Below are 53245 nucleotides of genomic sequence, written 5' to 3' on the forward strand. Positions count from 1 at the left end.
CCCCGCCACTGGAGGGATTAGTCGATCTCCTGGACGACCGTGCGGGTCGACGGATCGACCAGCATCACGCGCTCGCCCGAATAGACATAGCGGTACTTGGTGAGCGAGGGACCCCAGTCGGCGGGCACCGCCTCGAGTTCGACTTCGCGCGGCACTGGCTGGCCGACGACGATCTTCTCGCGGGTCTCCACTGGACGAACCTTGTGCTCGGTAACGTAGGTGCGGATCTTCGTGCGGTATTCGGGCTCGATCTGTACGGCGGCGGCATGTCCCGCGCCCGTGGTGGTGACGACGGTGGACTGCGCCATCGCGCCCGTCGAGATCATCGCCGCCATCGCAGCGCTCAGCAGAAGCTTGTTCATCTTTCTCTCCTCGCCGCCATATGCGGCATGCGAGAACCCACGATTGATGCCAAGGTTCCCGCGCGTCCGCAGAGGTCCTCGCATGCGATGGAACATTCGGGTCGGGCGACGGTTCGTTCCAAGCTCCCAGGCGCTTGCTCACGGAGAGCCCGCTGATGCCACCGTCCGATGCAGTCAGGAGAGCCCCCGATCGACGCCAGCGAAGGCTCCTGATCCTGTTGGCGTTAGGATTCGTCGTCTTCGGCACCGCTGCCGCGGCGCTCTTCTACGTCCTGCAGCCCGAGACTCTTCGGATCGCCGTCGGCCCCTCGGGCAGCGAAGACCACCAGGTGGTCCAAGCAATGGCGGAGGCCTTCGAAGAGGAAAGCAGGACGGTTAGACTGCTCCCTATCGCCACCGCCGGAGCGGCCGAATCGCTTGCCCTCCTGGGTGCCGGCAAAACCGACCTGGCAATCGGTCGCGGCGACCTCGCCATGCCGGCTGATGCGCAGACACTGGCCGTCCTGCGCAAGAACTATGTCGTCATATGGTCGCAGTCTGGACGCGCAGGCAAGAGCTCCAAGAAGAAGGCCGCCGCGAAGATCGGAGAGATCGCCGATCTTGCGGGGCATAAGGTCGGCATCATCGGAAAGACCGACGCCAACGTCGCGGTCCTGCGGACAATTCTAGAGGGCTCAGGCGTGCAGCCCGACAAGGTTGCCACGGCTCAATTCGGGACCGACGAAATCGAAAAGCTCGCGCAGGACGCCACTCTCGACGCCTATCTTGCGGTCGGTCCGCTCGACAGCAAGATCACCGCCGCCGCGATCGCCGCGACTTCGCGGTCGCGCGGGGCTCCGAAGTTTCTTGCCGTCGACGCGTCCGAGGCGATTGCCCTGCGGCATCCCCGCTACGAAGCCGAGGAGATCCCCGGCAGCGTCTTCAACGCGAGCCCGGCCTGGCCCGAGGACAAGATCGACACCATCAGCGTCAACCATCTCATCCTGGCCCGAAAAGAACTGTCGGAAGCCAAGGCGGCAGCCTTCTACCGGCAGCTTTTCGCGGTGCGCGACACGATCACGCAACGTGTCGCCGGCGCGACGCAAATCACGAAACCGGATACGGAGAAGGAGGCGGAGCCCTCCGTGCACAGGGGCGCCGCGGCGGTCATCAACGGGACCGAGCGGACCTTTCTGGACAAGTACAGCGACTACTTCTGGTTCGCCCTGCTGCTCCTGTCCGGGATCGGTTCGGCCGCCGCATGGCTGCGTCGCTATCTGAACCGGGACGAGCGGGACGACAACACCGGCTATCGCAACCGTATTCTTGCCGTGGTGTCGGAGGTTCGCGGTGCCGAGTCCGAACAGGACCTGCTGGCATCGCAACGGGAGGTCGATGCGATCATCGGCGAGACCCTCAAGTGCTACGACGAGGGAGCCATCGAGCAGGAGGACATGGCCGCATTCGGCCTCGTCCTCGAGCTGTTCGATCATGCGGTCGCGGAAAGGCGGGCGGCGCTGCAGGGCGGCGCGATCGAGGCAAAGGCCCCGGGTCCAAGCCTTGCCTCTCGCAGATAGGCGCGCCGGCAGACCAAACCTTCATCGCTTCACGACTAAAGCTTTTCGATTTCGCTGGCGCGGATAAGGATCTCGTCCTGATCGAGCATCTCTTCGAGTTGTTTGCGGCGGTCCGCCCACCATGCACGATCGAGCTCTTCGGTCATAACCTCAAGGATGATGATCTCATCCCGGACGACCTGTGACCCTTCTTTGTTCTCGCCCGAGGCCGGCGCCCGTTTGAAAGCCGTGACCCCGCCAAAGCGTTCGGTCAGTTCGTGTTCCAGGGACTGATAGAGCTTCGAATCAAACCGCTTGCCGTGGTTGTTGCTGAGAGGCAGGAAGATTTCGATCAAATGCATGAGGATCACGCCGCGAGCTTGGCGCTCTCCCCCGCCTTGCGCGTCGCCTTCAGCCGCTTATTCAGGAACGCCAGGACCATCACTTCGTCCGCGCTCAATTTGCTATACTGACGCTTGAACCTCTCCGCGATCTTGTCCTCGATCATTTTTGCCAGGTCGCCAGACATGTAGGCGCCCAGAATTTCCGGATGCACGTAGCATTTGCGGCAAATGGCTGGCGTGTTGCCAAGTTGTCTGGCGACTTTATCGATGGCGGCCACGACGTTCCGTTTTGCTTCAGCCTGGGAGTCATACGTCTTGAACTCGGCCAATGCGAGCGCAGCCAGCACGGTACCGGCCCAGGTTCGGAAATCCTTGGCCGTAAAATCCTGCCCGGTGATTTCCTTGATGTAGGCATTCACGTCGCCGGAATCGATCGTACGTGGTTCGCCGTCGTCGTCGAGATATTTGAAGAGCTCATGCCCCGGCAAGTCGGCGCAGTGCTTGACGATTGCCGCAATGCGCCTGTCCTCTACCGAAAGCTTCCATTGCTTGCCGGACTTCCCGGTAAACTCAAACTTCAGGGTCGAACCTTTGATCGCCACATGCCTGCGGCGCATGGTCGTCAGTCCGTAGGAGTTGTTTGTATTGGCATACTCGGCATTGCCGACCCGAATGAGGGTCTTCTCGAGAAGGCTGACGACGGTCGCGAGAATCTTCTCCCGGGGCAAGCCTTCGTGCTTCATGTCGGCGGCGACACGGAACCGCAGTGCAGGAAGCGCAGCTGCGAACTGCATGACGTGCTCGTATTTGTTCTGATCACGCAATTCACGCCATTTAGCGTGATAGCGATATTGCTTGCGGCCGCGTGCATCATAGCCCGTCGCCTGGATATGGCCGTTGGCAACGGGACAGATCCACACCCGCTCATAGGCCGGCGGAATGCCGATCGACTTGATACGGCGGATGATGTCCTTGTTCGTGATGCGGGCGCCGCTCTGGTCGTAGTAGGAGAAGGTGGTGCCGGTGCGCTTGCGGGTGTACCCCGGCTTTGCGTCACTGACGTATCGCAAGCCTTCTTCCGCGATGAACGCCGCCACTTCAGCGGTCCTCTCGGGAATTCTCTCATCGGCCTTCGTTTCGCGGAACATGGCGGCGTCATTTTGACAGCACTTGTGAACGCATTTCGCTGCTGTCCCGACACGTCAAGAAGATCTACAGGATTTTGTTCCCCTTGAGCACTGGTCTTCCAGCGAAGCGAACGGTCCATCGTACTTCGCATTCCAAAGCCCCGCGCCCTCTCAACAGAACGGCCTTCGTGAATGGAGGCCGAGTTGAGGGAGCGCTCCCCTCCGGACCAACCGAACCTGCGGTCGTTCGCTCCTATCGATGCTCCCGAAGCTGCCGCTCCAGGTCGATCGCCTGGTCTGCATTGTAAGCGCGCTTCAGAAACGCATCTCGCTGATCCCCCGGTGGCTTCTGATCAGCCCGCCTACGCATATCCCGCGCGAACTGCGTGAGCCTGGTCTCAAGGGAATCCTTCTGTTTAAAGCGCTTGCGTTTCAATCCCATGGTCATTCCTTCCACTACGCATGGATTGTACAACCGCTTGCCAATGCCCGCATGAACATAGGTTAGTTCTCGGAATTCCCGCCGTTTGCAGGTTTTTGAGTTGCTTACTCAATTCACGCCTTGCGCGCCTGGCGTGACCACCAGGTCGTGCGCGGGAACTATCATTGCTTGGCCCTCGTTCTGAAGAGTGCAGGAAGATCGCGCGGAGCGATGACACGTGATGTAGGTGCAGCACAGGGTGCGTGAGATGACCAACCTTCTCAAACTGCCGACATGGGCTGACGACGGACAAATTTTCGCGGTTGTCGAGACGCCTCGCGGGAGCTCCTGCAAACTGGATTTCGATCCCGAGCTCGGGATCTTTACGCTGGCAAAGCCGCTGATGGCAGGGCTGAGCTATCCGTATGACTGGGGCTTTATTCCTTCCACCAAAGCTCCCGATGGCGATCCCCTCGACGTACTGATCATCCATGATGCGAAGACATATCCCGGCGTCGTGCTCAAATGCAGGCCGGTCGGCGTCCTCGAAGTCGAGCAGAAGAGCGGCAGCAGAAAAGAACGGAACGATCGCGTGTTCGCGGTGCCGGACCGATCGCCCCTCGAGACTGATCTCAAGGATATACGCCACCTCCCCTCGCGCGCATGCGGCGAGCTGGAGGAGTTCTTCCGCGCGACAAACGCGCTTGAGAACAAGGAGCTCAAATTTCTGGGATGGCGCGGGCCCAACCACGCGGCCAAGACCATCAAGCGGCTTTCCAAGTAGGATATCCTGACATCGCGGCCGGCGTGATCGGCTGGAAGACGCGATCAAGAGATGACCGGGTTTGGCCTTACGCCTCCCTCCTGTCCCGGTGCCGGGGAGTGGCGGCGAGGAACGGATCGTCATCAGGCGGCTTTGAACGAAAGTCCCAGCCTTTTGCGAGCGCGCATTGAACAAGTCGAGCGAAGCAGCCTCATTCAATGCAGCATCCGAGCTCGATGGCGTGTCGCCGCGACAGACCGAGGAAATCGAGTCTCAGAGCAGGCCGAGCGCCGCGCTGATTCACGAAACCATACGAGCCGAGGGAGAGCAGGAACTCAAGCGGCGGTGGTGGGCCATCCTCCTGTCCGGCCTTGCCGCGGGCCTGTCGATGGGACTGTCCCTCGTGGTCCAGGGCGAGTTTCAGGCTGCGATCTCCGATGAGGGGACCCGGCGGCTCGTCGCGCCGCTGGGCTATACCGTCGGCTTTCTGGTGGTCGTGTTGGGACGGCAGCAGCTCTTCACCGAGAATACCCTCACACCCATCCTTCCTCTGCTGCATCACCGCAATCTCGCGACGCTGGCCAAGGTGCTGAAGCTGTGGGGACTCGTGCTGGCCTCCAATATCGCCGGCACGTGGGCGGTCAGCTACGTGCTCGCACACACCGACATCTTTGGACCGAAAATCAATGATGCATTTCTCGAGCTTGGCCGGCACACTGTCGAAGGCAATTTCTCGGCCACCATGGTCCGAGCCGGGTTCGCCGGCTGGCTGATCGCGCTGATGATGTGGCTGCTGCCGGCGACCAAGGGATCAGGTGCGCATATCGTCCTGATCATGACTTACGTCGTGGCGCTCGGGCAGTTTGCCCACATCATCGCGGGCTCGGTCGAGTGTGCTTACCTGGTGCTGCTTCGGGAAGCTTCGTTTGGACAATACTTCCTTGAATTTTTCGTCCCTACTCTGCTCGGCAATATCCTCGGCGGGACAACGTTGGTCGCCCTGTTGAACTACGGCCAGGTTGCGGCGGAGCTGGACAAGGCAAAGGATTAGTCGGAACGCCCGCTTCTGAGGGGCAAGGCCTGTCGAGATGAAGGCCCGGCTTGTAGCCGGGCCGTTGTCATCACCAGTAGCCGTATGGCCGATAATACGAGCGGTAATAGCGCGGACGGTAGTAGCGTGGGCCGTAATAGGCATAGGGCCCCGGGCCATAATAGGCGTAGGGACCTGGATAATATCCCGGTCCGTAATAGTAGGGCGAAGCCGCTGCCGCGGCGCCAAACGCCAGGGCACCGGCAGCAAGGCCGAAGCCTATTCCAGGCCCGCCCCACCCTCCGTGCCATCCCCCACCGTGCCAGCGCGCCTCGGCGGGCGCCGCAGTTGCAGCCGAAATCGCTCCGACTGCCAAAGCTACAATAGCAAGCCTTCGCATTTTCTTCTCCTCCTGGGTTGCGCGTGCCGATAATGCGAAAGTTGACGGCCACGTTCCAAGAGGAGAGCTGGGAGTTGCGCGATTTCAACACCGATGCCTGATCGGCCCACTGGCCCAATACCACCGAGGTGTGAATCCATCTCGGCGCGATGCAAGGTCATCCTCACAAAGCCACTTCGAACTCTAGGAACTAACGTCAGTGTCCGCCGGTTCGTGGAGCGTCTCTCTCACCTCAAGGGCAATCCATGTACCACCACGTCAAGAAACTGATGTTCACCGTCCGCGTCGACGAGCCTGATCCCAGGTTCGGCAATATGCTTCTCGAGCAGTTCGGCGGCGCCAACGGCGAGCTCGCCGCTGCCATGCAATATTCGATACAGGGGCTCAACTGCGAAGATCCGGATCGCAAGGATCTTCTCATGGATATCGGCACCGAGGAACTCAGCCATCTCGAGGTGGTCGGCACTCTCGCCCGTATGCATCTGAAGCCGTCGAAATTCGATCGCCAAGCCGCCGAGGCGGACCCCCTGATTGCGATTGCAGGCGGCGGCGGCGTGAACCTGTTCAACTCCCAAGGCAACGCTTGGACCGCGGATTACCTCAAGATCACCGGCGAGCTCGACGTTGACCTGCGCAGCAACATCGCCGCCGAGGCGAGAGCCAAGATCGTCTACGAGCGGCTGATCAATTTCTCTGACGACGCGGGCACAAAGGACGCGCTTCAATTCCTGATGACCCGCGAGATCACGCATATGAAGGCGTTCGCGCTGGCTCTCGAAAGCATGGCCAAGCCGGCCTTCAGCATCGGCCGGATTGCCCCCACGCCCGGTCTCGTCGACCAGTTCTTCAACGATTCGACCGGAACCGGCGACCACGGCGAGATCGACACCCGCGGCCCCTGGAACGAGGGCGGCGAGTGGGTCTTTACGGAATCCCCGGCTATCCAGGCCGGCGACCCTGGTCCGGCGACGGCGCTTGTCACCGAGAGTTCTCCGCCGGTCGACGAGGCCGGTCTCGGCGATCTCCTGATCAACGAGCTTCGCGACATCCTGCACGCCGAAAAGCAGCTGACAAAAGCCCTGCCGAAAATGGCGCAGGCGGCGCGTTTCGATCAGCTGCGCGAGCTGTTCGAGCAGCACCTGAACGAAACCGAGGCCCAGATCGAGCGCATCAATGAGTGCTTCGAGATGCTCGGCAAGACCGCGCGGGCCAAGCCCTGCAAGGGGATGATGGGTCTGATCGAGGAAGGGCAGGAAATCATCGCCGAAGGCGAAGAGAAGGAGGATGCCGCAGCCGATCTGGCGCTGATCGGAGCAGCCCAGCGGGTCGAGCATTACGAGATCGCCGGATACACCACCGCACGCAATCTCGCCCAGCAACTGCGCCATAGCGCCGTCGTCAGCCTGCTCTCGAAATCGCTTGCCGAAGAAGAGAATGCCGATCAGCTTCTCAACCAGGTCGCCCGCTCGCTGATGTCGGTGGCAAAGATGCCTGCAGCGGTCGAACAGACCGAATGAACCGGGCCTCATTTCGCTGAAGGGTTTGTCAAAGACAAACCCTTCAGCTGGCCTGTTCTAGATCATCTGCTGGTCACTCGCTATTCCGCGCGCGACGCAGCGCGGCCGTCAGCTTGGCCTTTTGCCCGGCCCACCGCTCATCCTCCGCAGCCGCCCGCGCGTCCACCGCGGCCCGCTCGGCTTCAATGGCCTCAAGCCTGGCTCCATGCTCCCGCTCGGCGTCTTCGAGCGCAGCCTGCGCTTTTGCGATAGCCCGCTCCTGGCGCTCCCTGACCTTCGCTCGGGCGGCTTCTTCGCGCCGGCTTCGCGCCTCGCGCCGCCGCTGCTCTTTCTCGTAGTTTGCAGCCGCTTGTCGCGCGGCCTTGCTGCTGACCTGGGACGGTTGTCGCCCGTGCGGCTTCGATCGGCGCGGCGCGGGCTGCTCATGCGCACGATCCGCAGCCGCTTGCGAGGGTATGCTGGAGTGCTCGGAAAATCGTCCGCTCGATCCGACTGCCCGTCGGAGGACCACGCCGGGCTTTGCCATGGTCGCCGCAACGACCTCGGGGTCATCGGTCTCCGTGGCCAACCCCTGGTGAAAGAGGTTGCTTCCGGCGCCCCAGGCCTCGAGCGCGGCCTTCATCGACGGCGCCGCGACCGCGAGATCGTGGAAGCCAAGGGACGTCTGATATGTCTTGAGCTTGCGCGCCATCCCCTCTGGATAGCGCCGATCTTCGCCGTCGGCTATCCCGTCTAGCGTCGCCGCCCGGTCAGCACACCGATGACGAGCGCTGCCGCGAGTGACCGGAGGGCTGCGGCCATGGTGATCTTCCGTAGCTGATCGGCAAGGTGCGCCGCCGACGCCTGCGAGGACGACCGAAATCGCGATGATTGCGCATTGCTGGTTCCCGATTCGGCTGCGGACATCGCCTTTTGCTGTCTATGTCATCATGCTCTGAGGGGCTGCGCGGGGCGGCCGGGTCCAGCCATTGCGCGGCCGCATGCAGCCGGAACATTGCAGCGAGATCGGACGTTCTGGCGAGATGCCACGCTACTATTTCAACATTCACAACGGTCATCCCTTCGAGGATCTGGTCGGCGAGGATTTGCCCGACGAGGCCGCGGCTTGGAAAAACGCTCCTGCTCAGCCGCGACATCGAAGATGTGCTCGCGCCCGGCGGTGTCTGGAAGCTGGAGGTTCTGAAGCCAGATAGAAGCCCGTTGTTTCGCATCGAGGTCAAGACGGAACGTCTTAAATGAAGGGCTTTCCGCCGGTGACGGCCAGTGTCGCTCCCGAGGTGTAGCTCGACAGCGGATCGGCAAGCATGACGTAGGCTGTCGCGAGTTCGGCCGGCTGCCCTGCACGCTGCATCGGCACTTGCTTGCCAAAATTCTTGACCGTTTCCTCCGGCATGGTCGATGGGATAAGCGGCGTCCAGATCGGGCCAGGCGCAACCGCATTGACCCGAATGCCCTTCGACGCCAACATTTGGGCGAGCCCGCCGGTAAAATTCTGAATGGCGCCCTTGGTCGTTGCGTAGGCGAGCAGGCTCGGATTCGGCATGTCGGAGTTGACCGAGGCCGTATTCACGATCGCAGCACCGGGACGCATATGGGGCACGGCCGCCTTGGTCAAATAGAACATCGCATGGATGTTCACCTCGAACGTGCGCTGCCACTCGTCATCGCTGATATCGCCGATGTCCTTGAACGTGGCCTGATGGGCGGCGTTGTTGACCAGGATGTCCAGTCCGCCGAGCTCCTCGACGGCGCGCCGCACGATCGCGCGACAATGGCCGGGGTCGCGGATGTCTCCTGCAATCAGGATGGCCTTCCGTCCCTCCCGCTCCACCAGCGCTTTGACTTCCGCGGCATCCTCATCCTCATTCAAATAGGCGATAGCGAGGTCTGCGCCTTCGCGGGCATACGCAATCGCGACCGCACGACCGATGCCGCTGTCTCCGCCGGTAATGATGGCCTTTTTGCCGGCCAGGCGACCGGCGCCCTTATAACTCTCTTCGCCGTGGTCGGGCCGCGGGTTCATCGCGCGGGTCGCGCCAGGCATGGACTGATGCTGAGGGGGATATGGCGGCTTCGGATATTCGGTCATGGAGCGCCTCCGAGATTCGCTGCGCTAACAGAACCCGAGCGAAAGTGTTCCTAGCTTCCCATCAGGCGGCCGACCTATCGAGAACATTCATCAAGGGTGCGTACGTTCACCCGAAATTCGCCATGCTCGTCGATGTCGATCGTTGCCAGCGTGATCGGCAGCTTGAATCGCCGCGGCCCGGCGCTTCCTGGGTTCAGATAGGTGATACCATCCGTGGTCCTGAGGCTTGCCCGATGCGAATGGCCAGAGATCACGGCTTCGACATCCGCGGGGGCGGGCCTGCTCTTCAGCTCGCTGATATCATGCAAGACATAGAAGGCTCGCCCGGCGAGATGAACGGTCGTCGTCTCGGGATAGAAGCGGGCCCAATCGCCGACATCGACATTGCCCCGGATCGCAGTGACAGGGGCAATCCGGCGTAGCCCTTCCATGACATGCTCGGCACCGATATCGCCGGCGTGAATGATGTGGGCGGTCCCGCGGAAGCATTGTTCCACTTCCGGCCGCAGCAGACCGTGGGTGTCTGAGATGATGCCGATCCTGAACATTGCCTCACATCTCCCCATAACAGCTGCCTTGACCCGCGTTTAGGAACGACAATGCCGCGCTCGAATTGCCCGCCTATCTAACGGGAGCACAGACATGGGCAACACCGGCGTAGGAATGCTTCTTGGAGACCTCTCTGTCAAAACGGTTTGGTTGCTGTGTCTTGGCGTTTTGGTCCTCGGCGGAGCGATCTGGTACGGCGTCTGGCGGTCAGGGCATCTGCGCCGCAGCGAGCGCGCCCAGCTCGATCGGAACACCGAAGCAGCGCAACGCCGGGACGATCCGCAGAAGCCGGTCACACGATAGCTCACGCAATCCATTGATGGACCCGTCATATGCTCGAGGATTTGCGCGCAATTCTTCAGCCTGGGGCGCTGCTTGCCGTGGTCATCATCCTGCTGCTGATGGCCGTCGCCGATGCGGCCATCTTCATCGCGACCAAAGGATGGCCGCTCTAGGTCGGACTCTCGACAATTTACATGAAGTCGTTGACCGCGTTGAAGATGTCGATCCGGCAACGATCGCCCGTCGCGGCCTCGTCATGGCAATAGGAACCTTCAAAGGATTGATCGGTTCGGCCAGCAGGGGAGCATGGCGAAACATCGATGCCCGTCAGAATACGAACGGCTCTGGTGACACTTGTGACGTTGCCGCTGGCCGCCTGCGAGGGCAGGCAGTCGGCGCTTGCACCGCAGGGGCTGCAATCCGACCAGATCCTGCGGACCCTCCTGCTGTTTCTGGCGGTGGCGGCAGTGGTGTGGACCGCCGTTGTAATCGCCCTTGGCATCGGCTTGTTGCGCCGAAAGCGCATGCCCGAACGGCCGCTGGCTCTGCATCAGGACTTCGAGAAAGCCACTGGTCGCGTCGTGTTCGCCCTGGGGTTCGCGACCCTGGTGATTGTCCTTGGACTTTCGATCGTCAGCTACGCCGGTCAGCGTACCGTCTTTGCCAAGGACGACAACGCCCTGACGCTCAAGATCATTGGCCACCAATGGTGGTGGGAGGTCCGCTATGAGGATGACAGCCCGGATCGGAGCTTCGTGACTGCGAACGAGATCCGGATTCCGACCGGCAAAGCCGTCAAGGTCGAACTGGAGTCCGCCGACGTCATTCACAGCTTTTGGGTGCCGAGCCTGACCGGGAAGATGGACCTCATTACCGGACAGAAGAACGAGCTTCAATTCACAGCCAGGAACGCCGGCGTTTATCGCGGACAATGCGCCGAATTTTGCGGATTACAGCATGCCCATATGGCCGTTGCCGTGCTCGCGTTGTCGCCGGACGAATTCGGCCGCTGGCGCGATCATGAAAATCAGAGCGCGAGCAGCCCGACCGACGTGCTGGGCAAGCAAGGCGAGCAGCTTTTCCGCGCCAGAGGTTGTGCCCTTTGTCACAATATCCGCGGCACGCTGGCCGGTGGGCAATTGGGCCCCGATCTGACCCATGTGGGCAGCCGAACCACGGTCGCGGCCGGAACGCTGCCGCTCACGCCTGCCACGCTCGGCGCCTGGATCGCCGATCCCCAGCATATCAAGCCCGGCAATTACATGCCGAGGATGCCGCTGCAGTCCGGCGAGCTGATCGCGATCCTTCACTATCTGGAGCAACTCAAGTGACCGTGTTGGCCGACGAACGCGAATTGCGAGACGACGCGCTCAATGGCCTCGAGCTCGCCACTCGCCTCGAGAGACTGTGGCGTACCCCGTCAGGGCTGCTCGGCGCACTGATGTCCGTCGACCACAAGGTCATCGGGCGCCGATACATCGTTACCGCATTCGCGTTCCTGCTTCTCGGCGGCGCGCTCGCGATCCTGATGCGGATTCAGCTCGCAGGACCAGAACAGACGTTTCTGTCGCCGGACAAGTACAATCAGATCTTCACGATGCATGGTTCGACGATGATGTTTCTGTTCGCCGTGCCTGTCATGGAGGCCTTTGCCGTCTACCTCGTTCCCTTGATGGTCGGAACGCGAAACATTGCCTTTCCGCGTCTGAATGCCTTCAGCTACTGGATGTTTCTGTTCGGCGGCTGCTTTCTGTGGATTTCCTTTCTGCTCAATGTCGGGCCTGATGTCGGCTGGTTTGCCTATGTTCCGCTCTCTTCGTTGCAGTACACGCCGACCAAGCGCCCGGACGTCTGGGCACAGATGATCACCTTCACCGAGGTCGCCGCGCTTGCCGTGTCCGTGGAAATCGTCGTGACGGTGTTCAAGCTTCGCGCGCCCGGCATGACACTGGACCGCATTCCGCTGTTCGTGTGGGCGATGCTGGTGACGAGCTTCCTGGTGATGTTCGCCATGCCTTCGATCATGGTTGCGTCGACATCGCTGATCCTCGACCGGCTCGTCAACACGCGCTTCTACGATCCATCGTCGGGTGGGCATCCCCTGCTCTGGCAGCATCTGTTCTGGTTCTTCGGGCATCCCGAGGTCTACATCATCTTCATTCCGGGAACGGGAATGGTGTCGATGATTCTCGGAACATTCGCCCGCCGTCCCGTGATCGGCTATCCCGTGGTCATTCTTTCGCTCATCGCGACCGGGTTCCTGTCGTTCGGTCTCTGGGTCCACCACATGTTCGTCACCGGTCTGCCTCAGCTCGGTGCAGGTCTGTTCACGGCGTCCAGCATGCTGATCGCGGTGCCGAGCGGCTTGCAGATCTTCTGCTGGTTGGCGACGCTCTGGGATGGGCGCCCCGTCTACAGGACGCCGCTGCTGTTCGTGATCGGATTTATCGTGGTCTTCGTGCTTGGCGGCCTGTCCGGCGTCATGGTGGCCTCCGTTCCAATCGACACCCAGGTCCACGATACCTACTTCGTCGTCGCTCACTTCCACTATGTGCTGATCGGCGGCGCCGTCTTTCCGCTGATCGGCGCCGTCTACTACTGGTTTCCCAAGATTACCGGCCGCATGCTCAGTGAGACGCTGGGGCGCTGGAATTTCTGGCTCGCCCTCATCGGCTTCAACGTCGCATTCTTCCCCATGCACATCCTCGGCCTGATCGGGATGCCGCGCAGGGTCTACACCTATACGGCCGACATGGATTGGGCGCACCTGAACCTTGTGTCCAGCGGCGGCGCGGTTGTCTTCGCGATCAGCTTCGCGATTTTGCTCGCCAACGTGATTTACAGCCTTCGCCGCGGCGCACTTGCGGGCGACAACCCCTGGGACGCCTCGACGCTGGAGTGGGCGACCTCGTCACCGCCTCCACCGCAAAACTTCGATCGCATTCCCGTGGTCAAACATCGCGATCCCCTGTGGTTCGATAACGAAAGCCTGCCCGTCGTCGCGGGTCTCAGCATCGAGCGGCGGGAAGTGCTGTTGACGTCCCTCGCGGAAGCCGAGCCGCAGACTCGCGAGGCTTCCCCCGAGCCCAGCGTCTGGCCGCTGATTACGGCGATCGCGACGACGATATTCTTCGTCGGGTCGATCTTCACACCCTGGGCCGTGCTCTGGGGCACACCGCCGATGGCGGTTGCGTTGATCGGCTGGTTCTGGCCATCCGGCAGCAGGGAGGACGAGGAGTGAGACAGACCATCGTCCGCAATGTCGGCGCGCTTCCGACCTACGGCTACGGACCCCGAAGCGGCCCCTGGTGGGGCGCCATGGGTTTCATGGCACTGGAAGGCATGGGATTCGCGATTGCGATCGGCGCCTATCTTTATCTCTATGCGGTGAATTCGGACTGGCCGATCGGCGCCGCCCCGCCAGATCTCTGGCCCGGGACCGTCGAGGTCGCGATTTATCTGCTGAGCATTATCCCGAATGAGATGACCAATCGCGCGGCGAAGCGGCAGGATCTTGCGAAGGTGCGTACCGGATTGATCGTGATGTCGCTGATCGGGATCGTGCTGCTGGTTTTCCGCGGCATCGAATTCGCTCACCTCAACACGCGCTGGGACAACTCTGCTTATGGGTCGGTCGTCTGGCTGATCCTCGGACTGCACACGACGCATCTCGCCACGGATCTCGGCGACACGGTGGTGCTGACAGTGTTGATGTTCACGGCCCATGCAAAGCCGCGACGGTTCAGCGACGTCACCGATAACGCATTCTACTGGAATTTCGTCGTGCTGGCCTGGTTGCCGCTCTATGTGCTGCTCGACTGGGTGCCTCGCCTATGACCGTCAACGACGCACATCCGAGGCTGCTCTATTGGGCCGGTGTCGCTCTGGGGCCGCTCGCCTGGGGCATCAATTTGCAGGGCGTCTACGCGCTCGCTCATTTCTCGTGCGAGACGACACGGCTGACCGGGACCATCATGAGCGCTGTTTTGGCTGTCGTCGCCCTCGCAGGCACCGTGATCTCGGCACGGGCGGTTCGTCGCGGCGCCGGCGCGGAATGGGCCGAGGCGCAAGGAGGCGGTCCCCGAACGTTCATGGCATGGCTCGGCGTCGGCTCCGGCATCCTGTTTGCGCTCGTCATCGCCAACCAGCTCGCGGCTTCGCTGATGATCAGCCCATGCCTGCGATGAGGCTGCTAGGATTGCTGCTCGGCCTGCTTGCCGGGCCGGCGATGGCTCATGGCCTTTCGGAGGTCGATCCAGGATCGCTCTGGAGCTTTGATCCCTGGCTTTTGAGCCCGCTCTATATCGCCGGTATCGGCTTCTACATGGGAACGCAGCGACTCTGGCACCATGCCGGCGGCGGGCGCGGCGTCAGCTTTGCCCAGGTCGCGGCGTTCTGGACAGGATGGCTGGTCGTAGCGCTCGCCCTCACCTCGCCGCTGCATTGGCTCGGCGAGCGTCTGTTCACGGCCCACATGATCGAGCACGAACTGCTCATGGTCGTGGGCGCTCCCTTGATGGCGTTTGCCCGGATCAACGGACCGATGATGTGGAGCCTGCCGGCTGCGCTTCGCCCTGCGATCGGCCGCGCCTTGAATTGGCCGATCCTGGCACGGCCATGGGCTCTGATCAGCCATCCTGTCAGTGCGACTGCCTTGCATGGCTTGGCCCTCTGGGCCTGGCACGCGCCTCCACTCTATGCCCTTGCGCTGCAAAACACCGGAGTCCACCGCTTCCAGCACATCAGCTTCTTTGCAACGGCGCTGCTGTTCTGGTGGGTGCTGCTGCATGGCCGCGGAAGCGGTCGCAGCGTGCGGCTTCGCGACGGCATTGCGATCGTCTGCCTATTCATCACGGTGCTGCATTCCGGCGTACTCGGCGCGCTGCTGACGCTGTCGACACGCTTGTGGATTCCAGCTCAAGGCGTCTTCGCGGCTGAATTCGGCCTGACGCCGCTCGAAGACCAGCAACTTGCGGGCATGCTGATGTGGGTCCCCATGGGCATCCTTTATACGGGTGCCGCGCTCTTCTTCGCACACCGCTGGCTGACCTCGATGGACCCGCATTCCGGCCTGTCTCCCGTTCGACCCGGCTGAGGATCATAGGAACCGCGCGTGCAAAGCGACGTTCGCTGTTGAGCTTGACAGCTCCCATGACAGTTCTCTTGGAGGATACATGGCCAGACCTCGTGCGTTGCCAGTCGCAGCCTTGATCGCGGCATGCTTCACGTTGCCCACCGGCTCGATCGCGCAAGACCAGCCGCGTCCCGCAACGTCCTGCCCGGTTGACCATGATCAGCTTGCAGACATTCTCAAGAAGAGCGTCAAGCCCGGCGGAGGGCCGAGCAACGGCGGGCTTGACAACAACGAATGGGCGGCTGTGGTCAATCGCCAGGGGATCGTCTGCGCCATCGCCTATAGCGGCAGCAAGGTCGACGATCAGTGGCTCGGCAGCCGCGCGATCGCTGCCGAAAAGGCCAACACCGCAAACGCTTTCAGCCTGAAGGACAAGGCTATGGCGACCGCCAATCTCTACGCGGGCGCCCAGCCCGGCGGATTCCTGTTCGGCGCCGCATTGAGCAGCCCGCCTTCCGCTGATGCGATCTATGCCGGCACGCCCGACGATTTCGGCACCAACCACGATCCGATGGTCGGAAAGGCCGTGGGCGGTGTGATCGTCTTCGGCGGCGGCCTTGCGCTCTATGACGACAAGGGCATCGCCGGCGCGCTGGGGGTCAGTGGCGACAGCTCCTGCGCGGACCACAATGTGGCCTGGCGCATACGGCACTTGCTCAGTCTCGATCGCGTCCCGGCGGGCGTCAGCCCGAACATGAAGGACGCGATCATCTATGACATCGGGCCCGACGGCAAAAGTCCGTCGGGATTCGGCCATCCCAAATGCAACGGCAAGGAAGACCAGATCGCGGTCGACCTGGGGGCGGGCGTCTCCGGGAACGTGGTGAGATAGCGGCGCTAGGAACCAAGCAGACCCGCAACGTTTGTACATCCGCGAAACGGCCTGCAACGCGGCACGGCCTCATCAAATGCCGTGGAGTCTTCACCTATGTTAATGCTTGGCGTCCGTCGGCGGTTGGGCGGAATGATTGGCGCGCTTTGCGCTTTCGGCGCATTGCTCTCCACCGCCTTCGCGCAAACTGCCTTCGCGCAAAGTGATCTGGCCGACCGGATGAAAGACCCGGGTCAATGGCCAATGGCTGCTCGCGACTACGCCAATACGCGCTATAGCGACCTCGACCAGATCAACGCAAGCAATGCAACGCGCCTTCAGCTTTCCTGGACGTTCTCGATTGGTGCGGACCGTGGCCAGGAGGCGGCGCCGCTCGTCATCGACGGCACGATGTACGTGGTCGGTCCCTACGCCGGACCATATCCAAACCGCGTCTTCGCGCTCGACGCCACCACGGGTGAGCTGAAATGGTCCTACGCGCCGAAGCCTGAACCCGCCGCGGCAGGTGTCGCTTGCTGCGACGTGGTCAATCGGGGGCTCGCCTTCGACAACGGCAAGATCTTTCTCAACACGCTCGACAATCACTCGGTCGCGATCGATGCCAAGACGGGCAAGGAACTCTGGCACACGAAGCTCGGCGAGATCAACAAGGGCGAGACCATCACGATGGCGCCTGTCATCGTGAGAGGCAAGGTTCTCGTCGGCAACAGCGGCGGCGAAATGGGCGTGCGCGGCTGGGTCACCGCGCTCGACGAGAACACAGGCGCCATCGCCTGGCGCGCTTATACGACGGGTCCCGACAAGGACGTTTTGATCGGCGACGACTTCAAGCCGTTCTACGACAACCTCAAGGGCAAGGATCTCGGCGTGAAGAGCTGGCCCGCCGATCGCTGGCAGATTGGCGGCGGCACGATGTGGGGATGGATCTCCTATGATCCCGAGCTCAACCTGATCTACTACGGCACTGCCAATCCCAGCCCCTGGAATGCAAACCAGCGCTCGGGCGACAATCTCTGGAGCACGACGATCTTCGCGCGCGATCCCGATACGGGCCGCGCCAAATGGGCCTATCAGGTCAATCCGCACGATCTTTTCGACCATGACGAGATCAACGAGAACGTGCTGGTCGATCTCCCGCTGAACGGGCAAACCCGTAAAGTTCTGATTCATCCCGGTCGCAACGGCTACATGTACGTCATCGATCGCGCCACCGGGGAAGTGATCTCGGCGGATGCCTATGAGTTCGTGAACAGCTACAAGGGCGTCGATCTGAAGACCGGCAAAATCATTCCCAACGAGGAAAAGACCCCGCTCGTCGGCAAGACCGTGGAAAACATCTGTCCGGCGGCCCCCGGCGCAAAGGATTGGCAGCCTACCGCGTGGTCGCCGCGGACCAGGCTGCTCTACGTACCGCACCAGCACCTCTGCATGGATTTCAAGGCCTCACAGGTCGGCTATATCGCCGGCACGCCCTATGTGGGCGCCGATGTCGACATGTATGCCGGACCAGGCGGCTATCGCGGCGAGTTCATGGCGTGGGATCCGATCGCGCGGAAAAAAGCCTGGGAAATCCACGAGAAGCTGCCGGTCTGGAGCGGCACCCTCGTGACCGCCGGTGATGTCGCGTTCTACGGCACGATGGATCGCCTGTTCAAGGCGGTGGACGCCAAGGACGGAAAGGTGCTCTGGCAATTCCGCGCCGGCTCCGGATTCATTGGGCAGCCGATTTCCTATCGCGGCTCGGACGGCCAGCAATATATCGCGATCCTGTCGGGCGTCGGCGGTTGGCCCGGTGTCGTCGCCAACGCCGAGGTCGATCAGCGCGTCCGCAACAGCGCGCTCGGTTTCACGGGCGCGACGCAAGATCTGCCGTTCTACACCGCGGGCGGCAGCGAGCTGCTGGTTTTCAAGCTGGGCGGCCCCAATGGTCAGGACAACGGCCATGCGCGTGCGCAGTAATTGTATCGCCCTCACTTTTGGGGCTTTGATCGGGCTTGCCTCTCCCGCGATTGCCGCAGCGGATGGTGAGCTGCGCGTCTGCGCCGATCCGAACAATCTGCCGTTTTCCAACCAAGCCGAAGCCGGTTTCGAGAACAAAGTCGCGACGATGCTCGCGCAGTTCCTCGGACGGCAGGTCAGCTACACCTGGTGGGCGCAGCGACGCGGATTCATCCGCAACACGCTGAAGGCCGCGAAGTGCGACGTCGTGATGGGCGTACCCGCCGGCTACGATCTCGTGGAGACCACCAGGCCGTACTATCGCTCCACCTACGTGTTCGTCACCCGACAGGACAAGCACCTCGATCTATCCTCTCTGCTCGATCCTCGCCTTCATCACCTTGTCATCGGCGTCCATCTCGTCGGTGACGACGGCAACAATCCGCCGCCGGCCGAAGCTCTCGGTGAGCAAGGCATCGTGGACAATGTCCGGGGATACTCGATCTATGGAGATTATCGGGAAGCCGATCCGCCCGCACGGCTGATCGAGGCCGTCGCGCACGGCGACATCGACGTCGCCGCGGCCTGGGGACCGCTGGGCGGCTACTTCGCTCGGCATTCCGCCGTGCCCCTGACGGTCACAGCGGTGCAGGATGGCGAGCGCTTCGCACCCCAGCAATTCCAGTTCGCGATCTCGATGGGCGTACGCAAGGGCGACCACGCTCTGCGCGATCAATTGGATGAATTCATCGACGAGCACCAATCCGACATCGCCTCGCTGCTGCGCAGCTACGGCGTGCCCCTGGTTGAGCGCCCCGCAACCGCTTCCGGAGGACATGAGTGATGCGTGCGACTGCCATGTCTCTATTGCTGCTGATCGCCGTGAACCATTCCGTTCACGCCCAGCAAAGCCTGCCGCAATCGCAGGAGGCACAGATGCCGACGCTGTCCCCGCGCCCGAACTTCGGCGGCAGCGTCGGCAACGGCCGGCCCGGCGTGTTCATGCAGGTTCCGGTCAGTCATCTGCATCCGGGTGCGCAGCCAGATCCACCTGAGATCAAGAACCCCTCGCAAGGCGATCCGAATGCGGAGCAGCGCGGGATGACGTACTTCATCAATTTCAATTGCAGCGGCTGCCATGCCTCCAATGGCGGCGGCGGCATGGGCCCGGCGCTGAGCAACAGCACGTTCACGTATGGCTCGCAGCCTGAAAACATCTACCTCTCGATCTACCAGGGCCGGCCGAACGGAATGCCGGCCTGGGGCGGCGTGCTGCCCGACAGCGTGATCTGGGATCTCGTGACCTACATCGGGAAGATCAGTAACGAGCCGAGCCATCAGTGGGGCCGCACCCTCTCGGCAAACCCGCTCTCACCCGAAGTCGAGCAGGTCCCAAGCGAGCAGGTCTCGACGACCGATCCCTGGTCAGCAACCAAGACTTTCAGTTTCGGCCAGAAGCCCTGATCGGAGTATCGAATGGGCGATCATCTTGCCGCACGGTTGCTGATCACCTCGCTGATGGGGATGGCGATGATCGGCGGCGGCGACGCCAAAGCTGCGGGCCCTGACAATTTCAACGGCGATGCGCGCCGGGGCGCCGACCTCGTCAAGAACTATCATTGCGGCGGCTGTCACGACATTCCCGGCGTTGCCGGAGCGGACGGGAACGTTGGGCCACCTTTGCATCGGATCGGCACGCGGACCTATATCGCCGGCTACATCCAGAACTCACCGGACAATATGGCGGCCTGGATCGAGGATCCGCAGCGGGCCTTGCCAGGCAACGCCATGCCAAGCATGGGCATCTCGCAGAAGGACGCACGCGACATTGCGGCGTTTCTCGCTACGCTTAAGTAGGATGTGCGGGCCTATGAGATCGGCGATGAGATTGCCCGCGGGTCTTCATATGACGCCGAGGCGGTCGGGCGGCAGCCGATGCGATCAATACCAGGCACGCGGCAATACCAAGCACCGCCAGACCCTTGCCGATCGCGCCCGCCGGCGGAAGCTGCTTGCGAGCCAGCCAGCCACCATCGACCGAGACGCCAAGCGGACTGGCGTCGATGATGCTCCCTTCTGTGACCGGCGCCCGTCGCGCCCGCGACAGCAGAAATCGGAACGCCGTTCCCAGCGTGTCTTCTGTCCATTTCGGGGCGAGAGCGAATGCCAGTTGACCGGCGCGCGCGGGCCACCCGACGGCCACTTCATTGCGAGGCTTGCGGACGAGGTTCAGAAAGGTCTGGGCAACATCTTCGGACTGGTACAGCAGCGGACCGGGATCGAGCTTCTTCCCGGACATGTTGGCGCCATGGACAAAGCCCGGGGTATCCACCATCGCCGGGAAAACGCCGCAGACGTGGATATGCGGATAGCCGCCGAGTTCCTGGCGCAGGCTCGCCGTAAACCCGCGCAGCCCGAACTTGCTGGCCGTATAGGCAGCCGCGAACGGTGTCGGCGCCCAACCTCCCAAAGAGATGTTATTGATCAGGATACCTCGCTTCTGACGCAAAAAGAACGGAAGCACCGCGAAGGCGCCGTGCATCGTGCCCAGGAGATTGACCTCGATCGTTCGACGATGAAGGGCAAGATCCGCGTTTTGGTAGGCGCCGAACACGCCGGTTCCGGCATTGTTGATCCAGACGTCGATACCTCCGAACGCTGCTTCGGTTTGCATGGCAAGCCTCTGCACCGCATCGGGATCCGTGACGTCGGTCGGGACTGCCAGGGCACGGCCGCCGACCGCCTCGCACTCCGCCGCAAGATTGGTCAGGATCTCGCCACGGCGCGCGGCAAGAGCCAAGCTCGCGCCTTGCCGCGCGAATGCCAACGCCGCAGCACGACCAATTCCGCTGGATGCACCGGTTATGACGACGCGGGTGCCGGACATGGACTGTGAGGTCAGGCCCGGCGTACGGCTCGGAAGCAGCCATCGCAACGAGCGACGAAGACGCTCGGCTGCGTCGGAATCGAACCAGTCTCCATGGGCAAAAATCACCCGCTCAGGACCCAGGCTGACGAGCCGCTCTGCCGCAGCCTGCACGGCGCGGCCGCCCAGATGCAACAGCAGCCGCAGATAGATGGGCGCCTTGCCGTCCGGCTTGGCGATCCCAAGCAGACTTGCGGCGGCCTGAGCTGGTCCCGAAAGATGGTCTGCATCGAGATTCTGCACGAGATCCGTCAGGATCAATGTGCGGCTGCGCTTGTCGAATAGCTCCACTTCCGAAAACATCGGGGCATTTATGAAAACCGCCTGGAGCTCGCCTGCCCACTCTTGCGGAGTGATGTCGCCGAGCTCGCGATCGATATGAAGACCGGCCTGTCTGACCTGTTTCCGGCCGGCGAGCCCCCGCACTGCAAAGGTCAGCGCCCGCGGACACTGTGTTTGCCAATCGGGCAAAAACATCCAATGCGCGACATTTGGCGCGAGCAGATACTTGATTGATCCCACGCGCTCGAGTTCGGTGCGCAAGGCCGGCGAATATCGCACTGGTGAATGCAGCACCAGATCCCCGTTCGACAACCGAATGACAGTCATGCGGACGGGCAGAGGCAAACCCGCCGTGCTGATCGGCTTGTCGTCTGCAACCCAGATATCGTCCGTTACCCTGGTTATACGGGCGAGCGAGAAGGCAGGATCAGAATTGTTCATGAGCGTCTTCCGATGAGCCCTTGCTCAAATCGCGGACATGACGCTCGTTCCTGAACCGCTGCGGTAGGAACTAAAATCCACCTGTTCGATTGCCAAGCGTCATCTGGACCATGTCCATGCGAAACGTCCAAAAACCAATTCGTCGGCGGCGGATATCCGCTGGAAGCTTTTTGTTCGGCGTCTTCATCATTCTGGTCGTCGCCAATCTTGTCCAACGCTCGACTTCGTGATGTCCTCATTCGCGGTGGCTCATTCCTAACCGCTCTGCGCGAACATGACGATATCTCGTATGGGTCTGAGGCTTGATGAAGATCGCGGCAACTTCCGGATGGTGCTTTCGAATGTCGTGTTCGATCGCAACAACCAGCTGCTCTATTTCGTCCGCCCTCTTGTCATCTGCGAACTCGATACTGAGGGCTGCGACGATCTCCGTCGGCGAGAGCTGCACCGTGAGCAAGCCGTTGGCCCGAAGCACGCCGGGAGACCGCCGGGCCAGATCAACGACCGATCGTGCAAGTTCCGGATCTGCCGGCTCCCCGATCAGAAGGCTCTTGCTCTCGCGCGCGAGTGCAATTGACGTGATTCCGAGAAGAATCCCGATCAGAACGGAGCCAACCCCATCCCACGCCGGCTGATTGAACATAACGGCTGCGACCGTGGCCGCAGCGGCGATGACGATTCCGATCAAGGCTGCGCTATCCTCCAACAGCACCATGAACGCCGGCGGATCCTTGCTGCGGACAAACGCATTGTAATAGCCGAACTTCCTGCCGTCGGCCCGGACCCGACGCCATGCGATCAGCCAGGACACGCCCTCAAATATAAAGGACAGCCCAAGGACGACGTAGCTGACGACGGGATCGTCGATCGGCCGAGGCCGCAGGACGTGCATGACGCCTTGATAGAACGACACACCTGACCCGAGCGCGAAGATCAGTAGCGCAACGATGAAGCTCCAGAAATAGAGCTCTCGCCCGTGACCGAGCGGATGCGCCTCGTTGGCCGGCCGATCGGCACGACGATAACCGTAAAGCAGCAAGCCTTCATTGGAGGTGTCGACAACCGAATGAACAGCCTCGCTGGTCATCGCCGAACTCCCCGTCCATACCGCCGCGCCGATTTTGGTCAGGGCGACCAGCACGTTGCCGATCAACGCCGCGTAGACGGTGATCTTTGTCGAGGATTTAGCCTGTTCTCTCGCGTCGCTTATGGCTGGCCGCCTCTCTGGTCACGCTCGAACGGCTTGCTAACCCACATCGGCCTGCCCTGGGGCCTGTGCTGATGACGCCCAATCATCGTCTCGCCGACTGGTTCCTATTGGCGAATTCGCGGAGAAACGATCAGTTACGACAGCATTAGCAACCTTCGTTCCCTCCAAGACTTAGATGTCAGCCGGTTGGCCGGAGAAGGAACATCGGCAGGAGTTCTGAGCCGAGGGTATGTGAGCCTTGATACGAGACAATGACAGCTCAGCGCGTGACGGAAGCCCGTGGTGGCAATCCGCGGTCATCTACGAAATTGCTCTGATCTCGTTCCAGGACTCCGATGCCGACGGCAAGGGCGACCTGATCGGCCTGATGTCCCGGATCGACTATCTGAAATGGCTGGGCGTCGATGCAATCTGGTTGACGCCGATCTACAAGAGTCCGTTCCGCGATCTCGGCTACGACATCTCCGACTACCGCGCGATCGACCCTGCCTTCGGGACCCTTGATGAGTTCGACAAGCTTCTCGCCGCTCTGCATCAGGCCGGTATCCGCCTGATTCTGGATCTCGTTCCCAATCACACGGCGGATGATCACGAATGGTTCGTGGAGAGCCGCAGTTCACCCAGCAGCGCGAAAGCAGATTGGTACATCTGGGCGGACGCCGCGGAGAACGGTGGTCCGCCAACCAACTGGCTCAGCCGTTTCGGCGGCAGCGCATGGGAGTGGTGTGAAGCGCGGCGGCAATACTATTATCATACCTTCCTGGTTGAGCAGCCCGACCTCAACTGGCGCAACCCGCAGCTGCGCTCCGCCATCGCCGATGTGATGCGCTTCTGGCTTGACCGAGGCGTCGACGGCTTCCGCGTCGACGCCAGTGCGGTTCTGATCAAGGACGCGCATCTGCGCGACAACCCGGCGAATCCCGATGCCCAGGGCAAGCCGCCACCGCAGCGACAGACGCCCGTCTTCACGGACGACCGACCGGAGACGATGCAATGCATCGAGTTCATCCGTAGCGTGATTGACGAATATCCCGAGCGGCTGTTGTGCGGCGAAGTTCAAGGCAAAACCGATCGCATCGGCCATTTCTACGGCACGGAGCGCCCGCGGCTGCATCTGCCGCTCAACTTCGCGCTGCTTGACGCGCCTTGGAATGCATTGTCGTTGCAAGCCGCGATCGACGCCTATTTCAATGCCCTGCCTGACGGCGCCTGGCCAGTGTGGGTGATTGGCGGCCATGACAAGCCGCGGATCGCGAGCAAGATCGGCGAGCCGCAACTACGTGTGCTGGCAATGCTCCTGATGACCCTGAGAGGAACTCCCTTTATCTACATGGGTGACGAGATCGGTCGTAAGCGCGTCCCTATTCCGCCTGATCAGGTTCAGGACCCATTCGAAAGGCTCGTCCCTGGCTACGGCCTTTGCCGTGATCCCGAACGCGCTCCGATGCGATGGGACAATACAGCAAATGGTGGGTTCTCGGACGGACGCCCATGGCTGCCGCTCGATCCCGCGGGATCGACCAATGTGACAGCTCAGCAGAACGACGACGGTTCGATTCTGATGCTGTTTCGTGCGCTGCTGAGGTTGCGGCGCGAGCATGCATGTCTTCGTGAAGGCGACTACCAACCGCTGCGCTCGCAGAACGACATTCTTGCGTTCGAACGGGTCTATGAAGGACACCACATGCTGATAGTACTCAACATCGCAGACGAACCACGGAAATGGCCCAGCCAGGTTTCCGGCCGTGTCCTGCTATCAACCTATCTGGACCGGGCATCCGAGGCTGTAGCGGCGGCCTCAGTCCTGCTTCGAGGCAATGAGGGCGTGATTCTTTCCCGCCGTGCCCCCGGGTAACGCTCAGGAACCTCGATCGAGCCTGGGAGTCTCACCCGGGCGTCCGGCGCATCCCCCTTGCCGGATGACCGTAGGCCGCCCCCAAGCGTTCCCCTTCAGGCGCCCGGGTCAGCGGCGACATCGGAGACTGACGATGAGCAAAGCGAAAGACCTCAGGCAGCGCCTCGTCGGCAAAGCCAAGCAGGCAGTCGGCGAGATCATCGGCGATCAAGCTCTCCACGACAACGGTAAGGCGGAAGCCGACCGCCCCAACAATCATTACGAGGAGCGGCCCCCACTCAATCCGCTGAAAAAGCTGCGCCAGCTGACGTAAGTGTCCTTGCCACCAGGAACATAGATGGTTGGCGCACGTCGAATCGCATCTATCGACGCACCGGTTCATCATTGAGAGCCGACGCATCAAAGGTTAATGCCTGCCCTTTGCTTTTTCGGCAGACTTGTATTGGGCAGGGCGATTGGACGGTACATGCAGGCAGGATTTGCTTTCTCAAAACTCGCCGACCGCTTGGCGAGTCTCGGCGAGCTAACGGCTGATGACCTCGATTTGCTGGTAGACATGCCAAGTACGATCACGCATTTCAGCCCGCATCAGCCGATTCTACGTCATGGCGACGATGCCGCTCAATGCACCCTGCTGCTCCAGGGCTATATCTCCTGGCAGGATCCCGAGGCGTCGAACGGTCAGATCACGTCGATCTCGGTCCCCGGTGACATCGCCGATCTGCAGACACTTTATCGGCCTCGCATCAACGGCAACCTCATTGCCCTTGGACCAGCAGTCGTGGCGCAGGTTCCACACCGATTTTTTCGCGAATTGGCCGCACGGTCGCCTGCTCTGTCGCGGACCTTGCTGCTGATGCTGCTTGCCGAACACGCGATGCAGCGCAACTGGACGGTCAACCTCGGCAGCCGGGATGCGCTGACGCGGGTCGCACACTTGATCTGCGAGATCATTGTGCGTCTTCAAAGTGTCGGAGTCGCGGGGGATTTCCGGTTATCGTCGCCGTTTACCCAATCGGATCTCGCCTCTGCTTGCGCCATTTCTCCCGTCCACGCGAACCGCACGATCCAGGAACTGCGCCGCTGCAATATGCTGCAGTGGCAGAACAAGGTCCTGACGATCACCGACTGGTCCGGACTGGTGAGACTTGCGCACTTCGATGCCTCCTATCTCGGCATTCGGTCCCGAAAGCAAGACGCGAGGCCGGAGTCGCAACGCTCGACGAATGCTGATATCGCCTTGGCTTAGCCGGGTTTGTCGAATTGCGCCCGGGCGCTCAGCTTGACCGCGACCTCCGCGACAACATCGGTCCAATCGCCAGGTCTTGTCTGGTGAAACAGCCGCATACTCGGATACCAAATCGAACGATCCCCTGACAGGGGCCAGCGCCAGTCGCAGTCGGTGTGCAGCAACACCCACGCTTCCCGTCCGAGTGCGCCTGCAAGATGTGCGACCATGGTATCGACGCAAATGACCAGGTCGAGCTGGTTCAGGACATGCCCGAGATCCGCGATTCCAGGCGTGCTGATGTCGCGCGCACCGATACGGTCAAGCTCCTCCTTCCGCGCTCCGCTCTGGAGGGCGTGGAGCGTTACACCCGGAACGGCGAGAGAACGCAGCAAATGACTTGGAATCGCACGTCTCTTGTCCCATTCCCCAACCTGCCACACCAAGCCGACAGAGAAGCCTTCGCGGTCAAGATCTGCCGCCGCATCCTGGCGCGGCAGCTCCAAATAGGGCGCGCGCATCCCGACCTGCTCACAGCTAACCCTCAGCGCATGCGGCACCTCCATGATCTCGATGTCGACCTCGAAGTTCGCTTCGGGTGCGCCATCATGGAGTGCAAACGCGCGATCGACGCCTGCCGTGCGCTCGACCAACGGCAAAAGCTCTTCTTGGCACCAGACCGTGACGCTGCGCGCAAGCTCGCCAAGGGGCCGCATGAAGCGGAGAAACTGGATGGTATCACCGAGCCCGTGATAGCACCGCACGAGCACGTCCCTGTCCGCGAACGGCTCGCCGCGCCAAATTCGCTGAAGATGGCGCGGGCCTATGTGCTTGGGAGCATACGCAAATGTCCGAAGGTCCCGGTCGGTGATCCTCCACGCGACAGCGAAGTCGCCCGCCCGCATCGCCTTGGTCCATCCGCTCACCGGCATACAACCACTAACGCCGGACGAACTTGTGGAAGCGGCTTAGCTTACCTTCCTTGGTCCGATCCTGGTGCAGGAACGCGATACCTGCCTCGTCGAACTTCTCGAAGAATTCGTCCCAGCCGATACGCTCGAGACCGTCATCAGGTGGGTCGAAATCGATCCGGAGGATGCCGGCGTGCCCATCCTCCTCGGTCGACTTGACGGTCGCCGGTCGGCCGCCGCGCTCGTCCACCCATTTGCGGATGGCAGCATGATCTGTGGTTTGATGAGCTTCACTGTTCTGCGTTTTGGATGACATGACGGACCTCGCTTGTTAGTCGCTCGATGAACGCCGGCGGGCCCGATTGGTTCTTGCGCGACTTCGGCGCTGCCGACGAACATCATCTTCTTCATCTTCATCCAGGATGATCGTCGTTCCTTCGCACCGACAGCGGATTCTAATCCAGGTTAAGCGCGACGCATTTTTTCTGCCGAGAATCCCCGGGAGCGCGAGCGCTGTGCATGTACTGGAGGAACGAACATACCTTCCGCCACGTTCGCCGATCTACTTACCTCGACGCGCCCGTCTTTCCGGAGGTCTTACGCCATGCATTCCCGTCTTCAGGATAGGCGCCGCGTTCGCGTCGGCATCGTCGGCGTCGGCAATTGCGCCAGCTCGTTCGTCCAGGGACTGACGTACTACCGGAACGCCAAGTCGAACGAGCCCGTGCCTGGCCTGATGAACGTTGATCTTGGAGGGTACCACATCAGCGACATCCAGATTGCATCGGCCTTCGATGTCAATGCCAGCAAGGTGGGGCACGACGTCGCCGACGCGATCTTTGCCGCTCCCAACAATACGCATCGATTTGCCGATGTCGACCAGACTGGCGTGGTTGTTCAACGTGGCCCGGTCATGGACGGCATCGGGCATTATCTCAAGGACGATGTCCCGATTGCCGATGTTCCGGAGGCCGATGTCTCAGAAATCCTGGCCAAATCACGCACCGATGTCCTGGTGTCCTATCTCCCTGTCGGCTCGCAGCGAGCCAGCGAATGGTACGCGGCGCGCGCGATCGAAGCGGGATGCGCTTACGTCAATTGCATTCCCGTATTCATCGCCTCGAATCCCGAATGGAGGCGCCGGTTCGAGGATGCCGGCCTTCCGATCGTCGGCGATGATATCAAGAGCCAGGTCGGCGCCACCATCTTGCATCGCTTGCTCGCAAACCTGTTTCGCGACCGCGGCGTGCGGCTCGACCGCACTTATCAGCTCAACGTCGGCGGCAATACTGACTTCAAGAACATGCTCGAGCGCGAGCGGCTGGCCTCGAAAAAGATTTCGAAAACCCAGGCCGTCACCAGTCAGTTTGACGTCCCTATGGATGCCGACAACATTCATGTCGGCCCAAGCGATCACGTTCCCTGGCTGACCGACCGCAAGCTCGCATTCATCCGGCTTGAAGGCACGACCTTCGGCGGCGTTCCCCTGAGCGCCGAGGTCAAACTCGAGGTCTGGGACTCACCAAATTCGGCCGGCGTCGTGATCGATGCGGTCCGTTGCGCCAAGCTTGCGATGGATCGCGGCCAGGGCGGCGCCCTCACGGGCCCGTCAAGCTACTTCATGAAATCGCCGCCGCAGCAATTCACGGACGAAGAAGCCGGACGGCGAACACGCGCCTTCATCGACGACAAGGCATGCGTCTAATGGCACGTGTCATTCATCTTCTCCGCCATGGCCACCATGCCCAGCTTGGGCGCACGCTGTGCGGCCGGATGGGCGGCGTTGTGCTCGACGACATCGGTTGCGAAGAAATCGCGCGTTGCGCAGCCACAGTGACACCGCAACCGGCGCTGATCCAGTCGAGCCCCCAACAGCGCTGCATCCAGTCCGCCAGTATCCTGGCGGCGCACTTTGGACTGCCGATCGAGATCGTCCCAGCACTGGACGAACTCGACTATGGCGAATGGACCGGGCGATCGTTCGAAGATCTCCATCGGGACGCTCAGTGGTCGCGCTGGAACAGGTACCGCGGCAGCAGTCGTCCACCGGGGGGCGAGACCATGAGATCGCTACAGAGGCGCGTCGTCGGCCATCTTGAACGGCTCCGCTGCGATAGCGTCGCAGACACGGTGATCGCGGTCAGTCATGCCGAACCCATTCGTGCGGCAATTCTGCACTACGCACGCAAGCGCCTGGACGACTTCCTGTCGATCGACATTGAACCATCCAGCATCAGCACGTTGAGCATAGACATCAGCGGGATCACAATCACCGGGATCAACCAGCGGGTGCCGGCGTGAAGATCGTCATTTTCGGCCTGGCCATCTCCTCCTCCTGGGGCAACGGCCACGCGACGCTCTGGCGCGGCCTCTGCAAACATCTGACGCGCCTCGGCCACACCGTCGTCTTCTACGAGCGCGACGTGTCCTACTATGCCGGTGCCCGGGACTTCAATGAGTTGCCCGGTGGTCAGCTGCGGCTTTTTTCGAATTGGGAGGAGACCCGCTCCCTCGCCCGCAATGACATCGCGGATGCCGATGTCGCGATCGTGACGTCCTACTGTCCCGACGCAATTGCGGCCACCGACCTGATCATGTCGGAAGGTCGCGCCATTCCCGTCTTCTATGACCTGGATACACCGATCACGTTGGCGCGGCTGATCGCGGGAGAATCCGTTGCTTATATCGGCACGCGAGGTTTACGCGATTTCGCGCTCGTCCTCAGCTTCACCGGCGGACCACGCGTCGTCCAGGAATTTCGCGACCGGCTCGCCGCCCGCGATATCCGTCCCCTGTACGGCCACGTCGATAGCGATATTCATCGCCCGGTGCCGCCTGAGCCACGCTATTGCACGGATCTGTCTTATCTCGGCACCTATTCCGAAGACCGGCAGCGCGGGCTCCAGGCGCTGTTCGTCGAACCGGCGAGAGCGCGGCAAGACCTGCGTTTCCTGATTGGCGGAGCGCAATATCCTGACGACTTTCCGTGGTCGCCTAACATCTATTTCGTGCGGCATCTGCCGCCATCGGAGCATGCGCCCTTCTTTGCGTCCTCTCGCCTGACCCTCAATGTGACGCGCAACGCCATGGCTGAGATGGGCTGGTGCCCCTCCGGCCGTCTGTTCGAGGCGGCGGCCTGCGGCGTTCCGCTCCTGAGCGACGACTGGCCGGGCATCGAGGAGTTCTTCACACCCGGCAGCGAGATCCTGATCGCCCACGATGCGCAGGACACCTTGGGCGCGTTGGCGATGTCGAGCTCCGACCTGCAGTGCATCGCCGGGCGCGCCTATGAGCGGACGATGGAACAGCATACATCCGACAAACGCGCGCGCGAGCTGGTGGCACTGCTCGAGCAGGCGGTATCGAGCGGCGCGTGTCGCCAGCAATCCGAGGAGGCCTGACATGTGGGGCATCGTGCCGGCCGCAGGCCGCGGCAGTCGTATCCAGCCGCTGGCTTTTTCCAAGGAGCTGCTGCCCGTGGGCAGTCGGCGCGACGATGGCACCGAGCGGCCCTGCGCGGTCTCCGAGTATCTGCTGGAGCGCCTGATCCTCGGCGGCGCGGACAAGATCTGCTTCGTGATCTCGCCGGGCAAGTCCGACATTCTCGAATATTTCGGCGATCACTACGGCAGTGCCCAGCTCGCCTATGTCGTCCAGCCGGACGCCTCCGGGCTGTGCGACGCCGTCTTCAAGGCCGGCACCGTCGTTGGCCGTGATGAAGACGTCGTCGTCGGCCTGCCCGACACCGTCTGGTTTCCAAAAGCCGCGTTGCAGGCCTTGCCCGATGCCGACCTCTCATTTCTGCTCTTTCCCGTCGAGCGCCCGGAATTCTTCGACGCCGTCGTGCTCGATGGCGACAATGTGCGGGAGATCCAGGTCAAGCAGCCGAAGCCGACGTCGCGGTGGATCTGGGGTGCGTTCCGAATGTCGGCCACCGGCTTTCGCGAATTGCACGCGCTCTGGAACGAACGAGACCAACGCGACGAGTATTTTGGGACGCTCGTCAACGCCTATCTCCAGGCAGGCGGCCTCGGCATCGGGATCAGGGCTGGCGAATCCTATGTCGATGTCGGGACCGTCGACGGCTATCGCACCGCGATGGCTCTTCTAGCCGAAGGCACCGACAGCCGGTCGCGGTTGCGGGCTGGCGTCTCGTCCGATGGGGCTCGACCGCCCCATGCAATGGACAATGGAGCGACCGCATGACTGGAGCGCTGCTCACGCGTGAGGAAATCCGCAGGCGCGTCGACGCGCTCGGCCCCTGGTTTCACAACCTCGACCTCAACGGCGTGCCGACCGCACCGAGCCACTTTCTCGGCGACTATCCCAATGTGAAATGGCGGCGCTTCTCGGGAATCATTCCGGACCGCCTTGAAGGCAAGACCGTGCTCGATCTCGGCTGCAACGCCGGATTCTATGCCATGGAGATGAAGCGGCGGGGCGCCGAGCGTGTGCTCGGGCTCGATACCGACGACGAATACCTTGCTCAGGCGCGCTTCGCCGCCGAAGTGAACGGTCTCAGGATCGAATTCCGCAAGATGTCGGCCTATGATGTCGGGCAGCTCCATGAAAAGTTCGATCTCGTGATCTTCATGGGCGTGCTGTATCATTTGCGTCATCCGCTGCTGGCGCTGGATCTCATCCACGAGCACGTCGCCAAGGATCTTCTGCTGTTCCAGTCGATGCAGCGCGGCGCCAGTCATGTCGACGCGGTCGAGAAAAACTACGATTTCTGGACCACCGGCCAGTTCGATTCGGCCGGCTATCCCAGGCTGCACTTCATCGAGCACAAATATGCCGACGACCCCACCAATTGGTGGGTGCCGAACCGGGCCTGCGTCGAGGCCATGCTGCGCAGCGCCGGCTTTGCCATCGCCGCGCATCCGGAAGAGGAAGTCTATCTCTGCAAGCGAACGGAACGGCCACAGATCGACGGGCCCGTCTATCCATCCCGGAGCACAAGCTGATGATCGAGGCGGCCAAGATCTGGAACGAACCGAACAACAAGTCGCACTGGGATCTCCTGATCGACCCGGACTGGGTTATGTTCGCAAACCTTGCCGCCGCAGCGGGAAAGGCGATCCGCAGTACGAGGCCCCTACTTCCCATCGTTCTCGGCGGCATCTCGCCGATCGATCCGTCCTTCATGCGCAACATGCAAAGCCGCGGCGTGCTCGACCATTTTGATGCGGTCGCCGTGCACGGCTTTCCGCTCGACTGGAACCTGTGGCAGATCGGTGAGTGGCCCGCCAAACTCGAGGAGATCAAGGCCGTCAGCAACTTGCCCGTGTGGGTGACGGAGGTCGGCGTCTCCTCGTTCGGCGCCGAAGAGGTGCAAGCCTGGGGCCTGTCGCGCACCGCCGAGCTGCTGATCGGCCGGGCTCCGCGTATCCATTGGTACAGCCTTTTCGACCTTCCTTCTGCCTGGGAGGCGACGACGCGACACAAGGAAGCCGAAGGCTCCTCCTACTACCGGCATTTCCACATGGGCCTGCTGCGCGAGGACGGCACGCCCAAAGCCGCCGCCGATCTGTTCTGCGCCTACGCGCCCGCCATGGGCCTGTGCCAGTGGTTCCATTTCGAGGATCACCGCCTCCACGACGCAGTGCACTGGATGCACCGTCTTGGGGTGACTCACTTGCGGACCGGTCTGTCATGGGCCGACAGCTTCCGCCCCAATGCGCTCGACTGGTTTGACCGCCAGATGGAGGCGTTGGCGGAGTTCCAGGTCACGGTCACGTTCTGCTTCACGCCCGAACATCGGGGCATAGAGCCTCATCACACCAGCCCGCCGCTGGACGTCAATGAATTTGCCGATTTCTGCGCGTCGATGGTCGATCGCTACTGTACCAGAACCGGTGTTGCATCTTCCCCGGCCTCGGCTGATCCTCCCATCGCAGAGCCAACATGCGTGCCCTAATCCTGGTCATGGATTCCGTCGGCATCGGCGCCGCGCCGGATGCGGCCCGCTACGGCGACGAAGGCGCCGATACCGTCGGTCACATCGCGGAAGCCTGCACGGCTGGACACGCCGACAGCAACGTGCGCGAGGGGCCGCTCCGGATTCCCAATCTCCTGGCGCTCGGCCTCGGGGAGGCCTGCCGCCTCGCCACGGGGCGCGTACCGCCGGGACTGGAGGCTCAGGTGCAGCACCGACAATTCGGATGCGCCAGCGAGATTTCGAAGGGCAAGGACACGCCCTCAGGACATTGGGAGATCGCCGGTGTACCCGTCCCGTTCGACTGGGGCTATTTCCCGCGCACGAGGCCGTGCTTTCCCGCAGAATTGACGAAAGGCTTGTGCGAGCAAGCCGGATTGCCTGGCATCCTCGGAGATTGCCACGCCTCGGGGACCGAGATCATTGCCGAGTTCGGCGAGCGGCACATGCAGACGGGAATGCCGATCTGCTACACGTCCGCCGACAGCGTGTTCCAGATCGCGGCACATGAGGAGACTTTCGGCCTCGAACGTCTCTATTGCATCTGCGCGATTGCGAGGCGGCTGATCGATCCCCTCAAGATCGGCCGCGTCATTGCGAGGCCATTCGCCGGCACAACCGCGCGCGATTTCAAGCGGACCGCGCACCGTCGCGACTTTTCCGTACCGCCGCCCGGAAGCACAATCCTCGACCTCGCCACAAGCGCCGGTCGCGACATCGTGACGATCGGCAAGATCGACGACATCTTCGCCCATCGCGGGACCGGGCGAAACATGCGGGGCGACGGCAACATGGCGCTGTTCGATGCCACCCTGAAAGGGCTGGCGAGCCTGGCGGACGAAGGACTACTGTTCGCAAACTTCATCGATTTCGACACGCTCCACGGCCATCGCCGCGACGTGGCCGGCTATGCCGCGGCACTCGAAGCCTTCGACGAACGCCTCCCGGAGTTATCGTCCCGCCTGCGAAGCGGTGACCTTCTGATCATCACCGCCGATCACGGTTGCGATCCGACCTGGAGCGGCACCGATCACACCCGCGAACAGGTGCCGATCCTTGCCTGGCCGACGCAATCATCTTCGCCAATCGGCAAGCGTACCGGCTTTGCCGATATCGGCGCGACCGCGGCAAGGCATCTCGGCCTGCCCGCCGCCCTTCGGGGGGCGCACTTCTAGCCACCGGCAGCCCGCCGATTCACCTCGGTTATTGATCCAGGTTAGAGAAATATTCGTTTGTACATTTTCGAGGAACGAACATTCCTTGCATCGCTTCTGACTCCAAACGTGACCGGCGCGCGGGTCGTCCGACCACCCAGCAAGTGCGCTTCACCAGACATCATCGACCGGTCCCGGGTGGCTCGGTCTCGCGGTTGTACGGAGCGGTGAATGACGCGAGTATTGATCACAGGGGGCGCCGGCTTCATCGGCTCTCATGCGGCGGATGTGCTGCTCGCCGCCGGCTACGAGATCCGCCTGCTCGACAACCTCTCGCCCCAAGTCCACGGCGGCAACCGCCAGCGCCCCTCATATCTCGCCGACGATGCCGAACTCATAGTGGGTGACGTCACCGACAGCGTCGCCGTAGAACACGCCCTGCGCGGCGCCGACATGGTCCTGCATCTGGCGTCCGCGGTCGGCGTGGGGCAGAGCATGTACGACATCGAGCCCTATGTACGAACCAATGAGCTCGGTACCGCTGTGCTGCTTCAGGCGCTGTCGAAGCGTCCGGTCGCGCGGCTTGTGGTCGCCTCTTCCATGAGCATCTACGGCGAAGGGCTCTATCGCAGGCCCGATCAAAGCGTCGTCTCCTGCGACGAACGTTCGATCAAGCAGCTCCGCAGCGGTGAGTGGGAGTTGCGCGACAGGGCAGGCGATCCGCTCATCCCGGTGGCTACCCCGGAAAGCAAGTTGCCCTCGCTTAGCTCGGTATATGCCCTGAACAAGTTTGCGCAGGAGCGCATGTGCCTGATCACCGGCAAGGCTTACGGGATCCCGACCGTGGCGCTGCGCTTCTTCAACGTGTTTGGCCCGCGCCAGGCCCTGTCGAATCCATACACAGGCGTGCTCGCGATCTTTGCCGCACGCCTGCTCAACGGACGGCCACCGCTCGTGTTCGAGGACGGCGAACAACGGCGCGACTTCGTCCACGTCCACGACGTCGCGCGTGCCTGTCGCATTGCCCTGGAAGCGGAGCAAACGCAGGATGTCTTCAACATCGGTTCGGGCCAAAGCCGGACCATCCTGTCGGTTGCGGAGGACCTCGCAGAGGTCATGGGCCGCAGCGACATCGCCCCGGAGATCACGCGAAAGTACCGTGCAGGTGACATCCGGCACTGCTTCGCCGATATCGGCAAGTCGCGCGATCTCCTCGGCTTCGAGCCGCACGTCGCCTTCAAAGATGGCCTCAAGGAGCTCGCGGACTATCTCGCCGACCAGATCGCCGACGACCAGGCCGAGCGGGCGACCCAGGAACTGCTGCAACGAGGATTGGTCGCGTGATGAATGAGCGAGACAACAGGCCCGTCCTGATCACCGGTGGCTGCGGCTTCATCGGCTGCAATCTTGCCGACCGGCTGGCCCACCGCGGGGAGCGAGTCCTGGTTCTGGACAACCTGGCCCGTGCCGGCGTGCGCGAGAACGCACAATGGCTGAAGGCCAGATATGGCGATCTCGTCACCATCACGGTCGCCGACATCAGGGAGCCAATTCCCGTGATCGATGCCGTGCGCGAGGCACGCGCCGTGCTGCATCTGGCAGCCCAGGTCGCCGTCACCGACAGCGTCAGCGACCCGGCTGCCGATTTCGAGATCAACGCACACGGTACCCTCAACGTGCTCGAAGCGGTCCGGCTGCACAACAGCACCGCGCCGGTCGTGTTCGCGTCTACCAACAAGGTCTACGGCCGCCTGATCGAGGACGGCGAGATCACGCTCAGCGGCCGCCGCTATACGCCTACCGGCCCCCGGCTGGCGGATGGCATCTCCGAGAACGCACCGCTCGATTTCTATAGTCCGTATGGCTGCTCCAAGGGAACGGCGGACCAGTACGTCCACGACTATGCACGGGTCTACGGCCTTCAGACCGTGGTGATGCGGATGAGCTGCATCTACGGACCGCGCCAGTTCGGCACCGAGGACCAGGGCTGGATCGCGCATTTCCTGCTGAGCGCGATCCGCGGCAAGCCAATCACGATCTATGGCGACGGCCATCAAGTTCGCGACGCCTTGCATGTGTCGGATGCGACGGCTGCGTGGCTTGCAGTGCTTGACCGGATCGCACTCGCGCGGGGACGCGTGTTCAATCTCGGTGGCGGCTCCGCAAATGCGGTCAGCCTTCGCGAGCTCATCGACCACATTGCCGAATTGACCGGCCGCGAGGTCACTTACCGCTTTGCCGATTGGCGTCCGGGCGACCAGCCCTGGTACGTCACCGATACGCGTGCGCTGTCGACCGCGCTCGGATGGTCGCCGCAGGTGCCCTTCGCCGAGGGCCTTCGCTCTCTCCACGCCTGGCTGGACACTCGCTTCGGAGCAGCTCACGACAGCCGCGAGGCTCTCGCATGACGCGCGTGGCCCTGATCAATCCGAATTGGGATTTTAGCGGCAGCATCTATTTCGGCTGCCGCTCCCCCCACCTTCCGCTCGAGCTCGGGATCTCCGAGCATCACCTGAAGGCGGCAGGGCATCGGACGCTGCTGCTCGATGCACACATGTTCGATCTTTCATTCCAGAACATAGAAGCCGAGCTGCGCGCGTTCGGCCCCGACCTGATCGTCATCAGCACAGCGCCGACCTACCTGTTCTGGCGCTGCGCACCGCCGGAACTGCGCGTGCCGCAGGAGCTTGCATTGGCGGTACGGGATCTTGCGCCGACCCTGGTCTCGGTCGGGCCGCATGGCTCGACGACGCCGCGGGCGGCTCTCAGGAAGCTCGCCGTCGACATCGTCGTGATGGGCGAGTGCGAGGCATCCTTGCTGCGCCTCGCCAATGGCGAACGCGATTTTTCCGGCCTGTGCTTTGCGGACGGCGCCTCGGTCCGGGTCATTGGCGGCCCGCAGGCGGTCGACTTCAGCGATCAGCCAGCGCTCGACTGGCCGGATGAGTTGATCCGGCGTCATCATCACCATCATCACCGTTTCGAGGCCGCGCCGGCAGGCCCCGGCGCAGAAGTCGAGGCGTCGCGGGGATGCCCATACAGCTGCACCTTCTGCGCCAAGGAGAATTTCCGCAATGCCTATCGCAAGCGGCCGCCCGCCATCATTCTCGACGAGATCGATCGCCTGCGCGGACAAGGCGTCCAATATGTCTACTTCATCGACGAGATCTTCCTGCCCAATCCCGAGCTGCTGGACGGGCTGAGCGCGCGGGGCCTCAAGTTCGGTGTGCAGACGCGCATCGATCTGTGGAAACCGGACATGCTCGCTTTGCTCGGCCGCGCCGGTTGCGTCTCGATCGAGGCCGGGGTCGAGAGTCTCACCGTCGAGGGACGCGCCGCGCTCGCCAAGAACTGCAAGATGACCACCGACCAGCTCGCCGATCGTCTGGTCGAAGCTCGTCGTCACGTGCCCTTCGTGCAAGCAAACCTGATCGAGGTGCCCGAAGACGAGGATCCTGTTGTACAGCGCTGGCGCCGCAAGATGCAGGATGCGGGGATCTGGGCGAACGATCCGGTTCCGCTTTATCCGTATCCTGGTTCGCCAGATTATCGAAAGCTCTGGGGGGAAGCTGACGATTTCGCCTGGGAGCGCGCCCACCGCCACTATCTGGCGATGTTCGATCAGTTCAGCGACGTGCAGAACGATCGGCCAGCCCCGCTCGAGGCTCTCGAACTCCAGGTGGCATCATGAGCGCGGCTTCAGCCATCAACATCCTGATGACGGCTGATACGGTCGGCGGCGTGTGGACCTATGCTTCCGCGCTCGCCTCAAGTCTAGCGGCATCCGGCGCCAACGTCACCTTGGTGACAATAGGTCCACCTCCGCGCGCCGATCAGCGCGAGATGTTTTGCGGCTCGCGCGTGCGGTTGATCGAGACAAATCTGGCGCTTGAATGGCAGGATCCGGAAGGTCACGATCTTGCCCACGCAAAGCGTATCCTCGCCGAACTCGAAATCCAATTCAGACCCGATATCGTTCACCTCAACAGCTTTCGGGAGGCGACATTCCGATGGAGCGTGCCGACGGTTGTCGTGGCGCACTCCTGCGTCAATTCGTGGGCGCTGGCCTGCCGGGATACGGCCTGGCTCAACGAGCCCCGATGGAATCGCTATACTGAGGCGGTCGCCTCGGCACTCGACAGCGCCCGGGCCTGGGTTTGCCCGAGCCAGTCATTCCATGATGACATCGTTAAGATCTATCACCCTTCGTCGCCTGGCGCGGTGATCTGGAACGGTATTGCCCCCGGGGATCTACCCCATCGCAAGCGCGAGTTGATCCTGGCCGCGGGCCGCCTCTGGGATCGCGCCAAGAATATCGAGACGTTGGCGGCCGCGGCTCCTGGTCTCGACTGGCCGGTTCACGTCGCCGGCCCCGGCGGCACAGATTCGCCTGACATCACCTGGCTCGGACAGTTACCGCAGCCTGACTTGCATGAACGGCTCCAGCACGCAGCGATCTTTGCGAGCCCCGCACGCTACGAGCCGTTTGGCCTCTCCGTTCTGGAAGCTGCCGCAGCCGGCTGCGCGCTCGTCCTCTCCGATATACCGACCTTCCGGGAATTATGGAGTGGAGCAGCGCTGTTCTTCGATCCCTCCGACAGCCCAACACTGCACAGACTCTTGGCTGATCTCTGTTTCGATGATCTCGAAAGGGCACAATTGCAGCGCCGCGCGTACGAACATTCCCTGACGTATTCACTGGCACGCACCACGAGTGCCTATCTCAAGCTCTATGAAGAGCTGCTCACCTCAGAGCGTGCGTCAGCACCGCACAGCCGCATCGAGGTGCGCGCATGAAGTGTGTTCTGTTTTATCACGCGTTCACGTCCTGCTGGAACAATGGCAATGCTCACTTCCTGCGGGGTTACGCCCGCGAGCTGGCCGCGCTCGGCCATGAGGTCGTGGTGTTCGAGCCGATCGACGGATGGAGCCGGCTGAATGCGATCCGCGAAATCGGCGGCGAGGCCATACAAGACGTCGGCCGGCTTTTCCCTGGCGTCTCCGTTCGTCGCTACGACGCCGCGCTCGACTTCGACGAAGCGCTTGATGGCGCCGGTCTCGTGATTGTGCATGAGTGGAATTCGCCCGATGTGATCGAGCGGGTCGGACGCAGGCGCGCCCACGGTACGCCCTTTACTCTGCTGTTTCACGACACGCACCATCGAGCGGTCACGGCGCCGGATGAACTCGCGCAGTTCGACCTGGATGCGTTTGACGGCGTTCTCGCCTTTGGCGAGGTCCTCCGTCAAATCTACATGAAACTGGGTTGGGGCAACCGCGCCTATACCTGGCACGAGGCGGCGGATGTCGCCTTGTATCGTCCCATTCCCAATGTTGAACGCGCCGAAGATCTGGTCTGGATCGGGAATTGGGGCGATGGAGAACGCAGCGCCGAACTCAACGAATTTCTGGTCGATCCCGTCGCCGAGCTGAGCCTGCAGGCAAGCGTCTATGGCGTGCGCTATTCGGACGACGCCATCCACACGATCCGGACCGCCGGTATCCGGTATGGCGGNNNNGCTGGCTTCCCGCCCACTGGGCTCCTGTCGCCTTCGCCGGCGCACGCGCCACCATCCACGTGCCGCGCGGCCCGTATGTCCGATTGCTTCCCGGCATCCCAACGATCCGTGTGTTCGAGGCGCTGGCCTGCGGCATCCCTCTGGTTTCGGCACCCTGGTCTGACGCAGAGGAGCTGTTTCCCGACGGCGCATATCTCACGGCGGCGCATGGCGCTGACATGAGCCGCAAGCTTCGTGCCGTCCTCGATGATCGCGAGCTGTCTTCGGCGTTGGTAGCGACAGGCCTCCGCGCCATCCGGGAGCGGCATACTTGCCGGCATCGCGCGCAACAACTCGTCGGGATCGTTGAGGCGATCCGTGCTTCCGATGCCTCGTCACCGCCATTGCGATATATCGGAGCCTCCGCATGAAGATCACCTTCTTCGGATCAAGCCTTGTCTCCTCGTACTGGAACGGCGCCGCCACCTATTACCGTGGCATGCTGAAGGAGATTGCGGCGCTCGGCCACGAGATCACTTTCTTCGAGCCTGACGCCTTCGAGCGGCAGGCTCATCGCGACATCGACGATCCGCACTGGGCCCAGGTCGTCGTCTATCCGGCGACGACCGACGGCTGGCGCAATTCGCTCGATACGGCCGCCCGATCGGCCGACATGGTGATCAAGGCGAGCGGCGTCGGTGTGTTCGATCAAGAGCTGGAAACCGCGGTTGCCGCCCTGCCCTCCCGGATCGTGCGTGTCTATTGGGATGTCGATGCGCCCGCCACGCTGGAAGCGATCGCAAGCGATCCGCATCATCATCTGCGCCGCGCTATTCCATCCTACGACATCGTCCTGACCTACGGCGGCGGCGATGGTGTCGTGGCTGCCTATCGCGCCATGGGCGCGCAGGACTGCGTGCCAATCTATAACGCGCTTGATCCCCGCACCCATTTTCCGTCGCCAGCGGAGCCGGGCTTCACCTGCGATCTCAGCCTTTTGGCCAATCGCCTGCCCGATCGCGAACAGAGGGTCGAGCATTTCTTTCTCGATGTCGCGCGCGACCTGCCAAGCAAGACGTTCGTGCTTGGCGGCTCCGGCTGGGAGACCAAGAACACGTCCAGCAACCTTCGCAAGGTGGGCCACGTCGGCACCGGTGCGCATAATGCCTTTTTCGGCTCCGCTCTCGCCACCCTGAATGTCAATCGCGACAGCATGGCACGCTTCGGCTTCTCGCCGCCGACGCGGGTGTTCGAGGCGATCGGCGCAGGCGCCTGCCTGATCACCGACTGCTGGAAGGGCATCGATCACTTCCTCGAGCCAGGTTTGGAGGTTCTGGTCGCGGCGAACGGCGGCGAAGTTGCGAGCCACCTCGCGGCGCTCAGCCCGGACCGCGCCCGCGCCATTGCCGATCGCGCCCGCGCCCGGATCCTCAGTCTACACACCTATCGCCATCGCGCGCGCCAGTTCAACGAACTCTTCACAGGAAGCAGCTCGCAAATCGAGGCAGCAGAATGAACCTCAACATCGTCGTCATCGGTCTCTCGGTCACTTCGTCATGGGGCAATGGTCACGCCACGACCTATCGCGCCTTGATCGAGGCCTTGGCGCGACGCGGTCATCACGTCACGTTCCTCGAGCGCGACGCTCCCTGGTATCGCGATCACCGCGATGTGACGAACCCTGCGTCGTGGCGGGTCGAGCTCTATCAATCCCTGAAGGACCTTCCACGGCGCTTTGGCGGCTTGGTCCGGAACGCCGATCTGGTCGTCATTGGCTCCTATGTCCCAGACGGCATTGCCATCAGCGAATGGGTCACGACCCATGCGCGCGGGATCACCGCCTTCTACGACATCGACACTCCGGTCACGCTTGCACGCCTCGAGCATGGCCTGGAATATCTCTCGGCTGCGATGATTCCTCGCTTCGACCTCTATCTTTCCTTCGCTGGCGGACCGGTGCCGCAAACGATCGAGAAACGCTACGGCAGCCCGCTCGCCCGGACCCTCTATTGCAGCGCCGATACCGATATCTACAGGCCGCAAGTCGCCAGGAATCGCTGGACGCTCGGCTATCTCGGCACCTATAGCGACGACCGACAGCCGGTACTCGAGCAACTGCTGATCACCCCGGCTCGCAAGCTTAGCTCGGAACAATTCGTCGTTGCCGGCGCGCAATACCCTGAGGGGACCGTGTGGCCCGGTAATGTCAGCCGCATCGAGCACCTTTCGCCCGATCGGCATCCCGCGTTCTATGCCGAGCAGCGGTTTACCCTGAACGCCACCCGCGCTGATATGAAGGCGCTGGGCTTCTCGCCGAGCGTTCGGTTGTTCGAAGCAGCGGCCTGCGGCACCCCGGTCATTTCGGACCGATGGCCGGGACTCGAGACCGTCTTTGAGCCGTCCCGCGAAATCTTGCTGGCATCAGGCCCGCGCGAGGTCCTCGAAATCCTCCGCGACATGCCCGAGGACCGACGGCGGAGCATCGCGGAGCAGGCGCACCGTCGCGTGCTTCGCGATCACACGTCCGATCACCGCGCTCGGCAGCTGGAAGGCTATTACGCCGAGGCTTTGGCGCACCGCCGTCGAAAGACCACCCAATTTCCCGCCTCCCGTCCGATGCAGGTTGCAGAGATTTGAAAGGCCCGTCATGACATTCAATGCCATCATTCCCTCCGGCGAGCGCGCGACGACCGTCCTGGTCGCGGGCGGAGCCGGCTTCATCGGATCGCATCTTTGCGATGCTCTCCTGCAACGCGGCAAGACCGTCATCTGCCTCGACAACCTCTTCACTGGCAGCATCGACAACATTCGGCCGTTGCTGAACCACCCGAACTTTCGCTTCATCGAGCATGACGTGCGTGATCCCATCGCGATCGAAGACAGGGTTGACCGGGTTTACAGTCTTGCCTGCCCGGCCTCGCCGCGGCATTATCAGAAGGATCCGATCGGCACGATGAAAACGTGCGTGCTCGGAGCAATCAACCTGCTCGAGCTTGCGCGCCTGAAGGGCGCCCGGATTCTCCAGGCTTCGACCAGCGAGGTGTACGGCGACCCGGAAATTCATCCGCAACCCGAATCCTATCTCGGCAACGTCAACCCGATCGGGCCACGCGCCTGTTACGACGAAGGCAAGCGGGCAGCGGAGACGTTGATGTTCGACTACCAGCGCACCCACGGCGTCGAGATCAAGGTCGCGCGAATCTTCAACACCTATGGCCCGCGCATGTTGGAGAACGACGGACGCGTCGTTTCCAACTTCATCGTGCAGGCGCTCCGGGGCGAGCCGATCACGATTTACGGCAGCGGCAGTCAGACCAGGAGCTTCTGTTTCATCGACGATCTCGTTCGTGGGCTTCAGCTCCTGATGGAGAGCCCGTCGTCCATCACCGGGCCGTGCAATCTGGGCAATCCCCATGAAATCACCATCGAGACCATCGCGCGCGAGGTGCTCGCCTGCACCGCATCCAACTCGCCAATCCGCTTCGAGGCGCTTCCAAAGGACGATCCGAAGCGCCGCAAGCCGGTGATCGATACCGCGACGCGGATCCTGGGATGGCGACCGCGCGTCGCGCTCGAGGACGGCCTCAAGGCAACGATTGCCTATTTCGCACTTCGCATCGCGTCAGACTCGCCCACGCTCGTTCCCGTTATCGCAACGCGCCGGCCAGGACGTGGAGCACGCAATCGCATGACCATCGCCGAGTAGCGGCGAGGGTTCGCCGCCACGCGGGATATTGTGCTGGCGCGCGCAACCACATTGGAACTCGATCGCGATTGTTCCATCGCAACATATGTTAATCCGAAATGCGTTCACATGTGTGGTCGCGCAGCTACAGCCACCGCGCTGATTGCCCGATACGGTCCTCGCAGGGTGGGGATTGCTCAAGACCTGATGGAACAAATGAAAATGAACAAGCTTTTGGCTTCGGCCGCATTCGGCGCTTTGATCATCGGAGCGTCGTCGGCTTCCGCCGCGGACCTCGCTGCGCGACCCTATACCAAGGCGCCGCCCGCGGTCGTTGCCGCGGTCTACGACTGGAGTGGTTTCTACATCGGCATCAACGGCGGTTGGGGACAAAGCCATGACCGCCGCGTGTTCGACCCGACGGCGACGCTGGTCGGCAGCTACAACGCGAACGGCGGCACGGTCGGCGGCCAGGTCGGCTATCGCTGGCAATCCGCGGGCTGGGTGTTCGGACTTGAGGCCCAGGGCAATTGGGCCGACATCTCCGGCAGCACCGGCAACCTCGTCGTCCCCGGCGGCACGGTCCGCTCGAAGATGGACGCATTCGGCCTGTTCACCGGCCAGGTCGGTTACGCCTGGAACAACGTCCTGCTCTACGTGAAGGGCGGCGCTTCGATCACCGACCGGAACTATCAGTTCCTTACGGCTGGCGGCGCACTCGCTTCGGAAACCGGCTACGGCACCCGTCTCGGCGGCACGGTCGGCGCCGGCCTCGAGTTCTCATTCGCCCAGAACTGGTCGCTGGGCGTCGAGTACGACCACATCTTCGAGAACCGCCATGGTGCGACGTTCACCATCCCGGGCGGCGGCAGCGTGACCGGCTTCTCGACCGGCGGTGACACCGATCTGATCCTGGGTCGTCTGAACTACCGCTTCGGAGGTCCGGTCGTCGCCAGATACTGAGCGAAAACGTCCCATTCCAATCAACTCAAAGCCCCGCTCACGCGGGGCTTTTTCTGTCAAATGGCCTCTACTTCATGACCTATTTTGACTCCTTGTTTCGAAACGGATCGTCGGCCTCGTCGTAGCCGCGCTCGATCAGGCACTTTCGGCGTTCGCGGCAGTTGCAGCTCCAAGATCGGCCGCATGATTGCGCAAATCCAGCCCACTGCGGCAGAAGCGGCACGGCCTGATCATAGCGTATCCGGCGTCCGCAGCGTGTTGGATCGATCCTCGTTGCGCAGCTCTTGCTCGGCCGCGTGCCAGAACTCTTCCTCGCGGCCTTCGGGCTGGCCGGCGCGCTCCCACAATTGGTGGGCGCGCTCTCTGATCTCTTGCTCGCTCGGCTCGGACAATTGCATCTCCTGTCGTGAAGCGCGGCCCCACCCTTTGGGGGCTTGGGGGACTTTGAGGCGGGGCCGCGCAGGCCAGCCATCGGGCGCGACGCTGACCCGCGGATTCAAGCTTCCATCATGAGCAAGAGTTCCTGGGACTGCGATGATGCCAAGCCGATTCCATTCGGCAGTCGCCCGCACAGCGTGTCGCCCAGCGGGCTGTTCTGAAGGCGTGTCAGCTCGCCGGATCAGGTCAATCGAGACCTCGTCAACGGCAGCATCTGTGGCGCCAGCAAAGATCCGGCTTATATGTGGCCAGCTTCTCCGCAGCACCACGTGAAAAAAATCTTGCTTGTCTTTCTTGTTCTCATCTTCGTGCCGCTCGCCGCATCGGCTGCGCGGTATCTTTGGCTTGGCGATGGCCGCGGCAACTGGCAAACCGCCGATCGCTCCAGCGCCGGCTTGTTGCCGGCCGCAGCGACCCATCCGGATGCGGTGGTCCGCGTCTTCGCTGCGCGAACCGTTCGCTGGCGCAGCATATTCGCGGTACATACCTGGATCGTGGTGAAGGAAAAGGGCGCGGCAACGTACAGCCGATACGACTACACCGCCTGGGGCGAGCCGATCCGCGCGAACGGTTTCGCCCCCGACGGGCGATGGTTCGGCGCCATGCCCGAGACCATCGTCGCGATCGATGGGGACCGGGCTGCGGCACTCATTCCCAAGATCCGGTACGTGATCGAGAACTACAGGTTTCGAGCCTACGGCGACTACAGCGCGTGGCCCGGCCCCAACTCGAATACCTTCGTGCAGGCCGCGCTCGATGCCGTACCGGAGCTTCGGGCCGTCCTGCCGCCGACTGCTATCGGCAAGGACTTCCCGTATGACGGCCATTGGATCGGCCTGACGCCATCCGGCACCGGCGTCTTCGCTTCGCTTGGCGGATATGCGGGGCTCACGGTCGGATGGGTCGAAGGCCTGGAGATAAACGTCTTCGGCGCCGTTCTCGGATTTGATATCCGGCGTCCCGCGCTCAAGCTGCCGGGCCTCGGACGCCTCGGCGTGCCTGTCGGGCTCTGACCAATCGGCTCCGCTGATGTGCACGACCTCGGCCGCCACGTTATCGATCGGCTAGATCTTCCGGACGACCAGATCTCGCGATGCGGCTGTCGTAGGATCAGGAGTGGAGACAGCGGCGCAGATCGTCAATCCATCTCCACTATCTCGGCCGCCAGTTCAGCCACAGCCCGTCTTGCGGCCTCCGTCATTCCCCCGAGCGTCTGTGTGTGCCGAGCGGCACATTCGACGATCTTTTCTGCGACATATCTCCGCGCTGGATGTCCTTCGAACGTCAACGGCATCAGCCTGCAAGCCCGCTCCAATGCGACATCCATGTTGGAGATGGTTCGCTCACTAAATCTTTCGGAAAGCAACATGACCTGCCCCACGAACAAGCCGGCAATAAAGAATGTCCATGGAAGCAGCCGCCTCGCCCGCGTAGAGCGTCAGCAGCATCCCCCAAGTCATCGGCTAAGCTAACAGAGCGTTGCTTGATCCACATTCACAAACGTTAAGTGCGGCACAATCCAGTTGCCGCCGGCACCCAGGCTGCAGGAACTATTGCATCGGGACGAGATTGGCTCCGCAGATGTGCAAGAGTCTAGCAGCAGTGGCTTGTTGATGCCCCAAGCAGAGCGCGCCGAGGAGCCATCAGAGCCAACCACGGGTAGTTCAGGTCACCGCCGCTTTGCGCGTGCAGTTGGTCTGGGGGTGGTGACCGGCGCAGCAGATGACGACTGTTCTGCGATCGGGACTTACGCGAGCGCAGGCGCTCAATTCGGCACGGCACTTCTATGGACCGCGCCGGTGACCTTCCCCATGATGTTCGCGGTCGTGTATCTCTCGTCCAAACTGGGGCAGGTCAGCGGGAAAGGTCTGTTTCATGTCATCCGGGAGATCTATCCGGGCTGGATCCTGTGGCCCACGTTGATCGGAGTCCTGATCGGAAACACCATCGAGGCGGCGGCAGACCTCGGCGGAATGGCAGCGGCCCTCCAGCTGTTCATTCCAATTGCAACACCCATTATCGTTGTCATCATTGCCGCAATGATCGTGGCGCTCCAGCTATGCGGCTCCTACGAACTCATCCGGAACATCTTCCGATGGCTTGCTCTCGCTCTCTTTGCTTACGTGGCCTCGGCGTTGCTTGCGAGGCCCGACCCCTGGGAAGTCCTGCGTGGAACGCTTGTACCGACGATCCACTTCTCACGTGATTTCCTATCCATTCTCGTCGCGATCATCGGCACGAGCCTCTCGGCTTATCTTTACACCTGGCAGTCCAACGTTGAAGTCGAGGAGAAGATTGCCCAGGGGCGAGTCAAATTGAGGGAGCGCCAAGGCTCCAGCGAGTCCGACTTGCACAAATCCCGGATCGATATCCTGACAGGGATGCTGTTCTCCAACGTCATCATGTACTTCATCATCCTGGCGACCGGAGCCACGTTGTTCAAGGCCGGCCAGACCAACATAGATTCCGCAACGCAAGCCGCCGAGGCCTTGCGTCCACTTGCGGGTGACGCTGCAGGCATCCTGTTTGCCGTCGGCATCATCGCGGTCGGCTTTCTCGCTATTCCGGTCATGACAACGGGCGCGGCCTATGACCTGTGTCAAGTCTTGGGCTGGAAGAGCAGCCTTCATGAGAAGCCCAGCGAAGCGCCGGCATTTTACCTCGTCATCACAGCCTTTACGGCCGCCGCTGCCTGTTTGAACTTCCTGGGCCTCAACCCGATGCGAGCCTTGATCTATTCCGGCATCGTGCAGGGGTTTTCGACGCCGCCACTGCTTCTGTTCATCCTGATGATAACGAACAACCGCCGTATCATGGGCGACAAGGTCAATAGCCTGCCGCTCAACATCCTGTCTTGTGCGACAGTGATTGTGATCTTTGCCGCCAGCATCGGATTGGTCATGACATGGTTCATATGAGGATGCGATGTCGCTCGATTGCGTGATCGTCGGCGGCGGGCCCGCGGGACTGATGACTGCCATCTACCTGGCCCGCTTCCGCCGCAGCGTTTGCGTGATTGATGCCGGAGCAAGTCGGGCCGCCCTCATCCCCCGCAGCCACAATCTACCGGGTTTTGCCGGCGGATTACCCGGAACGGAGCTTCTGGCGCGCATGACCGCGCAACTCGCGGAGCTAAAGGTGCCGCTGGTCCGTGCCGAGGTCACGTCGCTCGAAAAAGCTCAGGATGGATTTCAGGTAACCTGGACCGGTGGAGGCGCCGATGCCGCGACGGTCGTGCTCGCTTGCGGGATCGTCGACATCCATCCGACATGTGAACAATGGCGCCTTGCGGTCGCTGAGGGACTGTTGCGGTATTGCCCCGTATGTGACGCCTATGAAGCGACGGGCCGTCGTGTCGCGGTGGTGGGGCCGCTAGACCAAGCGACGCCCAAGGCACTATTTCTGCGCGGCTTCTCTACGGACGTGACCGTGCTCGCGACCCGCATGAATGGGGACGGTTTGGCATCCGTGCTTGCCGAAACCGATATTTCCCTCATCCATGCGCCAGACGTGAGCTTAAGACGCTCCGGTGACAAGCTAGAGGCCGTGCTTGCCGACACGGCGGTCGAGTTCGATGTCATATACCCGGCCATGGGCGCCGAGGTTCGCTCGCAACTCGCACTATCGCTTGGCGCAGCGCATACCGATGGGGGCTATCTCACGGTCGACGATCACCAACGGACCTCGATCGCCGGTCTCTACGGTGTTGGAGATCTTGTCGTCGATCTGCACCAAATCTCTGTCGCCTTTGGCCACGCCGCAGTAGCGGCCTGCACCATTCACAACAGTCTACCTCGACGACTTGCCTAGCCGGCAAAATCAAGCGCGTCCGAGATCTTGTCTTTAGGAACTGATCTCCCGAGCGGGCATTCATTCTGCGGGTGGACCACGCATCTCCTCATAGCAGGGCAAGCCCGCTTCGCCTCCGTCGCGGGGTTTTCTCCGAGGAACTAGAACATGAGGGATGACCGCACAGGCAACGAGCCGTCGCCCCTCGTACTGTTCGGCGTGGCACTTATCCCGATATTTGCCGTGCTGGCATGGTTCGCGTTCGGATGAGTCTCGCCAGACGAGTGATTGATCACCGGCCCCACCGGAAAGCGAGGTTATGCTTCGGCATCCTTCTCCAGGGGTCTGGAAACCAAGCGACCGCCTTGGGGCGGCCGGCTTCATCTGGGCGGGCCGGCCCGAGCGAAAATGGGCCTTCGTGGAAATTTCGTGGAAACCACCCCTTCAGGCCTCGGGCGCCGAACGCCTAAATCATTGAAGAGGATGGTGGGCACGACAGGGATCGAACCTGTGACCCCTACCATGTCAAGGTAGTGCTCTCCCGCTGAGCTACGTGCCCTAATCGTCCGGATAGGTCGGGTGGGGGTCCTATAACGGCTCAGGGGAGCCGGCGCAAGGACGGAACGCGGCCGATTTAGGCCGCCAGCATCTTGTTCACTTCGCTCACCAATTCTCGGAGGTGAACGGGCTTCGACAGCACCTTGGCGTTCTTGGGGGCGTCCGAATCCGAGTTCAGGGCGACTGCGGCAAAGCCGGTGATGAACATGATCTTGATGTCGGGGTCGAGTTCCGAGGCCCGGCGGGCGAGCTCGATGCCGTCCATCTCGGGCATCACGATGTCGGTCAGCAGCATCTCGAACGGCTCTTCCCGCAAGCGCTGATAGGCGGCCATGCCGTTGTCATGGGACGAGACCTGAAAACCGGCGTTTTCCAGCGCCTTGACCAGGAAACGGCGCATGTCGTTGTCGTCTTCGGCGAGCAGGATTTTTGGCATGGGCGGAACGTCGATCCCCAGAGGATATGCAGAGGTTACTAAGCCCGACAGAGGGTAAATTTGGGGTGAAAATCTTAACCCTATGGGCTCGCCACTGCGAGGTGTTGTGAACCGGAACGGGCGGCGAATCAATTCCGGTGCGCCCACGCATCCACGCCTGCCTGCCCACACGGTTAAGACATGTTCCAGCGCGGATCACGCTTTTTCGCTTGGCAGAATGGTTGCGATTCCGGACAATGGCGACACATAAGAGCCGCTCGATCGGCCGAATCACCCGATCTGGACCCATGCTGGATCGTGCGGCGTGAAGGGACGAAGCCTGAGAAGATGACCCGGTTTGACGGCGAGGTGTCGCCAGCCTTCGAGATCGTGGAGCCCGCCGAGTGGCGCGCGCCTGTTATCTTCAACTCGCCCCATTCCGGCTCGACCTACCCGGACGAATTCCTGAACGCATCCCGGATCGACCTGCCGACGCTGCGGCGCTCGGAAGACTCCTTCATGGACGAGCTGATCGGCCATTTGAGCGCACGCGGGTTTCCGACCGTGCGGGTCAACTTTCCCCGCTCCTATGTCGACGTCAACAGAGAGCCCTATGAGCTCGACCCCCGCATGTTCACCGGCCGCCTGCCGAGCTTCGCCAACACCCGCTCGATGCGGGTCGCCGGCGGATTAGGCACGATTCCGCGCGTGGTCGGCGACGGCCAGGAGATCTATCGCGACCGCATCGCGGTCGACGACGCGCTGGCGCGGATCGAGACGCTGTACAAGCCCTACCACCGCGCGCTGCGCCGGCTGATCAACAAGGTGCACCAGATGTTCGGCACCGTGGTGCTGGTCGACTGCCACTCGATGCCCTCGGTCGGCGTCAGCAGGGACGAGCCGCGCCGCCCCGACGTCGTGATCGGCGACCGCTACGGCACGAGCTGCACGCCGCTGCTGCCCGACCGCGTCGAGGAGACCATGACGGGGCTCGGCTATTCGATCGGCCGCAACAAGCCCTATGCCGGCGGGTTCATCACCGAGCACTACGGCAACCCTGCAAGCGGCCTGCATGCCGTGCAGCTCGAGTTCAACCGCGCGATCTACATGGATGAGCGCCGCCGCGAGCGCAGCCCGCGCTTTGCGCAAGTGGCGAGCGATTTCGGCGTTCTCGCCGAGGTGCTGGCGACCACGATCCCGTTCGGCGATCTCGGCCCGTTCCAGGCCGCGGCGGAATAGACGCGCGGGTTCGAACGATCACCTTGCCTGCGATTGACGCGAAGGCGTTTGCGTTTGGCTTGAGATCGCGCGCCAAACTGAAAACAGACAGACAAGAAAAAAGGGCCGCTCGCGAATGACGCAAGCGGCCCAAGTCTAGGGAGGAAACGCCCAAGGAGGGCAGCGGTAACGCGAGAAGCGCTACCGCACCGCAACAATATGCGGCCGCGCCGCACAAAGTGCAAGGGCTTTTGAGCCGTTTCCCATGCAAAAACACATGGCTCAGTTGCTCCCAGAGAAACCCAGATTCAGTTTCTTTGATAAGGAAATTCAATGGGTTGATAGTCGCTTGCATACGAACAAGGCATGTTCGGAACTAAGTTTTCAACTCAATGATCGATATTTGGCCAGCAGATGGCTCGCCAATCGTCTGACTATTTGGCTTGCCGGGCCGACCGGTCGCCGGACCCAAAATACCAGGGTGCAAATCAAGACAGCGCTGCACGCAAGCGGCGAATTGAGCTAGGCAGATGCGAGCTTCAGCCAACTTTCGTTTTGAGGATGCGCCGTGACGGTGATCGATTTCTCAGCCTTCATCGGACGGCTCGCCACTGCCTCCGGCGAGACCATCCTGCCGTTCTTCCGCACCTCGCTGTCGATCGACGACAAGAGCAAGACCAAGGATTTCGATCCGGTGACCGAGGCCGATCGCGCCGCCGAGGCGGTGATGCGACGGCTGATCAAGGCGAGCTTCCCCCAGCACGGCATCGTCGGCGAGGAATTCGGCAATGAGCGCGAGGACGCCGACTATGTCTGGGTGCTCGACCCCATCGACGGCACCAAGTCCTTCATCGGCGGCTTTCCGATCTGGGGCACGCTGATCGCGCTTCTGCACAAGGGCACGCCGGTTTACGGCATGATGCACCAGCCCTTCATCGGCGAGCGCTTTTCCGGCGACAACGGCTCGGCCAATTACAAAGGCCCCACCAGTGAACGCCGGCTGCAGGTCCGCCGCTGCGCCTCGCTGTCGGAGGCGACGACCTACACCACCTCTCCCTTGCTGATGAACGAGCGCGACCGCGCCATTTTCGGCCGCATCGAGCAGGGTGCGCGGCTGTCGCGTTATGGCGGCGATTGCTATTCCTATTGCATGCTGGCCGCCGGCCATGTCGATCTCGTGGTCGAGACCGAGCTGAAGCCTTATGACATCGCAGCGCTGATCCCGATCGTGACCGGCGCCGGCGGCGTCGTAACCACCTGGGAAGGCAAGCCGGCCCAAGGCGGCGGCCGCATCGTCGCGGCGGGCGATGCAAGAGTTCACGAAGAAGCACTGAAGTTGCTCAATGCGTAGGCGAGCGAGGGGCTTGCATGACTAATTGGCGTAAGCTCCTCCTCTCGATCCTGCTTCTGTTTCCGACCCTCGCCTCCGCCCAGAATTTTCCGGCGAAACCGATCAAGCTGATTGTGCCGTTCCCGGCCGGCGGCCCCAACGACATCATCGCCCGCGTGATCGGCCAGCGCATGTCGGAGCTGTCGGGCCAGCCGGTGCTGATCGACAATCGCGGCGGCCAGGGCGGCGTGCTCGGGACCGATGCGGTGGCCAAGGCCGCGCCCGACGGCTACACCATCGCGATCACCAGCGCCGGCGCGCTCGCGATCAGCCCGAGCATGGAGAAGGTCGCCTACGACACGCTCACCGATCTCACGCCGATAACCCTGGTTGCGACCGTGCCGGAAATGCTCGTCGTCGCCAGCAACGTGCCGGCAAAGGACCTCGGCGAATTGATTGCGCTCGCGAAAGCGCAGCCCGGAAAACTCAACTTCGCCTCGACCGGACCCGGCAGCCTGCCAAACCTCGCCGGCGAATTGTTCAAGCTGACGGCCAGGATCGACATCGTGCACGTGCCCTATCGCGGCGCCGCGCCGGCGGTGAACGATCTCTTGGGCCAGCAGGTGCAGATGACATTCCTCGATCTCCCGGCGCTGCTGCCGCAGGTCAAGGCCGGAGCGCTGCGGCCGATGGCGGTCGGCTCCGCCGAGCGCACACCCACGGCGCCGGAGGTGCCGACCACGAAGGAAGCCGGCTTTCCCGATCTGCGCATCGAGAACTGGTACGGCATGGTGGCGCCCAAGGGCACGCCGAAAGAGATCGTCGCCGCGCTGCATGACCTCGGGACCAAGGCGATGGCGGATCCCGCAGTGAAGGAGAAGCTCGCCCAGCAGGGCGCAACGCTAGTTGGCGACGAGCCGGAGCATTTTCGCGCCTTCATCGCGGATGAGACCAAGAAGTGGGCGAAGGTGATCAAGGACGCAGGCGTGGAGACGGCGAAGTAGGCCGCACCGTTCCTACATCGTCATGGCCGGGCTTGTCCCGGCCATCATGTCCTTCGAAGCCGCACTAAAAACGTGGATG

General features: G+C 62.1%; 55 protein-coding genes, 1 tRNA gene and 1 pseudogene. 43 read left to right on the forward strand and 14 right to left on the reverse strand.

What is annotated here, in order from left to right:
• Positions 1 to 17: 17 nt before the first annotated feature.
• Positions 18 to 362, reverse strand: coding sequence for a DUF1236 domain-containing protein (locus tag AOQ71_RS25400; RefSeq protein WP_057752918.1), 345 nt, complete (start codon positions 360 to 362; stop codon positions 18 to 20).
• Between the two features lie 155 nt (positions 363 to 517).
• On the opposite strand from AOQ71_RS25400, the gene AOQ71_RS25405 reads away from it, so the two are divergent.
• Positions 518 to 1918 carry a TAXI family TRAP transporter solute-binding subunit gene (locus tag AOQ71_RS25405; RefSeq protein ID WP_057752680.1) on the forward strand — a complete coding sequence of 467 codons (1401 nt, stop codon included), beginning with the start codon at positions 518 to 520 and terminating at the stop codon, positions 1916 to 1918.
• 35 nt (positions 1919 to 1953) lie between these two features.
• Here the strand turns inward: AOQ71_RS25405 and AOQ71_RS25410 are convergent, their stop codons facing one another.
• On the reverse strand, positions 1954 to 2259 hold the full coding sequence (locus AOQ71_RS25410) for a hypothetical protein (RefSeq protein ID WP_057752920.1): 306 nt from the start codon (positions 2257 to 2259) through the stop codon (positions 1954 to 1956).
• Between the two features lie 5 nt (positions 2260 to 2264).
• Positions 2265 to 3389 (reverse strand): DNA topoisomerase IB, encoded by a 1125-nt coding sequence (locus AOQ71_RS25415; protein WP_057752684.1) that lies wholly within the window; start codon positions 3387 to 3389, stop codon positions 2265 to 2267.
• A gap of 668 nt (positions 3390 to 4057) precedes the next feature.
• Between AOQ71_RS25415 and AOQ71_RS25425 the strand changes: the two genes are divergently transcribed.
• Both AOQ71_RS25425 and AOQ71_RS25430 read left to right on the forward strand, forming a co-directional pair.
• Positions 4058 to 4573 carry an inorganic diphosphatase gene (locus tag AOQ71_RS25425; RefSeq protein ID WP_057752922.1) on the forward strand — a complete coding sequence of 172 codons (516 nt, stop codon included), beginning with the start codon at positions 4058 to 4060 and terminating at the stop codon, positions 4571 to 4573.
• A gap of 166 nt (positions 4574 to 4739) precedes the next feature.
• Positions 4740 to 5603 carry a formate/nitrite transporter family protein gene (locus tag AOQ71_RS25430; RefSeq protein WP_057752690.1) on the forward strand — a complete coding sequence of 288 codons (864 nt, stop codon included), beginning with the start codon at positions 4740 to 4742 and terminating at the stop codon, positions 5601 to 5603.
• A gap of 70 nt (positions 5604 to 5673) precedes the next feature.
• Here AOQ71_RS25430 and AOQ71_RS43860 read toward each other — a convergent pair whose 3' ends face one another.
• A complete protein-coding gene (locus AOQ71_RS43860; protein ID WP_083514489.1) occupies positions 5674 to 5982 on the reverse strand; it encodes a hypothetical protein in 309 nt (102 codons plus the stop codon).
• 245 nt (positions 5983 to 6227) lie between these two features.
• Between AOQ71_RS43860 and AOQ71_RS25435 the strand changes: the two genes are divergently transcribed.
• Positions 6228 to 7499 carry a DUF892 family protein gene (locus AOQ71_RS25435; RefSeq protein ID WP_057752694.1) on the forward strand — a complete coding sequence of 424 codons (1272 nt, stop codon included), beginning with the start codon at positions 6228 to 6230 and terminating at the stop codon, positions 7497 to 7499.
• A gap of 73 nt (positions 7500 to 7572) precedes the next feature.
• Here the strand turns inward: AOQ71_RS25435 and AOQ71_RS25440 are convergent, their stop codons facing one another.
• Positions 7573 to 8190 (reverse strand): hypothetical protein, encoded by a 618-nt coding sequence (locus AOQ71_RS25440; RefSeq protein ID WP_057752697.1) that lies wholly within the window; start codon positions 8188 to 8190, stop codon positions 7573 to 7575.
• A 331-nt stretch (positions 8191 to 8521) separates the two neighbouring features.
• Here AOQ71_RS25440 and AOQ71_RS50375 point away from each other — a divergent pair, with 331 nt between their 5' ends.
• Positions 8522 to 8692 carry a DUF6894 family protein gene (locus tag AOQ71_RS50375; RefSeq protein ID WP_430648652.1) on the forward strand — a complete coding sequence of 57 codons (171 nt, stop codon included), beginning with the start codon at positions 8522 to 8524 and terminating at the stop codon, positions 8690 to 8692.
• Positions 8693 to 8730: 38 nt separating this feature from the next.
• Here the strand turns inward: AOQ71_RS50375 and AOQ71_RS25445 are convergent, their stop codons facing one another.
• Both AOQ71_RS25445 and AOQ71_RS25450 read right to left on the reverse strand, forming a co-directional pair.
• Positions 8731 to 9588 carry an SDR family oxidoreductase gene (locus AOQ71_RS25445; RefSeq protein ID WP_057752700.1) on the reverse strand — a complete coding sequence of 286 codons (858 nt, stop codon included), beginning with the start codon at positions 9586 to 9588 and terminating at the stop codon, positions 8731 to 8733.
• 74 nt (positions 9589 to 9662) lie between these two features.
• Positions 9663 to 10136, reverse strand: a complete 474-nt coding sequence (locus tag AOQ71_RS25450) for a metallophosphoesterase family protein (protein ID WP_057752702.1) — start codon at positions 10134 to 10136, stop codon at positions 9663 to 9665.
• A 94-nt stretch (positions 10137 to 10230) separates the two neighbouring features.
• On the opposite strand from AOQ71_RS25450, the gene AOQ71_RS25455 reads away from it, so the two are divergent.
• From AOQ71_RS25455 to AOQ71_RS25505, 12 genes are all read left to right on the forward strand, one after another.
• The gene (locus AOQ71_RS25455) at positions 10231 to 10440 is read left to right on the forward strand and encodes a hypothetical protein (RefSeq protein ID WP_057752704.1); all 210 of its coding nucleotides are present in this window, start codon (positions 10231 to 10233) and stop codon (positions 10438 to 10440) included.
• Positions 10441 to 10469: 29 nt separating this feature from the next.
• Entirely contained in the window at positions 10470 to 10592 is a 123-nt protein-coding gene (locus AOQ71_RS49790) for a hypothetical protein (protein ID WP_283809612.1), read from the forward strand.
• A 183-nt stretch (positions 10593 to 10775) separates the two neighbouring features.
• The gene (gene coxB / locus AOQ71_RS25460) at positions 10776 to 11750 is read left to right on the forward strand and encodes a cytochrome c oxidase subunit II (RefSeq protein ID WP_245317120.1); all 975 of its coding nucleotides are present in this window, start codon (positions 10776 to 10778) and stop codon (positions 11748 to 11750) included.
• Between the two features lie 2 nt (positions 11751 to 11752).
• Entirely contained in the window at positions 11753 to 13660 is a 1908-nt protein-coding gene (gene ctaD / locus AOQ71_RS25465; RefSeq protein WP_430648653.1) for a cytochrome c oxidase subunit I, read from the forward strand.
• Positions 13657 to 14256, forward strand: a complete 600-nt coding sequence (locus tag AOQ71_RS25470; protein ID WP_057752709.1) for a cytochrome c oxidase subunit 3 — start codon at positions 13657 to 13659, stop codon at positions 14254 to 14256. Before ctaD ends, AOQ71_RS25470 begins: the two co-directional genes overlap by 4 nt.
• Positions 14253 to 14606, forward strand: coding sequence for a hypothetical protein (locus AOQ71_RS25475; protein ID WP_057752712.1), 354 nt, complete (start codon positions 14253 to 14255; stop codon positions 14604 to 14606). Before AOQ71_RS25470 ends, AOQ71_RS25475 begins: the two co-directional genes overlap by 4 nt.
• On the forward strand, positions 14594 to 15514 hold the full coding sequence (locus AOQ71_RS25480; protein WP_057752714.1) for a cytochrome c oxidase assembly protein: 921 nt from the start codon (positions 14594 to 14596) through the stop codon (positions 15512 to 15514). Before AOQ71_RS25475 ends, AOQ71_RS25480 begins: the two co-directional genes overlap by 13 nt.
• A gap of 79 nt (positions 15515 to 15593) precedes the next feature.
• The gene (locus tag AOQ71_RS25485; RefSeq protein ID WP_057752716.1) at positions 15594 to 16385 is read left to right on the forward strand and encodes a heme-binding protein; all 792 of its coding nucleotides are present in this window, start codon (positions 15594 to 15596) and stop codon (positions 16383 to 16385) included.
• A gap of 96 nt (positions 16386 to 16481) precedes the next feature.
• Complete coding sequence (locus AOQ71_RS25490) at positions 16482 to 18344, forward strand: methanol/ethanol family PQQ-dependent dehydrogenase (RefSeq protein ID WP_057752718.1); 1863 nt, start codon at positions 16482 to 16484, stop codon at positions 18342 to 18344.
• A complete protein-coding gene (locus AOQ71_RS25495) occupies positions 18328 to 19167 on the forward strand; it encodes a substrate-binding domain-containing protein (protein WP_057752720.1) in 840 nt (279 codons plus the stop codon). Before AOQ71_RS25490 ends, AOQ71_RS25495 begins: the two co-directional genes overlap by 17 nt.
• The gene (locus AOQ71_RS25500) at positions 19167 to 19787 is read left to right on the forward strand and encodes a c-type cytochrome (protein WP_057752723.1); all 621 of its coding nucleotides are present in this window, start codon (positions 19167 to 19169) and stop codon (positions 19785 to 19787) included. The genes AOQ71_RS25495 and AOQ71_RS25500 overlap by 1 nt, the downstream gene beginning before the upstream one ends.
• A 12-nt stretch (positions 19788 to 19799) precedes the next feature.
• Complete coding sequence (locus AOQ71_RS25505; RefSeq protein WP_057752725.1) at positions 19800 to 20180, forward strand: c-type cytochrome; 381 nt, start codon at positions 19800 to 19802, stop codon at positions 20178 to 20180.
• Here the strand turns inward: AOQ71_RS25505 and AOQ71_RS25510 are convergent.
• Together AOQ71_RS25510 and AOQ71_RS25515 are read right to left on the reverse strand one after the other, a co-directional pair.
• Complete coding sequence (locus AOQ71_RS25510; RefSeq protein ID WP_057752727.1) at positions 20173 to 21972, reverse strand: SDR family oxidoreductase; 1800 nt, start codon at positions 21970 to 21972, stop codon at positions 20173 to 20175. The genes AOQ71_RS25505 and AOQ71_RS25510 overlap by 8 nt on opposite strands.
• Before the next feature lie 235 nt (positions 21973 to 22207).
• Positions 22208 to 23182, reverse strand: a complete 975-nt coding sequence (locus AOQ71_RS25515; protein ID WP_057752729.1) for a cation diffusion facilitator family transporter — start codon at positions 23180 to 23182, stop codon at positions 22208 to 22210.
• Between the two features lie 238 nt (positions 23183 to 23420).
• Between AOQ71_RS25515 and AOQ71_RS25520 the strand changes: the two genes are divergently transcribed.
• The 3 genes from AOQ71_RS25520 to AOQ71_RS25530 all read left to right on the forward strand — a co-directional run bounded on the left by AOQ71_RS25520 (position 23421) and on the right by AOQ71_RS25530 (position 26286).
• On the forward strand, positions 23421 to 25037 hold the full coding sequence (locus tag AOQ71_RS25520; protein ID WP_245317125.1) for an alpha-amylase family glycosyl hydrolase: 1617 nt from the start codon (positions 23421 to 23423) through the stop codon (positions 25035 to 25037).
• 133 nt (positions 25038 to 25170) lie between these two features.
• Complete coding sequence (locus tag AOQ71_RS25525; protein ID WP_057752731.1) at positions 25171 to 25350, forward strand: hypothetical protein; 180 nt, start codon at positions 25171 to 25173, stop codon at positions 25348 to 25350.
• A 153-nt stretch (positions 25351 to 25503) separates the two neighbouring features.
• Complete coding sequence (locus AOQ71_RS25530; RefSeq protein ID WP_057752732.1) at positions 25504 to 26286, forward strand: Crp/Fnr family transcriptional regulator; 783 nt, start codon at positions 25504 to 25506, stop codon at positions 26284 to 26286.
• On the opposite strand, the gene AOQ71_RS25535 is transcribed toward AOQ71_RS25530, so the two are convergent.
• On the reverse strand, positions 26283 to 27197 hold the full coding sequence (locus tag AOQ71_RS25535) for a glycosyltransferase family protein (protein WP_430648649.1): 915 nt from the start codon (positions 27195 to 27197) through the stop codon (positions 26283 to 26285). The genes AOQ71_RS25530 and AOQ71_RS25535 overlap by 4 nt on opposite strands.
• A 7-nt stretch (positions 27198 to 27204) precedes the next feature.
• Entirely contained in the window at positions 27205 to 27492 is a 288-nt protein-coding gene (locus AOQ71_RS25540; protein WP_057752734.1) for a hypothetical protein, read from the reverse strand.
• A 288-nt stretch (positions 27493 to 27780) separates the two neighbouring features.
• On the opposite strand from AOQ71_RS25540, the gene AOQ71_RS25545 reads away from it, so the two are divergent.
• From AOQ71_RS25545 to AOQ71_RS25620, 17 genes and pseudogenes are all read left to right on the forward strand, one after another.
• A complete protein-coding gene (locus AOQ71_RS25545) occupies positions 27781 to 28881 on the forward strand; it encodes an inositol-3-phosphate synthase (RefSeq protein ID WP_057752736.1) in 1101 nt (366 codons plus the stop codon).
• Positions 28881 to 29477 (forward strand): histidine phosphatase family protein, encoded by a 597-nt coding sequence (locus tag AOQ71_RS25550; RefSeq protein WP_057752739.1) that lies wholly within the window; start codon positions 28881 to 28883, stop codon positions 29475 to 29477. The genes AOQ71_RS25545 and AOQ71_RS25550 overlap by 1 nt, the downstream gene beginning before the upstream one ends.
• Positions 29474 to 30577 (forward strand): CgeB family protein, encoded by a 1104-nt coding sequence (locus AOQ71_RS25555; RefSeq protein WP_057752742.1) that lies wholly within the window; start codon positions 29474 to 29476, stop codon positions 30575 to 30577. Before AOQ71_RS25550 ends, AOQ71_RS25555 begins: the two co-directional genes overlap by 4 nt.
• A gap of 1 nt (position 30578) precedes the next feature.
• Positions 30579 to 31382: a nucleotidyltransferase family protein gene (locus AOQ71_RS25560; RefSeq protein ID WP_057752744.1), complete on the forward strand. Its 804-nt coding sequence runs from the start codon at positions 30579 to 30581 to the stop codon at positions 31380 to 31382.
• Positions 31379 to 32143: a TIGR04290 family methyltransferase gene (locus AOQ71_RS25565; RefSeq protein WP_057752746.1), complete on the forward strand. Its 765-nt coding sequence runs from the start codon at positions 31379 to 31381 to the stop codon at positions 32141 to 32143. Before AOQ71_RS25560 ends, AOQ71_RS25565 begins: the two co-directional genes overlap by 4 nt.
• Positions 32143 to 33096 carry a glycoside hydrolase 5 family protein gene (locus AOQ71_RS25570; RefSeq protein ID WP_057752749.1) on the forward strand — a complete coding sequence of 318 codons (954 nt, stop codon included), beginning with the start codon at positions 32143 to 32145 and terminating at the stop codon, positions 33094 to 33096. Before AOQ71_RS25565 ends, AOQ71_RS25570 begins: the two co-directional genes overlap by 1 nt.
• Entirely contained in the window at positions 33084 to 34289 is a 1206-nt protein-coding gene (locus AOQ71_RS25575; protein ID WP_057752750.1) for a phosphopentomutase, read from the forward strand. Before AOQ71_RS25570 ends, AOQ71_RS25575 begins: the two co-directional genes overlap by 13 nt.
• Before the next feature lie 210 nt (positions 34290 to 34499).
• Positions 34500 to 35612 carry an NAD-dependent epimerase/dehydratase family protein gene (locus AOQ71_RS25580; RefSeq protein ID WP_057752752.1) on the forward strand — a complete coding sequence of 371 codons (1113 nt, stop codon included), beginning with the start codon at positions 34500 to 34502 and terminating at the stop codon, positions 35610 to 35612.
• Positions 35612 to 36676, forward strand: coding sequence for an NAD-dependent epimerase/dehydratase family protein (locus AOQ71_RS25585; protein ID WP_057752754.1), 1065 nt, complete (start codon positions 35612 to 35614; stop codon positions 36674 to 36676). The genes AOQ71_RS25580 and AOQ71_RS25585 overlap by 1 nt, the downstream gene beginning before the upstream one ends.
• Entirely contained in the window at positions 36673 to 37959 is a 1287-nt protein-coding gene (locus tag AOQ71_RS25590) for a TIGR04295 family B12-binding domain-containing radical SAM protein (protein ID WP_057752756.1), read from the forward strand. Before AOQ71_RS25585 ends, AOQ71_RS25590 begins: the two co-directional genes overlap by 4 nt.
• A 26-nt stretch (positions 37960 to 37985) precedes the next feature.
• Positions 37986 to 39065 (forward strand): glycosyltransferase family 4 protein, encoded by a 1080-nt coding sequence (locus AOQ71_RS25595; protein WP_245317137.1) that lies wholly within the window; start codon positions 37986 to 37988, stop codon positions 39063 to 39065.
• The coding region (locus tag AOQ71_RS48500) for a CgeB family protein (protein ID WP_245317128.1) at positions 39062 to 39783 on the forward strand (722 nt) is incomplete at its 3' end. The genes AOQ71_RS25595 and AOQ71_RS48500, both read left to right, overlap by 4 nt.
• Positions 39784 to 39787: 4 nt before the next feature.
• Positions 39788 to 40197: pseudogene (locus tag AOQ71_RS48505) on the forward strand (glycosyltransferase family protein); the annotation flags it as partial.
• Positions 40194 to 41282 carry a CgeB family protein gene (locus tag AOQ71_RS25605; protein ID WP_057752760.1) on the forward strand — a complete coding sequence of 363 codons (1089 nt, stop codon included), beginning with the start codon at positions 40194 to 40196 and terminating at the stop codon, positions 41280 to 41282. The pseudogene AOQ71_RS48505 and the gene AOQ71_RS25605, both read left to right, overlap by 4 nt.
• Complete coding sequence (locus AOQ71_RS25610) at positions 41279 to 42403, forward strand: CgeB family protein (protein ID WP_057752762.1); 1125 nt, start codon at positions 41279 to 41281, stop codon at positions 42401 to 42403. The genes AOQ71_RS25605 and AOQ71_RS25610 overlap by 4 nt, the downstream gene beginning before the upstream one ends.
• A 10-nt stretch (positions 42404 to 42413) precedes the next feature.
• Positions 42414 to 43472: a UDP-glucuronic acid decarboxylase family protein gene (locus AOQ71_RS25615; RefSeq protein ID WP_057752764.1), complete on the forward strand. Its 1059-nt coding sequence runs from the start codon at positions 42414 to 42416 to the stop codon at positions 43470 to 43472.
• A gap of 201 nt (positions 43473 to 43673) precedes the next feature.
• Positions 43674 to 44414 carry an outer membrane protein gene (locus AOQ71_RS25620; RefSeq protein ID WP_057752928.1) on the forward strand — a complete coding sequence of 247 codons (741 nt, stop codon included), beginning with the start codon at positions 43674 to 43676 and terminating at the stop codon, positions 44412 to 44414.
• A gap of 230 nt (positions 44415 to 44644) precedes the next feature.
• Here AOQ71_RS25620 and AOQ71_RS43865 read toward each other — a convergent pair whose 3' ends face one another.
• Positions 44645 to 44812, reverse strand: coding sequence for a DUF2934 domain-containing protein (locus AOQ71_RS43865; RefSeq protein WP_430648650.1), 168 nt, complete (start codon positions 44810 to 44812; stop codon positions 44645 to 44647).
• A gap of 321 nt (positions 44813 to 45133) precedes the next feature.
• On the opposite strand from AOQ71_RS43865, the gene AOQ71_RS25625 reads away from it, so the two are divergent.
• The 3 genes from AOQ71_RS25625 to AOQ71_RS25640 all read left to right on the forward strand — a co-directional run bounded on the left by AOQ71_RS25625 (position 45134) and on the right by AOQ71_RS25640 (position 48662).
• On the forward strand, positions 45134 to 45865 hold the full coding sequence (locus tag AOQ71_RS25625; RefSeq protein ID WP_057752929.1) for a DUF3750 domain-containing protein: 732 nt from the start codon (positions 45134 to 45136) through the stop codon (positions 45863 to 45865).
• Between the two features lie 600 nt (positions 45866 to 46465).
• Positions 46466 to 47770 carry an NRAMP family divalent metal transporter gene (locus AOQ71_RS25635; protein WP_083514498.1) on the forward strand — a complete coding sequence of 435 codons (1305 nt, stop codon included), beginning with the start codon at positions 46466 to 46468 and terminating at the stop codon, positions 47768 to 47770.
• Positions 47771 to 47777: 7 nt separating this feature from the next.
• Entirely contained in the window at positions 47778 to 48662 is an 885-nt protein-coding gene (locus tag AOQ71_RS25640; protein WP_057752769.1) for an NAD(P)/FAD-dependent oxidoreductase, read from the forward strand.
• A 463-nt stretch (positions 48663 to 49125) separates the two neighbouring features.
• Here AOQ71_RS25640 and AOQ71_RS25645 read toward each other — a convergent pair.
• Positions 49126 to 49200: transfer RNA gene (locus tag AOQ71_RS25645), tRNA-Val, on the reverse strand.
• 75 nt (positions 49201 to 49275) lie between these two features.
• Positions 49276 to 49635, reverse strand: coding sequence for a cell cycle two-component system response regulator CpdR (cpdR, locus tag AOQ71_RS25650; RefSeq protein ID WP_007597092.1), 360 nt, complete (start codon positions 49633 to 49635; stop codon positions 49276 to 49278).
• Positions 49636 to 49962: 327 nt separating this feature from the next.
• On the opposite strand from cpdR, the gene AOQ71_RS25655 reads away from it, so the two are divergent.
• From AOQ71_RS25655 to AOQ71_RS25665, 3 genes are all read left to right on the forward strand, one after another.
• On the forward strand, positions 49963 to 50853 hold the full coding sequence (locus AOQ71_RS25655; protein WP_057752771.1) for an N-formylglutamate amidohydrolase: 891 nt from the start codon (positions 49963 to 49965) through the stop codon (positions 50851 to 50853).
• 547 nt (positions 50854 to 51400) lie between these two features.
• Entirely contained in the window at positions 51401 to 52183 is a 783-nt protein-coding gene (gene hisN / locus AOQ71_RS25660; protein ID WP_057752773.1) for a histidinol-phosphatase, read from the forward strand.
• Positions 52184 to 52200: 17 nt separating this feature from the next.
• Entirely contained in the window at positions 52201 to 53166 is a 966-nt protein-coding gene (locus AOQ71_RS25665; protein ID WP_057752778.1) for a Bug family tripartite tricarboxylate transporter substrate binding protein, read from the forward strand.
• Positions 53167 to 53245: the final 79 nt, after the last annotated feature.

The sequence above is a fragment of the Bradyrhizobium manausense genome (assembly GCF_001440035.1).
In the GTDB taxonomy this organism is placed as follows: Bacteria; Pseudomonadota; Alphaproteobacteria; order Rhizobiales; family Xanthobacteraceae; genus Bradyrhizobium; species Bradyrhizobium manausense.

Coding starts and splice junctions, on each gene's coding strand:
- AOQ71_RS25575 (WP_057752750.1), top strand. CDS start 33,084: ATGCGTGCCCTAATCCTGGTCATGGATTCCGTCGGCATCGGCGCCGCG.
- cpdR (WP_007597092.1), bottom strand. CDS start 49,635: ATGCCAAAAATCCTGCTCGCCGAAGACGACAACGACATGCGCCGTTTC.
- AOQ71_RS25510 (WP_057752727.1), bottom strand. CDS start 21,972: ATGAACAATTCTGATCCTGCCTTCTCGCTCGCCCGTATAACCAGGGTA.
- AOQ71_RS25545 (WP_057752736.1), top strand. CDS start 27,781: ATGCATTCCCGTCTTCAGGATAGGCGCCGCGTTCGCGTCGGCATCGTC.
- AOQ71_RS25570 (WP_057752749.1), top strand. CDS start 32,143: ATGATCGAGGCGGCCAAGATCTGGAACGAACCGAACAACAAGTCGCAC.
- AOQ71_RS25620 (WP_057752928.1), top strand. CDS start 43,674: ATGAACAAGCTTTTGGCTTCGGCCGCATTCGGCGCTTTGATCATCGGA.
- AOQ71_RS25665 (WP_057752778.1), top strand. CDS start 52,201: ATGACTAATTGGCGTAAGCTCCTCCTCTCGATCCTGCTTCTGTTTCCG.
- AOQ71_RS25535 (WP_430648649.1), bottom strand. CDS start 27,197: ATGCCGGTGAGCGGATGGACCAAGGCGATGCGGGCGGGCGACTTCGCT.
- AOQ71_RS25610 (WP_057752762.1), top strand. CDS start 41,279: ATGAACCTCAACATCGTCGTCATCGGTCTCTCGGTCACTTCGTCATGG.
- AOQ71_RS25550 (WP_057752739.1), top strand. CDS start 28,881: ATGGCACGTGTCATTCATCTTCTCCGCCATGGCCACCATGCCCAGCTT.
- AOQ71_RS25440 (WP_057752697.1), bottom strand. CDS start 8,190: ATGGCGCGCAAGCTCAAGACATATCAGACGTCCCTTGGCTTCCACGAT.
- AOQ71_RS25585 (WP_057752754.1), top strand. CDS start 35,612: ATGAATGAGCGAGACAACAGGCCCGTCCTGATCACCGGTGGCTGCGGC.
- AOQ71_RS25435 (WP_057752694.1), top strand. CDS start 6,228: ATGTACCACCACGTCAAGAAACTGATGTTCACCGTCCGCGTCGACGAG.
- AOQ71_RS25635 (WP_083514498.1), top strand. CDS start 46,466: ATGCCCCAAGCAGAGCGCGCCGAGGAGCCATCAGAGCCAACCACGGGT.
- AOQ71_RS25400 (WP_057752918.1), bottom strand. CDS start 362: ATGAACAAGCTTCTGCTGAGCGCTGCGATGGCGGCGATGATCTCGACG.
- AOQ71_RS25655 (WP_057752771.1), top strand. CDS start 49,963: ATGACCCGGTTTGACGGCGAGGTGTCGCCAGCCTTCGAGATCGTGGAG.
- AOQ71_RS25580 (WP_057752752.1), top strand. CDS start 34,500: ATGACGCGAGTATTGATCACAGGGGGCGCCGGCTTCATCGGCTCTCAT.
- AOQ71_RS25450 (WP_057752702.1), bottom strand. CDS start 10,136: ATGTTCAGGATCGGCATCATCTCAGACACCCACGGTCTGCTGCGGCCG.
- AOQ71_RS43865 (WP_430648650.1), bottom strand. CDS start 44,812: ATGCAATTGTCCGAGCCGAGCGAGCAAGAGATCAGAGAGCGCGCCCAC.
- AOQ71_RS25595 (WP_245317137.1), top strand. CDS start 37,986: ATGACGGCTGATACGGTCGGCGGCGTGTGGACCTATGCTTCCGCGCTC.
- AOQ71_RS49790 (WP_283809612.1), top strand. CDS start 10,470: ATGCTCGAGGATTTGCGCGCAATTCTTCAGCCTGGGGCGCTGCTTGCC.
- AOQ71_RS25455 (WP_057752704.1), top strand. CDS start 10,231: ATGGGCAACACCGGCGTAGGAATGCTTCTTGGAGACCTCTCTGTCAAA.
- AOQ71_RS25590 (WP_057752756.1), top strand. CDS start 36,673: ATGACGCGCGTGGCCCTGATCAATCCGAATTGGGATTTTAGCGGCAGC.
- AOQ71_RS25500 (WP_057752723.1), top strand. CDS start 19,167: ATGCGTGCGACTGCCATGTCTCTATTGCTGCTGATCGCCGTGAACCAT.
- AOQ71_RS25525 (WP_057752731.1), top strand. CDS start 25,171: ATGAGCAAAGCGAAAGACCTCAGGCAGCGCCTCGTCGGCAAAGCCAAG.
- AOQ71_RS25605 (WP_057752760.1), top strand. CDS start 40,194: ATGAAGATCACCTTCTTCGGATCAAGCCTTGTCTCCTCGTACTGGAAC.
- AOQ71_RS25615 (WP_057752764.1), top strand. CDS start 42,414: ATGACATTCAATGCCATCATTCCCTCCGGCGAGCGCGCGACGACCGTC.
- AOQ71_RS50375 (WP_430648652.1), top strand. CDS start 8,522: ATGCCACGCTACTATTTCAACATTCACAACGGTCATCCCTTCGAGGAT.
- AOQ71_RS43860 (WP_083514489.1), bottom strand. CDS start 5,982: ATGCGAAGGCTTGCTATTGTAGCTTTGGCAGTCGGAGCGATTTCGGCT.
- AOQ71_RS25480 (WP_057752714.1), top strand. CDS start 14,594: ATGCCTGCGATGAGGCTGCTAGGATTGCTGCTCGGCCTGCTTGCCGGG.
- AOQ71_RS25490 (WP_057752718.1), top strand. CDS start 16,482: ATGTTAATGCTTGGCGTCCGTCGGCGGTTGGGCGGAATGATTGGCGCG.
- AOQ71_RS25410 (WP_057752920.1), bottom strand. CDS start 2,259: ATGCATTTGATCGAAATCTTCCTGCCTCTCAGCAACAACCACGGCAAG.
- AOQ71_RS25560 (WP_057752744.1), top strand. CDS start 30,579: ATGTGGGGCATCGTGCCGGCCGCAGGCCGCGGCAGTCGTATCCAGCCG.
- AOQ71_RS25505 (WP_057752725.1), top strand. CDS start 19,800: ATGGGCGATCATCTTGCCGCACGGTTGCTGATCACCTCGCTGATGGGG.
- AOQ71_RS25640 (WP_057752769.1), top strand. CDS start 47,778: ATGTCGCTCGATTGCGTGATCGTCGGCGGCGGGCCCGCGGGACTGATG.
- AOQ71_RS25425 (WP_057752922.1), top strand. CDS start 4,058: ATGACCAACCTTCTCAAACTGCCGACATGGGCTGACGACGGACAAATT.
- AOQ71_RS25415 (WP_057752684.1), bottom strand. CDS start 3,389: ATGTTCCGCGAAACGAAGGCCGATGAGAGAATTCCCGAGAGGACCGCT.
- AOQ71_RS25495 (WP_057752720.1), top strand. CDS start 18,328: ATGCGCGTGCGCAGTAATTGTATCGCCCTCACTTTTGGGGCTTTGATC.
- AOQ71_RS25565 (WP_057752746.1), top strand. CDS start 31,379: ATGACTGGAGCGCTGCTCACGCGTGAGGAAATCCGCAGGCGCGTCGAC.
- AOQ71_RS25445 (WP_057752700.1), bottom strand. CDS start 9,588: ATGACCGAATATCCGAAGCCGCCATATCCCCCTCAGCATCAGTCCATG.
- AOQ71_RS25475 (WP_057752712.1), top strand. CDS start 14,253: ATGACCGTCAACGACGCACATCCGAGGCTGCTCTATTGGGCCGGTGTC.
- AOQ71_RS25530 (WP_057752732.1), top strand. CDS start 25,504: ATGCAGGCAGGATTTGCTTTCTCAAAACTCGCCGACCGCTTGGCGAGT.
- AOQ71_RS25540 (WP_057752734.1), bottom strand. CDS start 27,492: ATGTCATCCAAAACGCAGAACAGTGAAGCTCATCAAACCACAGATCAT.
- AOQ71_RS25405 (WP_057752680.1), top strand. CDS start 518: ATGCCACCGTCCGATGCAGTCAGGAGAGCCCCCGATCGACGCCAGCGA.
- AOQ71_RS25485 (WP_057752716.1), top strand. CDS start 15,594: ATGGCCAGACCTCGTGCGTTGCCAGTCGCAGCCTTGATCGCGGCATGC.